This window comes from Undibacterium sp. YM2 (assembly GCF_009937975.1).
In the GTDB taxonomy this organism is placed as follows: Bacteria; Pseudomonadota; Gammaproteobacteria; order Burkholderiales; family Burkholderiaceae_D; genus Undibacterium.
The window spans coordinates 2,246,106-2,303,103 of sequence record NZ_AP018441.1; the positions used below are offsets into that span (position 1 = coordinate 2,246,106).

A 56,998-nucleotide genomic window follows, 5' to 3' on the forward strand; every position below is an offset into this window, starting at 1 on the left:
ATTTAAGCCCCGTCATTGTTTATCGCGCCCATGATGGCTCCATCTGGACCAGACCCAGGTCGTTTTTTTTTGAAATGCTGCAGATCAATGGCGCAGAGGTCATGCGTTTTACGCCCATCGAGGAATAAAAAAAGCGGGCACATTTCATCGTGCCCGCCTTGCCTGTTGCTTTTCTTGTTATGCCGGTTTAGCCTGCTCAGTCTGCGTCACCGGGTTTGCTGCTGCCGATGCCTCCTTAGCGGGCCCATCTGTAATCAGTTTGCGCAAGACAGGGATCAGGACAATGAGGACGATGCCCACGCCGACACTACTCCAGCCCAGCACGGAGAAGATGTAGTTATAGGTTGGATTGGTGGATGAGGCCAGACCTTCAGTCGCTTCAGGTATCAGGCCTGAGAATTTGCTGGCCAGGATAGATGCTGTGCCTGTTACCAGCATCCATGTGCCCATCATCACACCCTGATACTGGCGCGGTGCCAGTTTGCCTATCATGGCATAACCGATAGGCGAAATAAGTAGCTCAGCAATGCTTTGCAGGATGTAGCTGATAAATATCCATTTGAAAGCCACCAGGCCGTTGCTGGCAGCAGTTGCTATGCCTATGGGCAGGACAAGGAAACCCAGGCCGATGATAATCAGTGCAGCAGAGAACTGACGCGGAATATCGATATTCCAGCCCTTGGCACGCAATTTGTCGAACAGCATCGCCATCAGCGGGCCGCCAAACATGATGACAAAGCTATTGATATTCTGTATCCATTGCGGCGCAACTTCATAACCCCAGACCATGCGATCTACATTACTGACAGCAAACAGTTGCAGACCCATCGGGGCCATTTGATACAGTGTCCAGAATACCAGCGAACCTATGGTCAGCAAGACATAGGCCGTCATATTATTGCGTTCACGTGGTTCTTTGTGAATGGCAGTCAGGATAATGAAAATGACAGCAATCGCAATGCTGATGATCATGACCAGGTTGCCCGTCATCTCAGCGCGGTGCAGCATGAATTCAACCAGTGGCACCAGGCCAGCCATGACCGCGAGGCCGACCAGAAAGCGCCAGCGGAACTGTTTTGCGGTGGCATCAAGCAGGGTCGTGTTCAGGTCGCATAACCTGCGCCAGTTGATTGCTGCCAGCACGATAGCCATGAAGTTGCCTATGGTGGCAAAGATGAACAGGCTGGCATAGTCTTCTTGCAACTGGTAATAACCGGCAGCGGTGAAGCCAATAAAAAAGCCCAGGTTCATGCCCGCATAATTCCACAGGAAGGCGCTTTCACGGCGATTGTCTTCAGGTTTGAAGCGTTGCGTCAGCATCAGGTTCAGGCAGGTGACATTCAAGCCACTACCCGTCAGGAAAAATGCCAGGCCCCAGTACATGGTGGCTGAAGTACCTACAGAAATAGTCGCACAGCCTATGACTTGCAGGATCATGCCGCCAACAAACAGGTTGCGGTTGCTGATAAAACGACCGGCCAGATAACCACCAAACAAATGCAGGCCATAATTAAATGCACCAAACACACCCATGATGGCCGTGGCATCCTTTGCCGTAAAGCCCAGCTTCTTGGTCGCATACAGCACCAGGGTGGAATACAGTACGGCAAAGCCCAGGGTGGCAAAAATCTGTATGAAAAACAATGCGCCTGCGCCTTCAGGTACGGCAGCCAGTCTTTGTTTGATTGTGGACAAGGTGGTCTCCAGAGTGGTGGTCTGGCAGGCATTGTAAAGCAAAGAAATACGAGAAATAAGACAATTTGTATAGATAATTTCTATGGGAAAGGTCAAAGTCAAAAACATGCGAAAATGAATGATAGTCAAGTCAGTTTAAATCTGAATCAACAAGATCATAGGAAGCAATGGACAGCATAGATCTCGAAGTACTAAAAACCTGTGATGCATGGATCAAGGCAGGGCAAGCCTGCGAACTGGTCACTGTCATCAAGACCTGGGGTTCCAGCCCAAGGCCTGAAGGCGCGACACTGGCTATTGCAGGTAATGGCCAGGTAGTGGGTTCTGTCTCTGGCGGTTGCATAGAAGACGACTTGATAGAAAGAGTGCAGCGTGAAGGCATGCAGCGTCATTTGCCAGAGATAGTCACCTATGGCATTACCGCCGATGAAGCGCACCGCTTTGGTCTGCCCTGTGGCGGCACGATAGAACTGGCAATAGAACCTTTATCTGCACGCAGCCAGCTTGATGCCTTGCTGCAGGGTTTGCAAAGACATGAATTGCTCGCCAGACGCCTGGATTTGCGTACCGGTGAAGTGACACTTGGCAGGGCCGACCCGGGCCAGCAATTGCAGTTTACCGAAGATGCCTTGACAACAGTACACGGCCCGCGCTGGCGCTTGCTCATCATAGGGGCAGGGCAGTTGTCACGCTTTTTGGCCAGTATCGCAGTCGGTATGGATTATCAGGTCACGGTTTGCGATCCGCGTGAAGAATACCGCAGTGGCTGGCAAGTCGAGGGTGTGCAATTGATTCATGCCATGCCAGACGATCTGGTACTGGAAATGCAACTGGATAGCCGCAGCGCCGTGGTCGCCCTGACGCACGACCCTAAACTGGACGATCTGGCCCTCATGGAAGCCTTGAAGTCTGATGCTTTTTATGTCGGTGCCATAGGTTCGCGCATTAACAATGCCAAGCGACGCGAGAGATTAAAAGAGTTTGACCTCAATGACGAACAACTGGCAAAACTCCATGGCCCCATAGGTTTGTATATAGGTAGCAAGACACCAGCCGAGATTGCGATTTCCATACTGGCTGAATTGACGGCGGTAAAAAATCGCATTCTGCTGCCTGCCGAAGTCAATGTCGCCCATGCCAAATCCACGCTAGCCTGATTTTTTTTTGAAAAAGAATAATGACTAACTACGCTTTTCGTCTCTTGAATGTGTTTGCCGAAGAAACCCTCGGCGGTAACCCGCTATGTGTATTTGAAAATGCCACAGGCATGTCAGACGAACAAATGCAGGCCCTGGCCCTGCAATTCAATTTGTCTGAGACAGTGTTTGTATTACCCTCAGACATCGCTACCGCCAGGATGCGTATCTTCACGCCAGACACAGAAATGCCCTTTGCCGGGCATCCGAGTCTGGGTTCGGCGCAGGTGGTTGGCAGCCTCAGCAATTCCAGCCAGATTTCGCTGGAATGCAAGGCAGGCCTGGTTGATCTGCGTCTTGAGAATGGTATTTGGACACTGACGACGCCTCATAAAGGCGATCCGGTGGTCAAAGCCAGTGGTCTTTCTGCCGCGCAAGCAGCTTCTTTACTGGGTCTGGATGAAGGCGACATTCATTCTGTGCCGCTGTGGATCAACACTGGTAGCGAACAAATGCTGCTACCCCTGAATTCACGGGATGCAGTTTTGCGTGCCACGCCAGACGTCAGCAAGTTGCCGATCTGGCCTGCCAATAGCCTGGGGCGCAAGTCTGTCTATGTATTTGCTTTTAATGAGCCAACGTCAGAAGACGAGCGTCTGTCCGTAACGGCGCGTTATTTCTTTGCCAAGCAGGGCGGCGGCTTTGCCGAAGATCCGGGTACAGGTTCTGCATGCGCCAACCTGGGTGGCTGGTGGCAGCATCAGGGGCGTGATTTGCCAGTCAGCATGCTGATAGCTCAGGGTACGCAAGTCAGGCGTCCATGCGAGCTTTACCTGGATGTGGCGACAGACAAGAGCATACGGGTAGGGGGCAAAGTGATAGAAATTGCACAAGGCCAGCTGCAAATCTAGAAAAATCCTTCTGAATCAGGCTTAAATCAAGCCGGGCAGCATATAAATAGGCATAAAGCACGGGAAGAGCAGGCGTAAATCCTTTAAAATAGCGACTTCATTCATTTGCACTGAAAAACCAGTGGCCTGACGATATTGCGTCTGTGGCCTGGTTCAGGATATTCCCCTATGAGCATGTCTACTACCCAGGAAATCGTTGCCGAATTGCGCGCTGGCCGCATGGTGATACTGGTTGATGAAGAAGATAGAGAAAACGAAGGCGACCTGATCATGGCCGCCGAGTTTGTTACCCCGGAAGCTATCAATTTCATGGCCAAGTTTGGCCGTGGCCTGATTTGCCTGACTTTGACTGAAGAACGTTGTGATCAGTTGAACCTGGCCATGATGACCAGTCGCAACGGCACCTCCTTTGGCACCAACTTCACTGTGTCAATAGAAGCCGCTGAAGGCGTGACCACCGGTATCTCTGCCGCTGATCGTGCCCGTACGGTACAGGTTGCGGTTGACAAGAAGTCTACTGCTGCTGACATCGTCCAGCCTGGCCATATTTTCCCGCTGAAGGCGCAAAGAGGCGGCGTCCTCATGCGTGCTGGTCATACCGAAGCCGGTTGCGACCTGGCAGAGTTGGCTGGCCTGACACCAGCATCCGTGATTTGCGAAATCATGAAGGATGACGGTACCATGGCCCGTCTGCCTGATCTGATAGAGTTCGCCAAAGAACACGACATGAAGATAGGCACAATTGCCGACCTGATTCATTATCGTAGCCAGACAGAAAGCATAGTTGACCGTGTGGCCGAGCGTGAAATGCATACCGTGCATGGCAGCTTCAAGGCTTTGGTATATCGCGACAAGCCCAGTGGCTCTGCTCATCTGGCGCTGGTACATGGCGATATTACACGCGAAAAAGAAGCTCTGGTGCGTGTGCATCAGCCGGTATCCATCATCGATTTGCTGGAAAGCCAGGCTACCACGCATTCATGGAATGTCGCGGCGGCCATGGCAGCTATCAAGAAGGCAGATTCCGGCGTTATCGTCCTGCTCAACTGTGGCGAGACTGCAGAACAGTTGTTTGACCAGTTCAAGGCACTTGATACGCCAGAAACCAAACCCGCAGGCCGGGCTGCGCGTATGGACTTGCGCAATTACGGCATAGGTGCACAGATTTTGAAGGATGTAGGCGTGGGCAAGATGAAATTGCTGGCCAATCCACGTAAGATGCCGTCCATGACAGGATTTAATCTCGAAGTTGTTGGGTATCTCGATAAGCCGTGCGCAGACAAATAAGGATGAGAGTGCCAGGCCGTAGCAGTGTCGCCAGCGGTCTTTTTAGTGCATTTTCATCACTCACATCACATCAGGCGCGAAAAGCGCAAGAAAGAATATTATGACAGTTGGACATTACGAAGCAAATCTGGATGGTGCAGGCGTACGTGTAGGTATCGTACAGGCACGCTTTAATGACAATATCGGCAAGGGCTTGCTGGATGCCTGCCTGGCGGAATTGTCATTGCTGGGCGTACTCAATGAAGACATTCTGCACGTGACTGTGCCAGGCGCACTGGAAGTGCCACTGGCCTTGCAAAAACTGGCAGAAACCAATCAATTCGATGCTTTGATCGCTCTGGGCGCAGTCATCCGTGGTGAAACTTATCACTTTGAACTGGTATCTAATGAATCGGGCGCTGGCATCACCCGCGTTGGCCTGGATGCCGGCATCCCTATCGCCAATGCCATCCTGACTACAGAGAATGATGAGCAAGCCGAGGTGCGTATGCAGGAAAAAGGCCGTGATGCTGCCCGCGTTGCCGTAGAAATGGCCAACCTGACCCTGGCCCTGGAAGAACTGGCAGAAGCCACGGAAGATGTGCATTACGATGCCTGATTGTCTTGCTCGGGCTTGAATGTAGATTTAAGTTCGAGCCTGGACGATGATTACCCAGCTCCATGTTAGTGAGATAAGTTAGTAAGAGAAGATATGAATAATAAAACCCTACACGCCAATCCCAGCAAGAACCGTTCGCCACGCCACCGTGCGCGCGAATTTGCCTTGCAGGGCATGTACCAATGGCTGCTGAATAATGAAGATTCCGGCGCGATTGAAGCCCATATCCGTGAAGCTCACGGTTTTGAGAAGGCAGACAGAGAGCATTTTGATTCCCTGTTGCATGGTGCTATCAAACAATCCATAGAATTGCGCGAGCAAATTGCTCCTTTGATCGATCGCAGCATTGCTGAGTTGTCACCTATCGAGCATGCAGCGCTGTTGATTGGTGCCTATGAATTGAAGAACCACATAGAAATCCCTTACCGCGTCGTCATCAACGAAGCGGTAGAGTTGACCAAGTCCTTTGGTGGTCTGGATGGTCACAAGTATGTCAATGGTGTACTCGACAAACTGGCAGCAAAGCTACGCGCGACTGAGGTTGCAGCGGGTAAGTAAGTTACTGACCAAGTTACTGAGCATATTTGTAAAAGTATCTACCGCCTTATTTTGAAAATAAATAAGGCGGTTTTTTTTCAGCCTGAGTTTTTAGGAAGTGCCATGCATCAAAATCTCGCAGCAAGACTGGACAATATCGCCCCTTTCCATGTGATGGAACTCATGAAAATGGCGGCAGAACTGGAGAGGCAGGGCCGCCATCTCATACATATGGGCATAGGCGAGCCAGACTTTACCGCGCCGCAAGCGGTGATTGATGCTGCTGCCAAGGCCATGTCTGCTGGTCGTTTGCAATATACCTCTGCCCTGGGTCTACCAGCATTGCGAACGGCGATATCGCAGCATTACCGTGATGTGTTTGATCTTGATGTGCCAGCTTCCCGCATTATTGTGACGGCTGGTGCATCGGCTGCCTTGTTGCTGGCATGTGCGGCTTTGGTCGAGCCGGGCAGGGAAGTGCTGATGCCAGACCCTTGTTATCCCTGCAACCGCCATTTTGTCGCAGCATTTGAGGGCAGGGCAAAACTCATTGCCAGCGGGCCGGATCACCGCTTTCAACTGACTGAAGAAATCGTTAAACGGCAATGGGATGAGCGCAGTAGTGGCGTTTTGCTGGCCTCGCCTTCAAATCCTACCGGTACTTCGATAGAACATGAAGAGTTGGGCAAGATAGTCGCTGCAGTCAAAGAGTTGGGCGGTTTCAGCATTGTCGATGAGATTTATCAGGGGCTGACTTATGATGGCGCACCATTTTCTGCCCTGTCGCTGGATGAAGATGTGGTCGTTATCAATAGCTTCAGCAAATATTTCAATATGACAGGCTGGCGTCTTGGCTGGCTGGTGGTGCCTGAGCGTATCGTGCCTGCACTGGAAAAACTGGCGCAAAACCTGTTTATCTGCCCATCTTCAATTGCCCAGTACGCTGCCCTGGCTTGCTTTGAACCGGCGACTATCGCCATTTATGAAGAGCGCAAGGCAGAATTCAAGCGCCGTCGCGACTATATCGTGCCTGCATTGCGTGAGCTTGGCTTTGGTATTCCTGTCATGCCCGACGGCGCATTCTATGTGTATGCCGATTGTTCCAGTTTTACCGACGATGCAGATGCCTTTGCCAAGCAGGTATTGAATGAAGCTGGCGTCGTGATCGTACCCGGCCAGGATTTTGGCCCGGCTACTGCAACATCGTATGTGCGTCTGTCGTATGCCAATTCATTGGAGAATTTGCAGGAAGCAGTGGCCAGGTTGAAGAAATTTTTGGCTGACAGATAATTAAGGCAAGTCGCCAAAAACAATTGCTTAGAGCAATAAAAAAAGCCGTCTGATCATAAAATCAGACGGCTTTTTTATCAAAGGTCAGGCTTACAGTGCTGCAACCTGATCTTTTTTGGCCTCTATCGTCGCCTTGGCCTCTGTTGCCTCAGGCTTGTGTACAGGAGCGGCCTCAATCGGGCGTGCCTGTACTGGGGCAGGAGCAGGTGCTGGGGCACTAAATACGGTAGGTACGTTTTTACCGGCAGATACATCTTTCAGGCGCTTGTATTCATTCAATACGCGTGCGCCATAGCCAGAATCATTGTCGGAATCGGCTGCGCCTACATACATCTTCAGACCAGCTTCAACAGAGCCACCACGGGTGACATAGTCTTTCAATATCAATGCACCAACACGGATATTGGCAACCGGGTTCAGGGCAGCTTTAACGCCACCGAGGTCCTGGAACTTGTCATGATGTACCTTGGACATGACTTGCATCAAGCCTTGTGCACCAACCGGGCTTTCGGCAAATGGGTTCAGGCCGGATTCTATCGCCATGACTGACAGTATCAGCAAAGGGTCTATCTTGATTTCCTTGGCGGTCAGATAAGCGGCAGATACCAGCATATTGGTCGCATCATTGGCAACGCGGTAGCGCTTGGCCAGCCAGTTGGTTACCCATTGTTGCTGACGTTGATTGCCCAGCATTTTTGCTTCTTCTTCAGATGCGCTTACTTTTTGCAAGCCTGCTTCAGAATTGGCCTGGCCTGGTGCCTGCATCAGTTGCGCAAGATTTGGCGCTGGTACGGCTGCTACGGCTTCTGCAGGCTCTTCGCCAGCTTCAGCATAGGGTGATAATCCCTTGAATTTGTCTGTCAGTTCTGGTTTGACATACATCATGACCAAAACGACCATGGCAATAATGCCAGTGAGTGTCAGCAGGTTGCGCAGGGTGGTGAAAAAACCACTGGTTGTATCACGCGCTACCATGAAAAGCGCTTTGCGCTTGTCCGTTGAAGAAAAACTACTTTGTTGTACAGCTAAAATAAAACGTTGAATCATGTTACCTCCTGAATCTTCGCGATGCCTCATTCAACTTAATGAAAAGTCAAATGCATAGAGCCTACTTCCGCGAATCAGAAACATCGTCCTCGTCACCAGTGTGATCGCAAGACGCCGGAGTCGTTTGTCAAATCAGGCCCGTCGAACCTGTTCATGGTGTGTCCAGTGACAAACAACTATTTTCGGGATAAGGCAGACGCCTTTTGAAAACAATCCTTACAATGTTATGTGGGGCCCGATCCCCGTGAATGATGTTACCGTTTGGCGAAACTCTCTTTGTGTCGAAAGTGGCGGAAGTCATTAACCTCTTCATCAAGTTGGGCGAATTGTAGGGGCGGTTTTATATCAAGTCAACACTATCAAACTGGAAAATAATTACTTTTATGTATAATGAATTGTGCTGCGGCGCAGCAAAATTCAATAAAATCAAGCACTTGGCAGAAATTGCTAGTGCGACTAGTGCAGAGATACGAAAAAGCGAAAAATGATGAAATATTCTGATTTGAGAGATTTTATTTCTCAACTGCAAGAAAAAGGCGAACTAAAACAGGTGGACTTGCCTGTTTCACCACATTTGGAAATGACCGAGATTTGCGACCGCACTTTGCGTGCCGCAGGTCCGGCTCTTTTATTCACCAAACCTGTTGGTCACACCATACCAGTGCTGGGTAATTTATTTGGCACGACACGCCGCGTAGCACTAGGCATGGGGGCAGAAAACCTGAGCGAATTGCGCCAGATCGGCCATGTTTTATCAGCACTGAAAGAACCGGAACCACCCAAAGGTTTTAAAGAAATTCTGGGCATGGGGGCATTGGTCAAAGCAGTCTGGGACATGTCACCCAAAGAGCTGCGCGGTGCCAAATGCCAGGAGATAGTCTGGGAAGGAAATGATGTTGATCTCGCCCGTTTACCTATACAGCATTGCTGGCCTGGTGACGTCGCGCCATTGATTACCTGGGGTCTGGTGATTACCAAAGGCCCTAATAAAAAACGTCAGAATCTGGGTATATATAGACAGCAGGTGTTGGGCCGCAATAAAGTCATCATGCGCTGGCTGGCACATCGCGGTGGTGCGCTGGATTTTCGTGAGCATAGCATCGTCAATAAAGGCAAGCCTTACCCCATCGCCGTTGCTTTGGGTGCCGACCCGGCTACTATATTAGGTGCCGTGACGCCGGTGCCAGATAGCTTGTCTGAATACCAGTTCGCCGGGCTTTTGCGCGGTAGCCGTACTGAGCTGGTGAAGGCAATCGGCAGCGAATTGCGCGTGCCCGCGTCAGCAGAAATCGTGCTGGAAGGGCATATCTATCCTGATGAAAATCACCCCAGCGGCTATGAGCATGCGCTCGAAGGGCCGTATGGTGATCACACCGGTTACTACAATGAGAAAGATTGGTTCCCGGTCTTCACGATAGACCGCATCACCATGCGCCGTGATCCTATTTATCACTCTACGTATACAGGTAAACCACCTGATGAACCTGCAGTACTGGGTGTGGCGCTGAACGAAGTCTTCATTCCTCTGCTGCAAAAGCAGTTCAGTGAAATCACGGACTTTTATTTGCCACCAGAAGGTTGTAGTTACCGCATGGCCGTGGTGCAAATGAAAAAAGCTTATGCCGGTCATGCCAAACGCGTCATGTTTGGTGTCTGGAGTTTTTTACGCCAGTTCATGTATACCAAGTTCATTATCGTCGTGGATGAAGATGTCAATATTCGCGACTGGAAAGAAGTGATCTGGGCGATCACTACCCGTGTTGATCCCTTGCGCGATACCACGCTGGTCGATAATACGCCGATTGATTACCTGGACTTTGCTTCACCCGTCAGCGGCCTGGGCAGCAAGATGGGTATAGATGCGACCAATAAATGGCCGGGCGAGACCAGCCGTGAGTGGGGCACGACGATAGAAATGACGCCAGAAGTAAAGGCGAAGGTAGATCAGATCTGGCAAGAACTGGGCTTGTGAGTGATTGGTAAGTGGCTCGTAACTCCGGTGTTTTAGCGATTAAATTTTTGCGTGTATATATATGAGTGTTTCAGTTGATTTAGGGACTTTTGGTGCTTCCATGGTTTGGGATTATCCGCAACCGTTCACGCGGGCAGTGAAACCGCAAGAAAGTGATATCGATGGTTTGAATCATACCAATAACGCAGTTTATGTACGCTGGTGTGAAGAAGTCGCATGGGGGCATTCTGAGGCATTGGGTTTGAATCTCGCAGACTATCATCGCCTGGACCGCGCCATGGCGATCAGGCGTGGTGAGTATGACTATGTCTTGCCTACCTTGCTTGGTGAATCAATGACGCTGGCGACCTGGCTGTTTGCCAGTGATGGCAAACTCACCATGGACAGGCGTTTTCAATTGATACGTGACAGTGATGGTGCCACGGTGCTACGGGGGCGCTGGGATTTGGTCTGTATAGAGCTCAGCAGTGGACGTGCCCGCCGCATGCCGCCTGAGTTTTGCGATATCTATTTACCAGCGGTGGTGCCATCGGCATCACTCTCAACCGAATAGGTGAGCAGGGGCCGATCAGGCTTTTGTTGGACTCAGGCTACGCTTTGCAGTATGGCGGCGACATGCAGGCAAGCAAGAAGCATTATTCAAGTACAATCAATTACTTCTATTTCTTGCTTCCTGCACATGAAACGCCCGCGTTTTTTACCCGATAACATGACCTTGCTGCTATTGGGCGTCGTCACTCTGGCCAGTCTGTTTCCTGCACGTGGCGTAGTCGCGTCAGGCTTTGATCATTTGTCTGTTGGCATGATTGCCTTGCTGTTTTTCATGCATGGTGCCAAATTGTCGCGCCAGGCCGTGATAGCTGGTTTGACTCATTGGCGACTGCATTTGCTGGTGATGGCATGCACTTTCGCGATTTTCCCTTTGATAGGCCTGGCATTGAAGCCTTTGCTGCTCTCCCTGATTACACCAGAGTTATATATAGGCATACTGTTTCTCTGCGTATTGCCTTCGACTGTGCAGTCGTCGATTGCGTTTACCTCTGTTGCGCGCGGCAATGTTCCTGCAGCCATTTGCAGCGCGTCGCTGAGTAATATGCTGGGCATATTCCTGACCCCCTTGCTGGTCAGTCTGGTTGTGGTCGCCCATGGTGAAAGTCATTCTTCACTCGACGCGATGCTGAAGATAGTTTGCCAGCTCTTATTGCCCTTCGTCGCCGGACAGCTGGCGCGGCCCTGGTTGCAGTCCTGGATGGAAAAATATGCGAGTACGTTGACCATGGTGGATCAAAGCTCGATTTTGCTGGTGGTATATGTGGCCTTCAGTGAAGCGGTTGTACAAGGTTTGTGGCAGCAACTACCGCCCCTGATGCTGGCCAGCCTGCTGGGTATCAGCGCATTGATGCTGGCGATTATCATGACTTTGACTACCTTCATCAGCCGCCGCCTGGGGTTCAACAAGGAAGATGAAATCACTATTGTGTTTTGCGGCTCCAAGAAAAGTCTGGCCAGTGGCGTGCCGATTGCCAAAGTTTTATTTGCCAGCCATGCCCTTGGTATGGTCTTATTACCACTGATGCTGTTTCATCAGCTACAGTTGATGGTATGTGCCTTCATGGCGCAACATTACGCTAAAAGATAAGGAGTCAGTCATGCCACGTTTTGCTGCCAACCTCAGCATGATGTATACAGAGTTGCCTTTTAATGAACGTTTCACCGCTGCGGCAAAAGATGGTTTCAAGGGCGTCGAATACCTGTTCCCTTACGATTATGCTGCTACTGAACTGAAAGATCTGCTTGCTGCTAACGGGCTGGAGCAAGTCTTGTTCAATACTTCGCCAGGCAACTGGGCGCTGGGTGAGCGTGGAATAGCATCCCTGCCTGGCCGGGAAGAAGAGTTCAAGCAAGCTTTTGATACTGCGCTGGATTATGCGCGCGTGCTGGGTAACCGGCATTTGCATGTCATGGCAGGATTGATACAGCCTGAACAGGACAGGGAAAGGCATCGCGCTGTTTATTTGCGCAATCTTGCTTATGCTGCCTTATTGGCCTCGCGGGAAGGCATCACCATCCTTATAGAGCCCATCAATACCCGCGACATACCAGGGTTTTTCCTGAACCGGCAAGATGAGGCACAAGAGATTTGCCAGGAGATAGGCGTAGAGAATTTGCGCGTGCAATTTGATATCTACCATTGCCAGATCGTCGAAGGTGATGTCGCCACCAAGCTGCGCCGTGATATGTCACGCAAGCATGCAGGCATAGGTCATATACAGATAGCTGGCGTACCAGACCGGCATGAACCGGATATCGGTGAAGTGAATTACCCTTATCTGTTTGATCTGATTGATGAACTGGGCTATCAGGGCTGGATAGGTTGTGAGTACCGGCCACGTGCAGGAACTTCAGAAGGCTTATCCTGGGTCAAGCCCTGGTTGAAATAATCGATAGCACCATGTAAAAAAGCAGTCGCGATGACTGCTTTTTTTGTTTGCCGAGCAAGGAGGATTTTTATTCTTCGCCGACCTGCAAAATCAGTTTGCCAAAGTTTTTGCCTTCAAACAGCATCATCAGAGTATCAGGGAAAGTTTCCAGACCTTTGACAATATCTTCGCGCGTCTGGAATTTGCCTTCCGCCATCCATTTACTCATTTCAGCGACGGCTTCGCCATAGCGGGCAGCATAATCAAATACAACTATACCTTCCATGCGGGCGCGGTTTACCAGCAGCGACAGGTAATTGGCCGGGCCTTTGACTGGTGTAGTATTGTTGTACTGGGAGATCGCGCCGCAAATGATGATGCGTGCCTTCAGATTGATGCGAGTCAGCACGGTATCAAGAATATCGCCGCCAACATTATCAAAATAAACATCAACGCCATGCGGGCAGTGTTCTTTCAGGCCATCTTTGACTGAACCTGACTTGTAATCGATGCAGGCATCAAAGCCCAGTTCGTTGACGACAAAATCGCATTTATCCTTGCCACCGGCAATACCAACAACGCGGCAACCTTTTTGTTTGGCGACCTGACCTACAGTCTGGCCAACCGCACCGGCGGCGCCAGATACCACCACCGTTTCACCTGCTTTTGGCTGACCAACATCCAACAAACCAAAATAAGCTGTCATGCCAGGCATGCCCAGCGCGTTCATGAATTTGGGCAGAGGGGCGAGTTTTGGGCTGACCTTGTAAAAGCCCGCCGTTTTATCATCAGCCGCACCTACCCAGTATTGCTGCACACCCGTGCCGCCTGAAACATAATCACCGACCGCAAATTTGGGGGACTTCGAAGCAATCACCTTACCTATGCCACCGGCACGCATGACTTCATTGATGGCAACCGGACGGATATAGGATTTGCCTTCATTCATCCAGCCACGCATGGCAGGGTCCAGCGAGATATAGATGGTTTGCACAACGATTTCACCATCTGTGATATCGCGTACTTCTTCCGTCGTGAAGTTCCAGTCGCTATGCTTGGGATTGCCGACAGGGCGGGCGGCGAGGCGGTATTGTTGATTGCTGAGTGTGCTCATGTTGTCTCCAGAATGTTGTACTTGGGTTGCTGCTGTCTGAACCAAATTTTTTGGGTGGGGCTGCCAGAAGAACGACTATACACTAATTAGAACGATCGTGCTTTTTGTTGTGATTGTTTAATTGAAGCGGGATTCTATGAATTATGCGACTGATCATGCGACAATAGACGGTTAATCTTTAAGCTTTGCAATCAATTTAACGAATTTAATTTGTTTCTGGCCATGGAAAGCAGCAAATCCTGGCCTATACACTGACATCATGAGCATACGACCAGAATATATCCTGACTTTATCTTGTCCCGATCAGCGCGGCATTGTGCATAGCGTATCGGGATTTTTAGCCAACCACGGCTGTAATATTATCGATTCTGCCCAGTTTGGCGATGCACAATCTGCAACTTTCTTCATGCGCGTGCATTTTGCGGTAGAAGATTCCAGTGTCAGCGACAGCGCCTTACGCGAAGAATTTGCGGCTTTGGGTGCCAGCATGCAAATGAACTGGCAATTGCATGATGCCCATCACAAGCCACGCGTGATGCTGATGGTATCCAAGATAGGCCATTGTCTGAACGATTTGCTGTTCCGTTACAAGAGCGGTTTGCTGCCTGTAGAAATCAAGGCCATCGTTTCGAATCACACGGATTTTTATCAACTGGCAGCCAGCTATAATATTCCTTTCCATCACCTGCCTCTGGCAGCAGGTGCATCAGCAGAAGCCAAGATTGCACAAGAACAAAAAGTGCTGGATATTGTTGCTGCCAATGATATTGAACTGGTGGTGCTGGCGCGTTACATGCAGATATTGTCGCCGCAATTGTGTGATGCCTTGAAGGGCAAGGCGATCAATATCCATCATTCCTTCCTGCCCAGCTTCAAGGGGGCAAAGCCTTACTATCAGGCGCATGAGCGTGGCGTCAAACTGATAGGCGCGACCGCCCACTTTGTGACGGGTGACCTGGATGAAGGCCCGATTATTGAACAAGATGTGGAGCGTGTTGATCATTCCATGGAACCAGAAACCCTGACAGCCATAGGTCGCGATGTGGAATGCGTGGTGCTGGCGCGTGCCGTTAAATGCTTTGTCGAACATCGCATTTTATTGAATGGTCATAAAACGGTGGTGTTCAAATAATGGCACTCAAATCCATCATTTATAAAGCCGACCTGAATATCTCGGACATGGACCGTGGCTATTATGCCGACCATAGCCTGACGATTGCCCGTCACCCATCCGAAACCGATGAACGCATGATGATACGGGTGCTGGCTTTCGCGATTCATGCGGCTGAGCGTCTGGAATTTGGCAAGGGTATCTCAGATACTGAAGAGCCTGATATCTGGCTCAAGGATTACACCGACGCCATACAACTATGGATAGAAGTCGGCCAGCCAGATGACCGACGTTTGTTAAAGGCTTGCGGCCGTTCTGAGCAAGTCATCGTTTATAGTTTTGCCAGCGCCAGTGACATCTGGTGGAAGGCAATGAATAGCCGTCTTGACCGCGCCAAGAACTTGCGCGTCATGAATGTGCCTTCAGCGCAAAGCCAGGCACTGGAAAAACTCGCGCAACGCAATATGCAATTGCAATGCACGATACAGGATGGACAAATCTGGATGTCAGCCGGAGATGCCTCCGTACAAATTGACCTGGAAGTTCTTAAAGAGTTTGCCTGAATGCGTTTGTCTGAATGCATAGGCAGCCGCGACAATAACCTGAACTTGTTGCGCATAGTCGCCGCACTGGCCGTGCTGGCAGGGCATAGCTTTGCCTTGCTGACACAGCCAGAGCCCTGGGGTGCGCTGACGGGCATGACGCCAGGTTCTATCGCGGTAGATGTATTTTTCATCGTCAGTGGCATGCTGGTGACGGGCAGTCTGATGAACAAGCAAAGTGTGATTGACTATGTCTGCGCGCGGGCATTGCGCATCTTTCCAGCACTGATATGCATGTTGCTACTGACGGTATTTGTACTTGGGCCTTACTTCACCAGCTTGCCTCTGACAGAGTATTTTTCTGCTGCCGGGACATGGCAATATCTGCTCAAGTGCGCAAGCCTCTTGTCTGGCGTGAGCTATGTCTTGCCCGGTGTCTTTCCACAGAATCCCTATCCAAATGCAGTCAATGGTTCACTCTGGACCATGCCTTATGAAATCAAGATGTATCTGCTGTTGCTGGTGTTCTGGTGTGGGCTGGTACTGCTGAAGAATAGGCGCCTGCAGATATTGAAGTATCTGATCATTGCCATTAGTTTACTGGCAGCCTTACTGGTTTTTGCGCGCCACTTTTATTTGCAAGATGATAGCCAGTTCACCCGTTTGCTATTCATGTTTTTCTCTGGTGCCAGCCTGTTCATGCTGAAAGAAAAACTGCTGCTGACCCGGCGCGTCTTTTATCCTTTGCTGTTACTGCTGCTGGCAGCAGCGTTCATCAGCAAACCGGTATTCTTTAGCTTGTATCACCTGTCCATTGCCTATCTGGTAGTCAGCATTGCTTACCTGCCTGCAGGATGGTTAAGGCGCTATAACAGCGTGGGGGATTATTCATACGGTGTGTATATTTACGCCTTTCCCGTGCAGCAGGCAGTTGCCGCCTTGTTTCCCGGCATTGCGGTGTGGGGTATGGTGATGGCTTCAGGTTTTGTGACTATCTTGCTGGCGGTATTTTCATGGCACAAGATAGAAAAACCAGCCATGGCTTTGAAGCCAGTAGCAGTTTCACGGCTGCGTAATTTTTTACTGTTTAAGACGGGAATTCAGTCTCGTTAATTCAATCAGCTGATTGAGATACATGGGCGGACCGACAAGCGGCTTCTGCCCAGTGTAGTGGTGGAGGAAGTTTGCTGGCACTGAACTCCAGATGCAATACCCGACGTTGAGTAGCGAATCTTGCCTTGTCGGATGCATGGAGTAACAAGGGCTTCATCAATAACATATCGCCCGCGCGCATAGCGCAAGTCTCGTGCATGGCAGTCTGGCTAATGTCCAGGACCTGGCTCTCGCTAAGTTTGCCAGATTGATGGCTGCCAGCGATGACTTTCAGTGCAGCGTTCTCAGCACCAGCATCATCGAGGGCAATGCGGCATGTCAGCATTGCTTCCAGCACTGCCGCTGGAGGTTCAACGTAATGCACATCTTTCTTGTAAGTCCATTTGCTGTAACCAGCCAGTTCAGTTTTTTGGTTAACACAAATCGTCATATCCTGATGCCAGGACACTAGCCAATTATGATCAGCATTTTTATTGAAAAAGATGCTGCGCACTGCCTGGGCACCTGCCATATCTGCAGCGTCTAATAGCACATGCAGTTTGTCCCAGTTTAATGCGCGATGTATGGACGGATAATTTTGCAGTACCTGACGCACACCATATTGATCAGAAATGGGCTGGCAAGCTTGCCGCAATCGCTGCAATTCAGACTCATCCAGAAAGCCCGGCAAGATGACAAAACCCTGGCGGGCCAGGATTTTTGCGATGCTTGAATCAATGTGATGCATTAAGCCTGCAAGACTTTTTTCAGCCACAGGCTGATGTCATCCACTTCTTCAGGGCAGACGGAATGCGGCATCATGTATTCATGCCATTCCACCTGATAGCCCAGTTCTTTCAACAGATCGCGCGATTGTTCAGCACGCTGTATCTGGATGACGTTATCGCCACGGCCATGGGCCTGGAAGATGGGCGTATTTTGGTTCGCCGCATGGCGCTCTTCTGTAATCACGTCACGTAAGGGCACATAGCCAGACAGGCACAGCAAGCCAGCCAGTTTTTCGTGATAACGCAGGCCAGTCTGCAAAGTCATCGCGCAACCTTGTGAAAAGCCTGCCAGGATGATGCGCTCAGTCGGTATGCCGCGCGCGTTCTCGCGGGCGATCAATTGCTCTATGCGTTTTTGTGACAGGCGCAAGCCAGCTTCATCTTCACGCTTGGCGATATCGGTACCGAGGATGTCGTACCAGGAACGCATGACATAACCACCGTTGATGGTAACGGGCATGGTCGGCGCATTCGGGAAGACGAAGCGTATGCCAGGGTTGCCACGTAAATCCAGCTCTCTGACGATGGGGACAAAATCATTCGCATCTGCACCCAGGCCGTGCATCCAGATGATGGCAACAGTGGGGTTGGGTGCACTTTCCAGTTCTACGGTTTCTAAAATATCTTGTGTCATGATGATTTTCGGGAAGATGAAAAATAAGCAGCCAGTTTGACCGACAGCAACAGCAGGCCACAGGGTAGCCAGACGGTCAGTAGTTCAGATTGTATTACACGCCAGCCACGCGCTGTCAGAAAGCGATTTACGCCTATCGGTGATACCTCGATGAATGGCACGGGGAAGAAATAACGTTGTTCAGTCCGCGGCCAAAAAAATTCCACACCCAGTCCACCGGTAGTCAGTGCATCCAGCAGCCCATGTGAAATGGTGGCGAAGGCGATAAACAGCCAGCAAACCAGGGCAGAACTACGCAAGCGTGTATGAAATATACTGGTCAGGCTGGCGACCAGCATGGCAAATACAATGGAGTGGCTAAAGCCGCGGTGACCAAAGGCCGATTCATAAGCAATGCCAAGCTTGAAGGCAATGACATCAAGGTCAGGCAAGATCGCGGCCAGCATTCCCGTTAGCACGAGAGGCCAGGGCAGGCGTTTTTGCCCCAAGATTAGGCCCAAAGTCAGCGGTACTACAGGATGCGTGAGGATGGTTGCCATCGTTGTCGATGTTTGCTGTTCAGGCAGAGGCAGATGGAGTCTTGGCGCGTATCGCGTTTTTAGGGCGGAAAGCCTTGCAGATGCTGTCATCCGTCTCTATGTACGGGCCACCTATCAAGTCTATGCAATAGGGTACTGCCGCAAAAATACCGGCAACGATTTGCTTGCCTTCTCCATCCTTCAGGCCTTCCAGCGTTTCCTTGATGGATTTGGGCTGGCCTGGCAAGTTCAAAATCAGGGCCGCATGATCCGGTGTTTCGCGTATTACAGCTACCTGGCGTGACAGGATGGCTGTCGGCACAAATTGCAGGCTGATCTGGCGCATTTGCTCACCAAAGCCTGGCATTTCCTTGGTGGCGACTGCCAGTGTCGCTTCTGGTGTGACATCTCGCCTCGACGGACCTGTACCACCAGTGGTAATGACAAGATGGCATTGTTCTTCATCTACCAGGGCAATCAAAGCCTGTTCTATGGAAGCACGTTCATCCGGGATCAGGCGTGTGACCATCTCCCATGGGCTGCTGAGCGCTTTGCCAAACCATTCCTGCAAGGCAGGCAGGCCCTGGTCCTGGTAAATGCCGGCAGAGGCGCGGTCTGAGATTGATACCAGGCCTATTTTGAGTTTTTCGCCATCTGCTACCGTCATTTGTCCAGACTCACTTGTCATCAAACTCATCGTTCTCTTCATCCAGGTCCGCGTCATCCGCTTCGTCAGCGTTGGCAGCAACTTTGGATTTTTGCAAATCTTTCAATATCTGGAAGATTTCACGGTAAGCTTTCGGCGGCTTGTTTTCAGCCTGCTCTTTACGGGCATTGCGTATCATGGTGCGCAATTGCTGTACGTCGAGCTGAGGGTGTTCAGCCATCAACTCTGTCAGGGCATTGTCATCTGCCAGCAATTTGTCGCGGCGACGCTCCAGCGCATGCATGGCGGCAGTTTCGGCTTTTGAAGAGCCTTTCCAACTGTCTATGGTTTTCTGGATAATGGCAATTTCTTCTTCATCCAGGGTACGCATTTTCTTGCCTACATACTGCATCTGGCGACGGCGGCCTTCATGATCCTTGATTTGCTGGCATTCAAGAATGGCATCGCGTACGTCTTCTGGCATGGGTACGCGTTTGACGCGTTCACGGGCTTGTTTGACCAATTCTTGCCCCAATTTTTGCAGGGCGGTCATTTCGCGCTTTAATTGTGACTTGGAAGGACGCTCGTATTCTGGTTCGAACTCACTGGACTGGTAGCCACATGAGCCACGATTTGGATTTGGCATAATTCTGCGCCTTTACTATTAACTTAATGAAACGACTGCTATGATACCCTTTTTAGCTTAAGATTACCTAAAATCAAGCCTGGATTGCACCTCAGACGGTGTGAATTAAGGTAAATGATTAGGATATTTCCATCCAGTTTTTTAGTTCAGACTCACACCGACCCAGATAGAACCCCATCCATGAGCAAACCAGTTTTCACCCATACCCAGGACCAGTTAAAGCAAATTGCGCAGGATATGTTGCGTTTCGCCCGCGAAAAAGGTGCGTCGGACGCAGCAGTTGAGATCAGTGAAGGCGGTGGCCTGTCGATCAGTGTACGCAAGGGCAAGGTAGAGACCATAGAGCAAAACCGTGACAAGGGCATAGGCATTACTGTTTATATCGGCCAGCGCCGCGGCAATGCCAGTACTTCAGATTTTTCTGAGCAAGCCCTGCGTGATTCCGTCGAGGCTGCCTACAATATTGCCCGTTTTACAGCGGAGGATGATTGTGCTGGCCTGCCGGAAGCCGAGTTGCTGGAAATGGCGCCGCGTGATCTCAAGCTATGCTACCCATGGCTGATCACCGCCGAAGAGGCCATAGAACTGGCAAAACGCACTGAGGCGGCAGCTTTTGCGGTGGACAAGCGTATCACCAATAGTGAGGGGGCCAGTGTACATGCCCAGCAATCTCATTTTGTGGCTGCCAATTCGCGCGGCTTCATGGGAGGTTATCCGATTTCCCGTCACACGATCTCGGTTGCCCCTATTGCAGGCAAGGGCGCAAAAATGCAAAGGGATGACTGGTATTCTTCCCAGCGCAGCGCCAAAAAACTGGCAAATCCAGAGGAGATAGGTCGCTATGCCGCCGAGCGTGCCTTGGCCAAGTTGAATGCGCGTCAGCTGGACACCCGCAAATGCCCGGTCCTGTTTGAGGCGCCACTGGCTGCCGGTTTGCTGGGTGCATTGGTGCAGGCAACCTCTGGTGGTGCCTTGTACCGCAAATCGACTTTCCTGCTTGACTCTCTGGGTACGCAGATTTTCCCGTCCCACGTACAGGTGGTAGAAGACCCGCATGTCATCGGCGCTGTTGGCTCTTCACCATTTGATGATGAGGGCGTAAAAACCCAAAAGCGCAATGTTGTCACTGACGGTGTCTTGCAAGGCTATTTCCTGTCCACTTATTCTGCCCGCAAACTGGGCATGCAAACGACTGGTAATGCTGGTGGCTCGCACAATCTGTCACTGACGTCCAGTTTGACCAAGCGCGCAGACAATTTTGCTGGCATGCTCAAAAAAATGGGCACAGGCTTGCTGGTGACTGAGTTGATGGGGCAGGGCGTCAATTATGTGACGGGTGATTATTCACGTGGTGCATCCGGCTACTGGGTAGAGAACGGCGTGATCCAGTACGCTGTGGAAGAAATCACCATAGCAGGCAATATGCGCGACATGTTCCAGCAAATTGTCGCGGTAGGCAATGACACCCTCGTGCGCGGTACCAAGGAGACTGGTTCCATCCTCATAGAAAGCATGACGATTGCCGGCAGCTAATCGCTACTGAGATTGTTGCGCTAGTAATGAACAGTGTAGAAAAAGACCATCAGTACGATGGTCTTTTTTCTTATGCGCCCAGGTAAGCTTCTATCACCTTGGGATTGCTGAGCAGGTTGGCACCTGTGTCGCTGAGAACGATATTGCCGTTTTCCAGCACATAGCCATGTTTGGCAATTTTCAACGCCTGCCTGACGTTTTGTTCTACCAGCAGGATGCTGAGGCCGGTTGCATTGATTTCTTTCAGGATGCGGAAAATCTCTTGCACCACCAGTGGAGCCAGCCCCATGGAAGGTTCATCCAGCAGCAGCACTTTTGGTTTTGCCATCAAAGCACGGCCTATGGCCAGCATTTGCTGCTCACCACCCGACAAATTACCCGCCAGGCCAGTTGCACGGTTTTTCAATACGGGGAAGAGGGTGTACACCCATTCCATGTCCTGTCCTATCTGCGTCTTGTCCTTGCGGGTATAGGCACCGAGCTCCAGATTTTCCCTGACCGTGAGCGTGGTCAGTATCGCGCGACCTTCTGCGACCTGCACCACACCTTTTTGCACAATATGGTGGGGCGATGTCTGGCTGATTTCTTCATCTTCCAGGAAAATTTTGCCAGATGCTGATTTCAGCAAGCCGGAAATCGCCAACAGGGTTGTGCTTTTGCCAGCACCATTGGCACCGACAAGGGCAGTGATTTCCCCCGCATTGATAGCCAGGCTGATACCTTTGACGGCTGCGATATGACCATACATGACATGCAGATCCTGGACGCGCAAGATTTGAGTCATTCTGCGTCCTCCTTGCCGAGGTAAGCTTCAATCACATCCGGGTTGTTGCGCACTTCTTCTGGCGTGCCTTCTGCAATGATCTTGCCAAAATTGAGTACGGCGATACGATCGCATAACTCCATCACAAAGCGCATATCGTGTTCTATCATGAAAATCGAAAAACCGCGGTCACGTATATTCTTGATTTCGGCCATCAGTTCAGTTTTTTCTGCCGGGTTCATGCCAGCCACTGGCTCATCCAGCAACAGCAGTTTAGGCTGTGTGGCCAGGGCACGGGCAAATTCCAGTTTGCGTTGCTCACCATACGACAGGTTGTCTGCCAGCATGTGTGCTTTATGATCGAGCCTGACCCATGACAATAATTCACGCGCACGTTCCTTGGCTTTTCTTTCTGCGTCTTTATAGGCGCCCAGATTGAACAGCATGCTCGCTACGCCATAGTCGAGATGATCATGCATGCCGACCACGACGTTTTCCAGCAGGCTCATTTCCTTGAAAATACGGATGTTCTGGAAAGTGCGGGCAACACCGAGTTGCGTGATCTTGTGGCTGGCGACCGTAGTCAGGTCATGATTGTTGAAGCGCAGCTCGCCGCTGCTGGGGCGCAACAGGCCAGTAATCAGATTGACGATGGTGGTTTTGCCCGCGCCATTGGGGCCAATCAATCCATAGATACTGCCTTGCGGCATGGTAAAGCTGACATCCTGTAATACTCGCAGGCCGCCAAAATTTTTACTGACAGAACGTAATTCCAGCATTTAGCTAACCTTTCCGGAGCTTGACGATGTGAACTTTTTGCGAAAGTTTCTGATTCTTGCCGGGTCCCAGATACCTTTGGGCAAATACAGGATGACCAATATCAGTATCAGGCCGTTGGCTGCCAGACGGAAGTCTTTGAGGGAGTGCATGAATTCTGGCAACAGAGTCAGGCTGCTACTGCCTATCAGCGGGCCTATCAGATTGCTGGTGCCGCCAAAGACTGCCATGGTCAATATATCTACTGCATTTTCAAATGCATAATTACCTGGACCTATCGTGAAGGTATAGTGCGCATTCAAACCACCGGCAATGCCTGCGATGGATGCACCCATGACAAAGGCCAGCAATTTGTAGCCGCCGACATTGACACCCATGAGGCGGGCGGCAATCTCGTCTTCCTTGATTGCTTCAAAGGCGCGGCCTGTCTTGGAGCGCCGCATCCTCGCAAGGATGAACAGTATCGCTGACAACAAGAGCACGATATGCCACCATTCGGTTTTTTGTGGAATACCATTCAGACCCATGGGGCCGCCAGTAATCTCCATATTCAGGACGATTACACGTACTACTTCACCAAAGCCTAGCGTTGCCATGGCGAGGTAAACACCGGACAGACGCAGCGTAGGTATGCCTATGATCAGCGCAACAATTGCTGGCATGATGGCACCTGCCAGCAATGCCAGCGGGAACGGCAAAGCCGTCTGCATACTGAGCATGGAAGCGGTATAGGCACCAATGCCCATGAATGCCGCATTGGCCAGTGACAGCAAGCCGCAAGACAAAGTCAGGTAAATCGAAAGAGCCAGCATGGCATTGATGCCTATGCCAAAAATGACTGTGCTATAAATAGCCCAAAAACCATCCCACCATTCAAGCATATTCTTACGCCTTTCTTTCCAGTACTCTGCCGAACATACCGGAAGGGCGTACCAGCAAGATGATAAATAACAGACCAAAAGCCACCGCATCGCGGAAATCGCTCGATATATAAGCGACACTCATCACTTCAGCAAAACCCAGGAACAAGCCACCTATCATGGCACCGCGTATATCGCCCATGCCACCCAGAATAATCACAGCTATGCCCTTATGCAGCATGGGTTGCCCCATGAAAGGGGAAATCGCATTGAACGACAGGCCTACCAGTACACCGGCAGCGCCGCCCAGTGCTGCTGCGGCAAACGAAGTCAGGAAAAACAGACCCTCGACATTGATACCGAGCAGATAAGCAGCCTTGGGAGATTCTGCAATCGCCCGCAAGGCGCGGCCAATTTGCGTGCGGCGCATGACTTGTAGCAGCACCAGCATGAGGACAAAGGCAATCACGACAATCGCCAGTTGCACCGCCGTCAGATGTAAATTGCCAAGGCTGAAGCTTTCTTCCGGGATGGTACCAAAAGGGAAGCGTTTGTTTTCTGCACCAAAAATCCCCTGGGATATATTGGTGATCATGATGGCCACACCGATGGTGGCTATCATCGGTGCCAGATGCGGCGCATTGCGCTGACGCAAAGGACGCAAGACCAGGAAATCGACGACCACGCCCAGCAATCCACAGGCCAGCATGGACAGCAACATCGCCATCCATAAAGACATCTGGAACGAGCTGACCAGCAGCAGGGCCATATAACTGCCCAGCATGAAGATGGCACCGTGCGATAAATTGATGACGCCAAGAACGCCGAACACCAGCGTAAATCCTAAAGCAAAAAGCGCATATACGCTGCCCAGCGTCAGGGCGTTAATGAGTTGTTGTGCCAGCATGGGTATCCAGATGATGAGGATTGCTTCGTTTCATGCTCAGATGCAGGCAGGCCATCAATGCATGTAGAAGGGATGAAAATTATCCCAGCAAGAGAAGTCGTAAAGCATCTGCCCCTCGCCCCTGGCTTGCCAGGGGGAGGGGCAGGTATGCATTTATTTCAGCAATACAAATTTGCCGCCTTTGGCAATATTGACGATAGCATCTTGCTGTGCGTCATAGCCAGCTTCCTTGCCATCTTTTGGGGCCGCACGGCGGAATGCAAATTTGCCAGTGGCACCCTCAATCTTCACGGCTGGCAGTGCATCGCGCAATGCCAGGCGGTCTTTTTCAAGGTTGCCGCTCAGGCTGACTTTTTTCAAAGCTTCTGCGACGATGTGCATGGCATCAAATGCCTGCGCCGCAAACTGATCAGGATCGGACCCAAATTTTGCCTTGTAGTCAGCCATGAAGCTCTTGTTGGCAGCAGACGGGTTTTCAGCAGACCATGGGCTGCCCATCAAGGTATTGTCGGCAGCGTCTTTGGCGATTTCAAACAGCTTCGGTGAATTGAAACCATTGCCACCGACGAATGGCTGCTTCATGCCGAGTGAGCGGGTTTGCAGGATGATATTTGCCGCTTCTTCAGCCAGGCAGGAGCAAACGATGGCATCAGGATTGGATGCCTTGATCTTGGTCAGCTGTGCCTTAAAATCCACGTCGCCCTTGGCGTAGGTTTCGGTATCCGTGACCGGGATTTTTTGTTCAGCCAGTGCGCTTTTGAAAACGTCGTAACCACTCTTGGTGAAAGCATCATCGTTGCCATACAGGATGGCGACTTTCTTGATATTGAATTGCTTAACCGCTGCGCGCGTAGTCACAGGCAATACATCGGCTTCCATGACGGAATTGCGGAAAGTGAATGGCCCCATATTGGTAATGCCATCAGCGGTATTGCTGGTGCCAAATACGACAGTCTTGGTGGCATTGGCAATCGGATCAGCGGCAAAGGCCGAGTTCGACAGGGTAGGGCCAAAAATCATCAATACTTTTTCCTGGAACAACAATTTCTTGAAGACATTGATGGCTTCTTCTTTTTTGCCTTGCTCATCTTCTGCAATCAGTTGTATTTTGTTGCCATTCACACCACCCTTGGCATTGATCTGGTCGGCTGCCAGCGTGAAGCCGTTTCTGATCGCTACGCCATATTTGGCGGCTGGGCCGGTCAGGGCTTCGGCAACGCCGATTTTGATATCGGCAGCCTGGCTCATTGTGGAATAGGCCAGGAAGGTGGCAGTGGCTAATAACTTAAGACTGTATGACATTGTGTTCTCCTGAAAAGTACATTTTGGTTTTTGTGGTCCGCAACATGAATTAAATATATCTGATCCACGCGCATTACTATCAAAGCGGCCAACAAAATTTATTAGATATTGATTGTCACGGAGGATTGTATGGGCTCGCAACCTCAGCAGCAATAAAACGCCATGCTGCGATGCAATATTGATTACTTAAGTAGTACTACTTAAGTCTGTGATTTTCAGGCCTGGAAATATGGTGCTGACCAATGGAAAACATGCCAGTACCTGCATTTGCAGGTGGGCTGGCATGTTGTGATGATGCAGGTGAAGACTGTTGTTATTGCAGTTTCAGGCGCAAACGGGCAATCGCTGCTTTAACCTGGTTTGGTGCGGTGCCGCCTATATGGTCGCGGGCGGCAACTGAGCCTTCCAGTGTCAGAACATGGAACACATCTTCGTTAATCAGGCTTGAGAAAGCACGCAAGTCTTCCAGCGACATATCGCTGAGGTCGCAGCCTTTTTCAACGCAAGTGCGTACCGCCAGCGCCACGGCTTCGTGGGCATCGCGGAAAGGCAGGCCTTTCTTGACCAGGTAATCAGCCAGGTCGGTTGCTGTCGCATAACCTTGCAAGGCAGCGGCACGCATGGCTTCTGGCTTGACGGTGATGCCACCGGCCATGTCGGCAAAAATGCGCAGGGTATCGATAACGGTATCTACTGTATCAAACAAGGGTTCTTTATCTTCCTGATTATCCTTGTTGTAAGCCAGTGGCTGGCCTTTCATCAGGGTCAGCAGGGCGATCAGGTGACCATTCACGCGGCCAGTCTTGCCGCGTGCCAGTTCTGGTACGTCAGGGTTTTTCTTTTGCGGCATGATGGAAGAGCCAGTGCAAAAGCGGTCAGCGATATCAATGAAGCCTATGCGCGGGCTCATCCAGATCACCAGTTCTTCTGACATGCGAGAGATGTGCGTCATTATCAGTGCAGCAGCAGCGCAAAACTCAATGGCGAAATCGCGGTCAGAAACGGCGTCCAGCGAGTTATAGCAAACTTCGTCAAAGCCCAGGGTTTTGGCAACGCGTTCACGGTCGATAGGGAAGGTCGTGCCAGCCAGGGCAGCGGCACCCAGCGGCAGGCGGTTAACACGCTTGCGGCAGTCTTGCATGCGCTCTGCATCGCGGCCAAACATTTCTACATAAGCAAGAATGTGGTGCCCAAAAGTGATAGGCTGAGCCACTTGCATATGAGTAAAGCCAGGCAAGATTGTATCTGCATTCTTTTCTGCCAGATCCAGCAAAGCCAGACGGAAGTCTTGCAAGAGACCAAGGATATTGTCGATGGCGCTACGCATGTACAGGCGGATATCGGTGGCAACCTGGTCATTGCGTGAACGGCCAGTGTGCAGGCGTTTGCCAGCATCGCCGACCAGCTCAGTCAGGCGTTTTTCTATATTCAGGTGCACATCTTCCAGGTCCAGCAGCCATTCGAACTTGCCACTGTCGATTTCAGACTTGATCTGTGCCATGCCGCGTTGGATATCCGCATAGTCCTGGGCAGTGATGATATTTTGGGCCTGCAGCATTTCCGCATGTGCCAGCGAACCTTCAATATCAAAGGCAGCCATGCGGTTGTCAAAGAAGACTGAGGCAGTATAGCGTTTGACCAGATCGGAAACAGGTTCAGAGAAACGGGCAGACCATGCCTCGCTTTTTTTATTGAATTGTGATGTCATAGTGAATTGTTGCCATATTGGCTGCATTTGCGAGAGAATTTCCCTTGATTATCCCAGATTTTGCGCCTGATTACCCTTGGAAATACCAAAGGACTAGCCGGACTGGACTAATTAAGCACTGAATACGCACTTAATTTGCGGGCAAAAATGCTGATGACTACTTGTAAACCGGGAGTGAAATTGCCCCAAGAGTTTAAAGATAATTAAAAATGACCAATGATAAGAAAAATAGCGCAAGTGAGCAGCTCATTCCGGATTGTTGTAATTTGGGGGTGTTTTCGCGCATCCTGATCAGTGTGAATCTGATCACCTTATTGGCTTTATGGTCGAGGGGGATGAGTGGCGTGTCGTGTTGCAAAATTTTCTGGAAAGCGCGGCATTGATTGAGACGATATGCCTGCTTTCCTTGCTGATCCTGTGTAATTTACGCAGATTTTCTGTGCGTTATTACATGTCTGGTTGGTTCCAGCGCTTATTGTGTTGCATGTTGCCAACGGCAATCGCTGCCTTGCTGATGATTTATTTGCGCATGCAAGACTGGATAATGGCCAGCTTTCCCAAGCTAAATCCCCTGTTTGTCGTGGTCGCAACTGGTCTGCTGGCACTGGCATATCAACAGTATTTTGAATTGCGTACCCGGGCTTTTTCACCTGCACTGGGTGAGGCCAAACTGCAGGCCTTGCAAGCCAGGATACGTCCACATTTCTTGTTCAATAGCTTGAATACTGCCTTGTCGCTGATACGCACCGAGCCGCGTCGCGCAGAAATGGTACTTGAGGATCTCTCAGACCTGTTCCGGGTATTGATGCGCGATACGCGCGATGTCACTAGTTTGCAGGATGAAATACGCTTGTGTGAGCAATATCTGGCGATAGAAAAAATACGCCTGGGTGAGCGTATGCAGGTGACCTGGGATAAAGAAAAAATTTCCCCGCAGGAGTTGGCCGAGATAGAAATTCCTTCATTGTTGTTGCAGCCCCTGCTTGAAAATGCAGTTCATTACGGCGTTGAACCATCGGTGCAGCAAGCGACTGTCACGGTAGAGATAAAACGTCTGCTGGACAAGGTGGAAATTCGCATTCGTAATCCCTATCACGCAGAGGCAAATATGGTTTCCGGTAATCAGATGGCGCTGGAAAACATACGGCAGCGACTAAGTTTGCTTTATGATATCGAAGCGCAAATTCAATACGGCGTAGTAGATGCGTACTTTGAAGTGAAGTTGCAATTCCCGGCTAAGAGATGATGACACCAAGAATACTGATTGTTGATGATGAAGCACCCGCTAGACAAAGGCTGTTGACGCTATTGTCAGACATAGAGGCAGAATGCCCGGTGACGGTGGTTGGAGAGGCTGAGAATGCCATGCTGGCGCTGGAAAAAATCAGCAATCTGCAACCTGATATTGTTTTGCTGGATGTCCAGATGCCAGGCATGAATGGCATAGAACTGGCGCAGCATCTGGCACAGCATCAGGCCAGCCTGCGCTCACCGGCGATTATTTTTGTGACTGCCTATGATGAGTTTGCCGTCAAGGCGTTTGAGGTGCATGCACTTGACTACCTGATGAAACCGGTGCGGGCTAGCCGCCTGGTGGATGCGCTGGTGCGTGCCAGTGAAAAAATGAAGGGCGCGCGCCGCCTGCCTGAAACCATGGTAACAGATACCAGCGGCCCCAGGCGCAAGCATTTTTCAGTATTGGAAAGAGGGCGGATATTATTGGTGCCGGTAGCCGAGGTGCTGTTCTTGAAGGCAGAACAAAAATACGTGACCCTGCATACAGCGCAACGTGAATATCTGCTGGAAGAGTCGCTGACTTCAATAGAGGTGGAGTTGGGGGATTTACTGGTCAGGGTGCACAGGAATGCGCTGGTCGCACGTAGCGCCATTAATGGCGTAGAGCGCGCAGTGCAAGTGGTGGATGCTGACAATAATCAGGAAAAAGTATCTGAATCCTGGCAAATCATTGTCAGCGGTTGCGCTGAACGTTTGCCGATTTCACGCAGACAGTGGCCGGTTATTAAGGCCCTGGTGCGGGTTTGATTTATTTTGTGCGTCCAGTTGTGCTCAGCGCCAGACAGGCAAGCCAGTCAGGTCAGTGTTGTCATCATGCACCCAGGCCGGCAGACCGGTGCGGTCGGTGGGCCCGAGTACATCCAGAAGATCAAGCTGCTCCTGTTTTTTGCCGCGTTGACGTGGGGCGGGTACTGGTTTCCTGATTTCTGGCAATAAAAATGCTGGTTCGCCAAAGCCGGGTAATTCCAGGGTAGCGTGATCTTTATTGTCTTTCATCAGTTGAGCTTGATCAATGTTGATGTGTGGCGATGCCTGGTAAAGCTTAAGCAAAAAAGCAAAATAAACCGTCCTCTGCAATTGCTTGCCAGAAGAAATATAGCGCCGGTAAATTTGTGCGAATGCACCAGAACAAAGAAACTTGGTTGCGGGGGCAGGATTTGAACCTACGACCTTCGGGTTATGAGCCCGACGAGCTGCCAGACTGCTCCACCCCGCGTCTGAAGGAGGCGAATTGTACATGGCGAAGGCGCTATATACAATCATTTATAGAAATATTTTTATATTGGCCTTAAATTGAAGGTCCGGCGACAGTGCAATTTGCCATTCTTCACAATACAAATGTAGCAAATAGTGCTGCTGATGCAACCCGCGCAATAAATTGCATGCATAATGGAAGCACAGAGAAGCACGCTGATGCTGCCTTGCAGGCATCAGCAGCAAATTATTTTCAGGAGTGAAAAAGCAGTTATGGAATTCGAAGTTATCGACACGCAAATCTCGCCAGGCGGCCGTATGGAAGTTTTGTCCAAGGCCGAGGTCGTGCAATTGCTCGACAATAGTCATGGCGGTTTGTACCAGGTGTTTCGCAGTTGCGCACTGGCGGTCTTGAATTGCGGCAGTGGTCTCGACGATGGCAAGGAATTGCTGGAGCGTTACAAGAGCTTTGACATCAGCATCATCCAGCGCGAACGCGGCATCAAGCTTGATGTCAAGGGCGCACCAGCCAGTGCCTTTGTGGATGGCGTCATGATCAAAGGCATACAGGAACACTTGTTTGCCGTATTGCGCGATATCCTGTTCATCAAGGCCGCCATCGAAGATGACCGCAAGTTTGATCTGGCGACCACAGAAGGTATCAGTGATGCTGTTTTCCACGTTATGCGCAATGCCAATTTGCTCAAGCCTCAGGTCAATCCAAATATGGTGGTGTGCTGGGGCGGGCATTCGATTTCCAGCGAAGAGTATGACTACACCAAGCATGTAGGGTATCAACTGGGTTTGCGCGGCATGGATATCTGTACAGGCTGTGGTCCAGGCGCCATGAAGGGCCCGATGAAGGGTGCCACCATAGGTCATGCCAAACAAAGGATTACCACAGGCCGTTACCTGGGCATTACCGAGCCTGGTATTATCGCCGCCGAAGCGCCGAACCCCATCGTCAACGACCTGGTAATCTTGCCAGATATAGAAAAACGCCTTGAAGCTTTTGTGCGCATGGGCCATGCCGTCATCGTCTTCCCTGGTGGGGCAGGCACGGCAGAAGAAATTTTGTACTTGCTCGGTATCTTGCTGCATCCTGATAATGCCGAGTTGCCTTTCCCCCTGATATTTACCGGACCGGAAAGTGCGGCAGATTATTTCCGTCAGATCGATCAGTTCATTGCTGCAACGCTGGGTCCTGAGGCACAGCAGAACTACAAGATTATCGTCAATGACCCTGTGCGCGTGGCACAGGAAGTGCAGGCTGGTATCAAGGAAGTGCGTGAATACCGCAAGGCCAAGGGCGACGCCTATTATTTCAATTGGTTGCTGAAGATAGATGCCGAGTTCCAGAAGCCGTTTGAACCCACGCATGAAAACATGCGCAACCTGGCTTTGCACAAGAATCAGGACACGCATCTGCTGGCGGCAAATCTGCGTCGTGCTTTTTCAGGTGTGGTGGCTGGCAACGTCAAAAACCAGGGCATACGTGCGATAGAAAAACATGGACATTTTGAAATTCGCGGCAATAGTGAAATAATGGCATCAATGGATACCTTGCTGGCATCTTTTGTTGCTCAGAACCGCATGAAATTGCCTGGCAAGGCTTATACCCCTTGCTACCGTGTAATAAAGTAATTGCGTTGCAGTAAAACCGTAGGATAATGGTGCAATCCTGTTCCATCACGATGAGGAAAACAGACATGAGTTCCGTACAACAAGAAGTCGATGAACGTACCAACCTGACTGCGTCCAACAAGTTTGAATTGTTGCTGTTCCGTCTTGGCACAGATGGCAATAGTGACAGGTCTGAATTGTTTGGCATTAATGTTTTCAAGGTGCGAGAGATAGTTGCCATGCCGACGATTACGGGTATGGCGGGCGCGATGCCCCATATGCTGGGCGTGGTCAATTTGCGTGGACAGATTATTCCTGTCATCGACCTGCCTTCGGTGGTCGGGCTCAAACCTAAAACTGGCCTGAACATCATGCTGGTTACTGAATATGCGCGTACCACCCAGGGTTTTGCGGTTGAATCGGTCGAAGAGATCGTGCGGCTGGACTGGAATCAGGTCCTTTCGGCTGAAAGCAGTGCGGCAGGTGGTATGGTTACCAGTATTGCCCGTCTGGATGGTGATACAGAGGACACCCGCCTGGCCCAGGTGCTGGACGTGGAGCAAATCTTGCGCCAGATTACGCCGTCTGATACCAAGGATGTAGATCCAGATACCATAGGTGCCAAGCTGCAGATGATACCTGGCTCTGCCATTCTGGCGGCCGATGATTCAGCTGTCGCCCGCGGTTTGATCGAGCAGGCACTGACAGCCATGGGTGCCCAGTTCATCATGACCAAGACTGGTAAGGAAGCGTGGGAAAAATTACAATCCCTTGCCACCGCAGCCCAGGCCGAAGGCAAGGGTGTGCGCGACAAGGTATCCATGGTGCTGACTGACCTGGAAATGCCGGAAATGGATGGCTTTACCCTGACACGTAAGATCAAGAACGATGACCGCTTCAAGTTTTTGCCGGTGGTGATTCATTCATCCTTGTCAGGTGCAACCAATGAAGACCATATCAAGACCGTGGGTGCCGACGCCTATGTTGCCAAATTCGTGGCTGAAGAACTGGCAGCAACAATACGGTCTGTATTGGCAAAATAAAATACCGCCGTAGAAACTGAAAACTGAAGCTTGTAAAAAAGGGTGCAATTATTTCATTAATTGCACCCTTTTTGTATCTGGCCTGGCCGCGCTTATCTGGCTTGTGCCGGGACACGTTCCCAGCCACCAGGACAAGACTTGATCGCTGGGTAAAAGCCGTCTGGCTGATGGCAATACAGCCAATCCTTGCCCGCGGTCGATTGAGGGGCGGGATTGGGCTGGTTGATGATATTGCCGTCATCAACATAACTTTGAGTGTAGCCAGAGTACGTGGGGTAACTGTCCGTATAAACCACGTTGCTGGTGCTGACGACAGGTGTCACATAGGTGACAGCAGGGGCGACGACCACGCTGGGGTAATAACGCCAGGAATAATCGTAAGGATAATAGGCAGACACATAACTATGCCGGTTGCCATAATTGAAATATAGCGGCGGAATGGAAACGCCTATGCTTACCCTGGGATGAAAATGATGGCCGCCAGGGCGAGCCCATACTGAGCCTGAGAGTGCCAGCAGAGCCAGGGTGACAGCAAATATTCTGAGTGATTTCATGGTATTTCCGCAATAAAATATTTGTTTGATGCCTATTTGTCAGTTTAGGTCGAAATCTGGAAACTTATTGAGAAAAATTTACTCTTTATGATTCGCGGCGATTCACTACGCCAGACCTGGTTTGCAAGCATGTTGACCAGAATAAATAAAACAATAGCGCGTTATCTTAAGGGAAATTATGAAATTCGTGATTAAAAAATGTGCAGCCTTGTGCGCTCTTGCCTTGATGGCCAATCTGCCAGTGTATGCTGCGGAAGCCGTCATGGCCGATGCTCCTGAAGCTGCCAAACCTAGCATACGCGAACAATACACCAAATATGAATACCAGGTTCCCATGCGTGATGGTACACGGCTTTTTACCGTGGTGTATGTTCCCAAAGATAGCAGCAAGTCTTATCCCTTCCTGATGACCCGTTCACCCTATGGTAGCGGCGTCTATGAGGGCGGGCAGTCGCACTATGGCGTGGATTTCTATCCGCAATCACTCGGACCATCCAAAGAATTTGACCAAAGTGGCTATATCTTCGTCAAGCAAGACGTGCGTGGTCGTTATATGTCTGAAGGCGTATGGCAAGAAATGACGCCGCATATCAAGGCCAGCAGGCTGGCTGGCGAGGGTGTCGAAAGCCAGGACATGCATGACACCGTTGAATGGCTGTTGAAAAACGTCAAGGGCAATAACGGCAAGGTCGGTATCTGGGGTATTTCCTACCCTGGCTTTTATGCCTCGGCCAGTATCATAGACTCACATCCTGCCATCAAGGCCGCTTCACCGCAGGCACCCGTTACCGATCTGTTCATGGGGGATGATTCCTATCATGGCGGTGCCTTCATGCTGGCGGCTAACTTTGGGTTCTTTTCCAATTTCACGGTAGAAAAAAACCCGACCACCTTGCCCAAACGCTGGGAAGAGTTTGATTTTGGTACCCCGGATGGCTATCAATATTTTCTCAAATATAAAACCCTGAAAAACATTACTGCCCAACTGTCAGACAAGCAGCGTGAATTGCTGATGCCTACCATTGAGCATAGTACCTATGATGATTTCTGGAAAAGCCGCAATATCGCCCCCCATCTAAAGAACATCAAGGCAGCCGTGCTGACTGTTGGCGGCTGGTATGACGCAGAAGATCCGCAAGGTCCATTCACGACGTATCACAGCATCAAAAACAATAACAAGGGCTATTACAATGGCCTGGTCATGGGGCCATGGTCGCACGGCGGTTGGGCAGGTGCCGAGGGTAAGTCATTGGGGAATGTGAGTTTCGATGTCAAAACGGGTGATTATTACCGCAAGAATATCGTTTTCCCTTTCTTTGAACAGCATTTGAAGGGCGTAACTGGCAAGGCTTTGCCGGAAGTGACCGTATTTGAAACCGGCACCAATGTATGGCGTGAATACCCAAGCTGGCCACCGCAACAGGCACAAAAACGTACCCTGTATTTTGGCAAGGATGGCACCCTGAGCTGGAAGGAGCCACAGACAGAATTCAATACCTTTGACGAATACGTCAGCGACCCCAATAAGCCTGTGCCGTTTATCTCTTACGTCGCCACTGGTGCGCCGCGTGAATATGTGGTCTCTGACCAGCGCTTTGCCTCAACACGGCCAGATGTGCTGGTCTATCAGACTGAACCTCTGGAAGAAGACGTAACCATCGTCGGGCCGGTCAATCCAAAATTGTTTGTGTCAACCTCTGGTACGGATGCAGATTGGGTCGTCAAACTGATTGATGTTTATCCATCGGCTTATCCGGATAAGCAAGTCGTGCGCGAACGCGCCAATGATGTGCCACCACCATCCGTCGCCATGGCCGGTTATCAGCAACTGATCAGGGGCGAGCCTTTGCGCGGCAAGTTCCGCAACAGCTTTGAAAAACCTGAACCTTTTGTGCCAGGCAAAGTGGCTGCCATCAGCTATAACATGCCGGATATCCAGCACACCTTCCGCCGTGGTCACCGCATCATGGTGCAGGTGCAGAGTAGCTGGTTCCCGCTGGTGGATTTGAATCCGCAAAAATTCATGGATATTCCCAAGGCTAATCCTGAAGATTTCCAGAAAGCGACGCAAAGGGTTTATCGTTCACCAGGACAGTATTCAGGTGTAGCCGTGCAAGTAATGCCGTAAAAATTAAGAGACAGGGACAAAAAAATGAAAACAAAAAATATCTTCAAACGCAGTGTGCTGGCTAGTCTGGTTGGTGTGGCATTCATGGGTAATACAGTATTTGCTCAGACAGCGACTTCAAACCAATTGGTCTTGGAATCCATGACCATGGATAAAAAGGCTGATCCCTGCACAGATTTCTTCCAGTATTCAAATGGCGAATGGCTGAAAGCCAATCCCATTCCTTCTGACCGTGCGCGTTACAGTGCCTATGATGAAGTGACTGAACGAAATCTGGCAGCATTGAAACTCATTGCCGAGACAGCTGCAAAAGGTGATGGCAAGAGCAAGGCAGCACAACTGGTCGGCGCTTTTTATGCTAGCGGCATGAATGAAGCGCAGATAGAAAAAGAAGGTATCAAACCGCTGGAGCCGCAGTTTGCGCAAATCAATGGCATCAAGGATAGTACGCAATTGCTGGCCTTGATCGCTGGTTTGCACAAGCAAGGTGTATCACCTTTGTTTGGCTTTACTGTAGATCAGGATGCCAAAAACACGACCCGCTACATTCCGCAAATCATGCAGGGTGGCCTGGGTTTGCCTGACCGCGATTATTACCTGAAGACTGATGCCAAGACCAAGGATATCCGTAACAAGTATGTCGCCTATGTCACTCAGATTTTTACTTTGCTCGGTGATACGCCAGATCAGGCAAAGAAAAATGCGGCCGTCGTGATGGCGCTGGAAACCAGACTGGCCAAGGCATCCTTGACCAAGGTTGAGTTGCGTGACCCGCAAGCCAGTTATCATTTGTCTGACTTGAATGCCTTGCAAAAGACAGATAAGAAAACTGCCTGGTCCACCTATTTCAATGAACTGGGACTGGCGCAGCCCGGACAATTCAATCTTGCCCATCCCAAGTTTATTGCCGAAGCAGGACGCATGGTCAATACCGTCAGTCTTGATCAATGGAAAACATATTTACGCTGGCAATTGGCCAATGCGCGTGCAAGGGACTTGAGCTCAGCCTTTGTCAATGCCAACTTTGATTTCTATGGCAAGACCCTGGCAGGCACCAAGGAATTGCAGCCACGCTGGAAGCGCGTGCTGGGTTCTATCGATGCCATGGCAGGTGAAGCCATGGGTGAGCTGTATGTTGCCAAATTCTTTGGTCCTGAAGCCAAGGCCGGTGTGCTGGAAATGGTGGACAATATCAAGCTGGCCATGCGTGAAAGCATAGGCAAGCTGGAATGGATGTCAGACACGACCAAACAGCAAGCCTATAAAAAGCTCGACACTATCCTGGTAAAAATAGGTTACCCCTATGTATGGCGTGATTACAGCAGCCTGCAGATCGATACTGGTCCGTACGCAGCAAACATGGCACGCGCCGCTGAATTTGAATTCAAGCGCAATCTGGCCAAGCTGGGCAAGCCCATAGACAGGAATGAATGGGGTATGACACCACAAACCGTGAATGCCTATTACAACCCCACCATGAATGAAATGGTGTTTCCGGCAGGCATACTGCAACCGCCTCTGTACCATGTGAATGCTGATCCTGCTGCCAACTATGGCAATACCGGTGCAACGATAGGTCATGAACTGACGCATGCCTTTGATGATGAAGGACGCCAATATGATGCCCAGGGTAATCTGAAAAGCTGGTGGACCAAGGACGATGAGAAAAAATTCCTGGTTCGCGTAAAAGCCATAGAAAAGCAATTTGACGAATTTAATCCCATCGACAAATTGCACATCAATGGCAAGCTGACTGCCGGTGAAAATATTGCCGATCTTGGCGGCATGAAGATTGCCCTGCAGGCTTTGCACAAATCGCTGGAGCGCAAGCCCCAGGCCAAGGAAATTGATGGCTTGACGGTAGATCAGCGCTTCTTTGTCGCCAATGCGCAAAGCTTCCGCAGCCTTATCCGTGATGAGATGTTGCGTATGAAACTGGCAACTGATCCTCACTCACCAGACAAATACCGTGTCATTGCGCCATTGGCAAATATGCCGGAATTTTCTGATGCTTTCCAGTGCAAGGGCGATCGCTCACCCCTGCGCCCAACTGCTACACGGGTAAATATCTGGTAACAGCGTATACTATGGCTTGAAATGCAGTAATGGATGCAGGTTACAGGGGCGCTGGATGCAAATCTGGCAATCCCAAGCCTGCCAATATTTCTTGTCATCAGAGTGCATGCCAGCATGTACTCTGTGCACTCCAGATTTGTAGGGCTATATGGAAACCAAAGTTGTCGAATTTGAACGTCCACAGATGGATGTGGGTAGCAGCTGTACCGCCAATGCCTGGGCGCGCATTCCTGATGCGCCTTCAGCGATAGAAAAACTGGAACTCAAAGCCAGAATACGCCAGCTCCTGAAAGAAAAGCAGGCTGTGTTGGTCGCGCATTATTATGTCGATGCAGAACTGCAAGACCTGGCAGAAGAAACCGGTGGCTGCGTTTCTGACTCGCTGGAAATGGCAAGATTTGGCCGTGACCACCCCGCCAAGACCCTGGTTGTCGCCGGTGTCAAGTTCATGGGTGAAACCGCCAAAATACTCAGCCCAGAAAAAACCATTTTAATGCCAGACCTGGATGCGACCTGCTCGCTGGACCTGGGTTGCCCGGCAGATGAGTTTGCGGCGTTTTGCGATGCCCATCCTGACCGCACCGTCGTCGTGTATGCTAATACCAGCGCAGCCGTCAAGGCAAGAGCTGACTGGATGGTGACATCCAGCATAGGTCTGGACATCGTTGCTCACCTGCATGCGCAAGGTAAAAAAATACTCTGGGCTCCCGATAAACATCTGGGTGGCTATATCCAGAAGCAGACAGGTGCAGACATGTTGCTATGGCAGGGTTCCTGCCTGGTGCATGATGAATTCAAGGGCATAGAACTTGACGTGCTCAAGGCTGAGCACCCTCATGCCAAAGTACTGGTTCATCCTGAATCACCAGCGGCTGTGGTGGCACTGGCTGATGTGGTTGGCTCGACTTCGCAAATGATCCATGCAGCACAGACGCTGGATGCAGATGAATTTATTGTCGCCACCGATAATGGCATCCTGCACAAAATGCAGTTGGCTGCGCCAACCAAGCGTTTCATCGTCGCTCCGACGGCAGGTAATAGCGCGACTTGCAAGAGCTGTGCACATTGCCCATGGATGGCAATGAATGGTTTGCGCAATCTGCTGCAGGTGCTGGAGAACGGTAATAATGAAATCCAGGTTGACCCGGCAGTGGGGCAAAAAGCCAAGGTCTGCATAGACCGCATGCTGGATTTTGCTGCTGCAAAAAAAGCCAATGTGCGTCCATCCAGTGATTTGACGAAAGAAGGCAAACTTTTTTCCGGCATAGGCCCGGCCTGAGAACCCGTTACGATCTTAAGCGCAAGCCCCATCCAATTACACTGAGGTTATCTGGACATGTCTGGTAATTTAAAGAATACGCATTCCCCTTTTGATGCAGATTTACAAAAAGCTTTTGAACGCAACATCCGCGATGCACTGGCTGAAGATGTCGGCGCTGCTGATCTGACTGGCTTGCTGGTGCCTGCAGATGAAGTAGTACAGGCACAAGTCATCGTGCGTGAAGATGCCGTTCTATGTGGTGCCCCGTGGTTTGATGCTGTCATGACAGCACTGGATGCAACTATCATCGTGGATTGGCAATACGCTGAAGGCGAACAGATGAAGGCAAATACTGTCGTCTGCAAAATCAAGGCACCTGCCAGAGCCTTGCTGACAGCCGAACGTTCTGCGCTGAATTTCCTGCAATTGCTATCTGCAGTCGCGACCGCCACCAGCAAATATGTCTCCATCATCGCAGGCACAAAAGCAGCCATACTCGATACCCGCAAAACCTTGCCCGGCCTGCGTCTGGCGCAAAAATATGCGGTGCGCGTGGGTGGTGGCAAGAACCAGCGCCTGGCCTTGTATGACGGTATTCTTATTAAGGAAAACCATATCGCGGCAGCAGGTGGCGTGGCTGAGGCCATGCAAAAAGCCCTGAGCCTGAATGCTGGCGTGACTATACAAATAGAAGTGGAAACTCTGGATCAATTGCAAACGGCTCTGAATGCCGGTGCGACATCCATCTTGCTGGATAATTTCAATACCACCATGATGCGCGAAGCAGTTGCCATTAATGCAGGCCGTGCTTTGCTGGAAGCGTCCGGCGGCATCGATCATGCAAGCGTGAGAGCGATAGCCGAGACAGGAGTCGATAGGATATCCATAGGCAGCCTGACCAAGGATATTAAGGCGACGGATTATTCTTTGCGGATAGTTTAATCCCTGCATGTTATATGCTGTTTGAAAACCAGAACTTTGCATCCAGATTGAAGAAGCCAGTCAGCCTGGATGAGCATGTTTTTCGCTACTGTGAGTTTTCAGATATTCAATTTGAAGGCGGAGACATCTCATCTGCTTTCCTGGCTTGCAGCTTTACCGGCTGCGGATGGTACTGGGGTTTGTTTAATACCAGTATCCTTGTTGATGTGAAGTTCATCAATTGTATTTTTCGGGGAACGACATTTTCTGGGGCCAGGTTTGTTAACTGCGAATTTGAAAACTGCGAATTCTTGAAGGACAATCTTGGCAGAAATTGTACATTCGATGAGGTGAGCTGGTTTGCTTGCGCGCAGGAAAATTGCACGGGATTGGAGAGTGAATTTCGTACAAGGGATAAAGAGCGAAGCTATATCCCTTGATTTCGACCTGCTTGTAAGTAAATCACTAATCCTGAAGTCATAATTTCTGATCGCGATGAAATGATTTATTCTGTGTACCTCAAAACCAGAACATGCTGTAATTCATTATTTCGTTCACTCACAGTTTTTATCCAGACCGCAGCTTTTTCACCATAGAGCCTGAGCAGTAATTCTGCCATGCTGCTCATCTGGACTGGATTCAAGGCTGCTTCCCGGATGAGTGCCAGATAAGATGCACCAATGCCTATGAGCTTGTAGCCGTAATTCTCCCGGAGATGCTTGCATAAAGCATGGTTCTCAAAGGGATTCAGGTCTGAATCAAAATAGCCGTTAGGGAAGGCAGCCAGACTATCTTCGGGTTGATTGACGATGGCCCTGAACGCATAAATGCTATCGTCAATGATGGAAAGCCAGTTTTCTTGTGCCAGCAGTAGTTCTGCCAGAGACTCATCATTCAGTAGCAGGTTTTTTTCTTGAAAAATCTGTTCCAGTGAGGTTTCTTGGCAAAGTTTTAGAAAATTTGCGTACCGGATAAAAAACTCAGATGCCGTGCTCAGGTAGCCGACATGCTCGCCATCTTCAAAGCATGCTGCATCAAGCGTACTCAAGTCATACCCTTCTGTCTCGTCGAGATCGTGAGAACCTGAGCTATGCATGGACGTGTATTGTGCCTGACCGAGGTCATCCAGTGTCAGCAGCAGATGCGAATCTGGAAATCTGCTGCTTAATTCTTTCCAGTCCTGGATTAATTCTTCCTGATTTGCAAATTTATCCGCTACATAGACTTCGCACAAATACTCAAACTGTGTATCTGATAAGGGTTCAAATCTCATTTTCTGTGCGTTCAAAATGGGGATAAATTTTTTGCTTGCTAGATTAGTCCTGCATTACGTTTTGCAAACCAGCGCATCAGAAATGGAATGGCGCAAATCATGCCGAATAGCATAAACAGGCCGGCGCCACTCAATTTCAGCTTGTCACTCAGGCTAAGTCCGAAGGCCAGTAGTGCGACAAACAGCCAGATTCGTAGCACTTGCATGATCTCCAGAGGAATATCTGCTTCGACTACTTCAAAACTGGAACTGCTTTCTTCTATGAAGCGATAACTGGCCAATGGAACAATGGGAATATAGACCAATACCACCCACTTGGTAGTAATGAAGGACTGATCCGGATGAAATTTGCATTTGCCGTAAAAAGTCGTGCCTATGCCATTGATGGTTCTTGCCATGATGTAGTGTATGAAAAGTGATTCGGATTGTAGGAGCAATCAGGGCCAGGCAGCTAAGCTGGCGAGCGATCAATGCATCGGCCAGCGCCTGATTATCCCGCATCAACCATCAGTACGTAAAGCCGCAATTGGATCCAATGCTGCGGCCTGTCGTGCCGGGAACACACCAAAACCGAGGCCAACTGCTATGCATGAGCTGACAGCAATCAACAGGCTCAGCGGTGACCAGGCAACAGACCAGCCCGCCAGCGCGGCGATGCTGTATGCGGCTATCGCGCCCAGCAATACGCCGAGCAAGGCGCCGCTGAACGCAATCACCAGGGCTTCTGCCAGGAACTGTTCTATGACATCACGCCTGCGTGCACCCAGTGCGCGCTTGAGGCCGATTTCACGGCGGCGTTCCAGTACATTGGCTAACATGATGTTCATGATGCCTATGCCGCCCACCAATAAGGAGACTGCAGCGATAGAGCTCATGACGATGGTAAAGATGCGCTGGGTTTGCTGGTTCTGCCTATACAGGCCCATGGGTACGATGAGGTTGGTGTCATCAGCACCGGCATGCCTTTGCTCTATCAGATTTTGCAGCACACGAGCCGCAATATCAGGTGCTGTCTGGCCGTCCAGACGCAAACTCAGGCTATCGACTTCGTTTTCCAGCGCAGTGAATCGGAAACGGGCGCGTCCGGTGAGCCAGGGGACGAACAGGCGCTCGTCATCCAGACCAAGTTTGACGCCTTCGAATTCGGATTTGGAGAGGGCGCGGTCAGCCAGCACGCCAACTACTTCAAGCCAGGCGTGATTGAGCTTGATGCGCTCGCCAACTGGATTTTTGTCGCCAAAGAGTTGATGGGCAAGGCGTGGGCCTATCACGCAGACAGGGGCGAGGGTGGCATCATCCTGCTGGCTTAACCAGCGCCCCTGGCCGATTTGCAGGCCACCGAGTTCGGCATACGAATCAGATACGGCAAAGGCGCGTGCAGGGACGACATTGCTGCCGCTGACCAGTTGATCTACCTTGATCTCTTTTTTGAGTGCCACTGCCTTGGCACCAGGTACGACGGACAATGCAGCATCGGCGTCTGCAGCCGACAAGCCCAGTGAGCGTGTACGTATTTCCTTGAGACGTTTGTCGTCAATATTCTTGCTATCTATGATGACATTGTCCAGGCCCAGTTCGGCGACCAGGCGCAAGGCTTCGCGGCGACTACCTTCACCCACGGCCAGCATGGCAACGATGGCTGCCACACCAAAAATCATGCCTAACAGGGTCAGGCCAGTACGCAGCTTGCGCCTTTGCAGTTCATTGACTGCTTCCAGTATCAGGGCGCGGTTCATGAATGTGTATCCTTGCTTTTTTCTTTGTCTTTTACTTCTGGTAGCAGAACTACCTGATTGCCCTGGCTGATACCTGATTTGATTTCACTGCGCACCGGGCCACGCTGCCCCAGTACTACCGTCTGGCGCTTGAGCTGGTCGCCATCCTTGATATATGCAGCAAAATTACTCCCGTCCTGTATCAAGGCGATATTCGGTACCGTCATGGCTTTGGCCTGGTTGATGAGGCTGACCGTGCCTATCAGTGCCTGGCCAGGTTTGAGTGCCAGGTTTTGTGCCTGCGCCTTATTGAAAGCGGCTTCGAAGGTGATGAATTTGACTGGCGACTCCCGCGAAGTGACGCTGGCGCTGTTACCAACCTTGGTAATGCTCAATTCAATTTCCTGGCCGTTACCAGCCAGACGTACCTTGACTGGCAGGCCCACTTTCAAACCAAAGGTGCGGCCTTCTTCTATATTGAAACTGGCGACCAGTTGATCAAGGTCTGGCAGTGAGCCAAATTCTTCCCTGGGCCGGAAGCTTGAGCCAACCAGAGGTTTGGCACCATCCCAGTTTGCCTGCAACAAAAATACGCCATCGTGCGGGGCCAGCAATTCCAGTGCATCCAGGTTCTTTTTGTGCTGGCTGGCATTCAGGCTGACACTTTCTTTCTGCGAGCTTAATACTGCCTGTTCTGCTGCACTGCGTGCCTGCACCTGCCCGGTTTTCCAGTTCAGGTAGCCGCGTTTGTTCTTCAGAAATCCGCTGTCCTGCAATTCATCCAGAATTTTATTGCGTGAAAAAATAGCCAGATCGGCGTTGGCATAGCGTTCGCTGAGTCGCAAATCTGTCTGCACTTTGGCACTGTCTGCCGACAGGGCAGAGCGGCTGCTGGCATCACTGGCCTGTATGGTCTCTGCGGCCAGTTCCTTGCGCAATAATTCCATTTCTGCCTGCGATAATTCCATGCGTGATTTTGGGGCATCAAAGAGAGCAATGACCTGGTCTTTCTTCACCAGGCTGCCTTCTGGCAGCATCTTTATCAAGGTGCGCGAATCCCAGCCCTGGCCAGGCACAGTCAGCGGAGTTTTGTTGGCTGCGATGATTTCGCCGTCGACGACAATACTTTCTTGCCAGTTTCTGGGCGAGAAGATTTCCGTTGCATGCTGGTTTTGTTCAGTCTTGTTGCTGCAGCCTGTGCTACTTAGCGCCAGTGTTACGCAGATGAGGAATAGCCTTGATTTCATTTTTTTGCTGTTCCTGTCGTTGCCGTCTGTATTCCCGATGAGACTAAAATTGCCTGCACTGCCGCACCGGGTTTGAGCCCTTTGGGCATCTGATCAAATTCCAGCTCTATATCCCGCACGATGATGGGTTGTGAGCTTGATTTGCTATGAAATACGTTGCCCAGCCCGGTAACGCGCGCAGGCACCGTCATATTGGCGCCAGGTATGGTGATGCGGGCGCTTTGGCCAACTTTGATCGTAGTTGATTGGGCTTCGGGCACCTTGGCAGAGACAAATAATTTGTCTGGGTCTGCCACGCTGGCAATGGATAATCCCATCCAGACCTGGCTGCCAGCAGCAAATTTCTCGCCTTCAAAATTGCTTTTGTAGATCATCATGCCTGGTTTGCTTGCTGTCACAGTCAGGGCTTTTTGCCCTTTGTTCAGTACGTCGATTTTCCCTTGCAGCATGGCGATCTCTGTTTCCAATCCCGTTTTTTCTGCCTTACGGGCACGTGCCTGGGTGGTGCGCAACCGCAGGGACATCGCAGCCAGATCGCTATTCAGAGATTTTTCTATGACCAGTTTGTCATAATCGACACGCCGTATCAATTCTTTGGGCATGGTGGCTTTGCGTGCAGCTTTCTCCGCATTGCTTTGCGCTTCTGCTACAGCCAGATCCGCTGCTTTTTCTGCCTCTGTCTGTTCCAGCTTCAGTTTTTCCAGCGCCCTCAGTTTCTCATTGAGCTGGCTTTTTTGACTGGCAAGCTGGTTGGGTACTTCCGCCGCCTGGAACATGGCAAGCATGTCACCTGTTTTGACGGCGCTGCCCTCGGGGGCGATTTGTGCCAAGGTGTATTGCCAGATGTAAGGGATGGACGGTGGCCCTATGGACGTAATATTGCGTGACTGTATTTCACCTTCCAGTGTCAGCTCCTTGTTCTGGGCGGCAGATTTTTCGCTGTTTTTCTTACTGGCCTGAGCAGGTTCTATCAGGACGCTCATGCCAGGTATCAGTTTGAGATTGGACTGCGCCGGTAATTTGATATCAACACGAAAATATCGGCCATAACCCCAGATGTTGTGTTCTTCAGGTGCGTTGGAAATACTGTCTATACTGGCCGTTACTTCAGTACCGGGCAGGGCATCAAATTTCAGGACTACAGTTTGCCCTTCCTTCAAATACGTCCTGTCTGCTTCCAGTGCCCATGCCCTGACTTCCATTTGACCTGAGCCTATGACCTGTCCCGCAGTATTGCCAGGAAAAGCGCTTGAGCCTTCTTCCAGGCGCTCACTACGCCAATTGCTATAGCCGTGGACGACATAGCCATCCTGGCTGGCTCTTACCTCAGAGCGGGTCAACTGCGTTTTGAGGTAGTTGATATTGATCTCTTGTTTTTTTAATTCAAGGTCAGCATCCGATTTTTTCCTGTTGATGGAAGCATAAGCATCGTCAAATGCCAGTTGTTTGACTTGTAGATCACGTTCTGATCTTTCTTTTTCTGCCTGGTATTTATCAAATTCCAGCGCAGCAATCTGAGTTTTTGGCAAAGCTGCATCGACCTGAGCTTTGGCTAATGCAGCTTTGGCTGTGAGCAGATTTTTTTCCGCATCCAGTGCAGTGACCTCAAGCTTGGCCAGTTCGGCATCGGCTTTTGCCCGGGTTTGTTGCATGCTGATTTCCAGTTGCTCCAGATTGGACGCATTTGGTGTTTCTATGCGCAACACCAGGTCCCCTTTTTTGACCTGACTACCCTCGGCAACAAAATTGCGTAAGACTACCGGTGATGAATTCGACGGCGGTACCAGGATGGCTTGCGAATCTTTTGCTATGACTTCGCCAGTCAATAATACCGGCCGGCTCTGCGCAGGCGCGGCGGTTTTGTCTGCGTTGGCTGGCGCTACCGATGAGGCTGGCGCAAGTGCAGGTATGCTGGCACATGCAGAGAGTACCCAGATGCCGAGCTTTGATAAGTTCAGGTGTTTTCGCAAATCGTGTCTCACGCTGTCACCTCCGCGACTTTGCCGTCAGCCAGGTGTATGGTTCTTTGTGCCCTGGCTGCAACCGCAGGGTCATGCGTGACCAGCACCAGGGTTTGCCCACCAGCATGTAATTCAGCCAGCAAGCCCAGCACGTCGGCAGCGCTTTTGGAATCGAGGTTGCCGGTAGGTTCATCGGCCAGCAGCAAGGCGGGCTGATTCAGCAGGGCGCGGGCGATGGCAGCACGCTGCAACTGACCACCAGACAATTCACCTGGCTTGTGATCCATGCGTTTTTCCAGGCCTATGCGTTCGAGCAACTGGCGGGCGCGTGTTTCGGCCTGCGCATCCGGCGAATTGCTATAGCGTTGCGGGAGCAGTACATTTTCCAGCACGCTAAGGCGTGGTAGCAAATGAAAAGACTGAAAAACAAAACCTATGCTGCGATTGCGTATGTCTGAGGCAGCATCGTCATTCATGGCGCTGATCTCTTCCTGGTTCAGGAGATAACGGCCATGATCGGGGCGGTCAAGTGCGCCGAGTACATTCAATAGGGTGGATTTGCCAGAACCCGAGGGGCCCATGATGGCAACGAACTCACCACTGGCAATGTGTAAATCGATACCATCAAGCGCCCGGATTTCATTGCCGCCTTGCTTGTAGGTCTTGCGTATCTGACTGAGTTTTATCATGCCAATTTTTTCTGGTTTCTGTAAGGCTGAGCCGGAAAAAATTGCTGATGATATTGCCCGGCAAGCAAGCTGGGCAGTATCACTGTGATAATTTAATTTGTCAAATGGCTACGCAAAAAATAGATGGAAAATTCGATTCTTTTTGCTGCTCATCTTCCTGACTAATTTGAATAAACTAATCAAGCTGCCAGCATCGCAAACGATGCTGGCAAGCAGTACTTATTTTTTACGCTTGGGTGACAAGACGGTAGGCAAGGCTTTGGGCAAAGTGTCTGGATAATCGCGGCTGAAATGCAGGCCACGGCTTTCGCGGCGTGACAATGCGCTGTTGACGATCAGTGAGGCAACTTCCACCAGATTGCGCAGTTCCAGCAAATTATTCGAGATGCGGAAGTTGGCATAGTATTCGTCTATCTCTTCCTTCAGCAGGCGTATGCGATGTTTGGCGCGCTCCAGGCGTTTGGTGGTGCGGACTATACCGACATAATTCCACATGAAGCGACGCAGCTCATCCCAGTTATTAGCGATGACGACTTCTTCATCGGCATCTGAAACACGGCTTTCATCCCAGTCGGGCAGGGCAATGACGCTGGCACGTTCCTGCGCTTCTATATGTTTTGCGGCAGCACGGCCAACGACCAGGCATTCCAGTAGCGAATTACTGGCCAGGCGGTTGGCGCCATGCAGGCCGGTGTAGGCAGTTTCACCGACGGCATACAGGCCGGGTAAGTCAGTGCGGCCATCCGTATCTGTCACGATGCCGCCACAAGTGAAATGCACGGCGGGCACGACTGGTATGGCTTGTTTGGTGATGTCTATACCGAGCTCAAGGCAGCGCGCATAAATAGTAGGGAAATGTTCTTTCAAGAATTCTGGCGTCTGATGGCTGATGTCAAGTTCAACAAAATCCAGGCCACGTTTTTTCATTTCAAAGTCAATTGCACGGGCGACCACATCACGTGGTGCCAGTTCCATGCGCTCATCATGGCTAGTCATGAAGCGTTTGCCGGCAGAGGCACCGGCCTCGGCTGGCAGTTTCAGAATGCCGCCTTCGCCACGTACTGCTTCAGTGATCAAAAATGATTTGGCAAATGGGTGGTAAAGGCAGGTAGGGTGGAACTGTATGAATTCCATGTTGCCGATGCGACAGCCAGCACGCCAGGCCATGGCGATACCGTCACCAGTAGCAGTGTCGGGATTGGTGGTATATAGATAAACTTTACCAGCACCGCCAGTTGCCATCACTGTGTGTTGCGCGGCAAAGGTATCTACCTTGCCAGTTTTTACGTCCTGCACATACAGACCCAGGCAACGTGGGGTAGGTGAGGTGTCACCGATCTTGGCCGAGGTAATCACATCGATTGCATAATGATGTTCAAACAGCGTGATATTGGGGTGGTTGCGTACTTTTTGTTCCAGGGTCACTTGTACTGCATGGCCGGTAGCATCTGCCGCATGGATAATGCGGCGCTGGCTGTGGCCACCTTCGCGCGTCAGATGAAAGCCCAGTTCTGCTTCTTCATCACGGGTGAAGGGGACCCCCTGTTCTATCAGCCAGTCTATGGCTTCGCGGCCATGTTCTATGATGTAGCGCGTGGCGCCTTCATCGCACAGGCCACCACCGGCGATCAGGGTGTCTGAAATATGTTGTTCATGGCTGTCATGGGAATCCAGTACGGCAGCGATGCCGCCTTGTGCCCAGTTGCTGGCACCGTCAAGTAATTCACGCTTGGAAATGATGGCGACTTTGCGTGTTTGCGCCAGATGCAGGGCGACAGATAAGCCAGCCAGTCCACTACCTACGATTGCTACGTCAAAATTCTTCATTGTCTTCCGTGTGTGTCTTTATTTGTTTTCGGTTGATTCCGCTTCCGGTAGCTTGTCATCTTTGTGTTTGATCCCGTACTGCTTGCTATAACTTAAAGCCATACCAGATAGTGAATCAGGAATGGTCTTGCCGTGCGTGCCGGGCTGTCGCAGACATCTGATGATGTCCCATTTTTTGATGTGGGCTTGTCACATTCTAATTCAGGATGCAAAAGAGGGTGGCTTTTCCATATAGCAAAAATGCGCAGCTACCTGATTTTTTGCACAGTGGCTGTCAGCCAGAGAGGTGGAAAAAACGAATAAGCAAATCACAAATCAGCAAACTTGGCCTTAAAGCTTGCAAACCGCTTGACATAAGGCTTTGCGGCTTGCTCTAATACCGGATGCAGATTTCCTGCTTGCCGTGATAGATGCACGACCAATAAAATAATCGAATACATCATCGCGAAATTCAAATTTTTGTGAGGGGGCTATAAGTGAATAAGACTGAGTTGATCGATCATATTGCGAAAACAGCGGATATTTCCAAAGCGGCTTCGTCGCGTGCGCTGGATGCTGTGATCGGCGCCGTAAAAACCACATTGAAGAAAAATGGCACGGTAACACTGGTTGGTTTTGGTACCTTCTCCGTTGCCAAGCGCGCTGCCAGGGCAGGCCGCAATCCTAAAACCGGTGAGCCTATCAAGATCAAATCTGCCAAGGTACCTAAATTTAAACCTGGCAAAGCTTTGAAAGATGCGGTAAACTAATGCACTTTCGTGGTTCGGGACATGGGCCACGGTATCTGTTTTATGCGTGGGGCGCTTAGCTCAGTTGGTAGAGCGGAGCCCTTACAAGGCTTAGGTCGGGAGTTCGAGCCTCTCAGCGCCCACCAGTAACAGACAAAAGTAGTGCCAGCAGTAAAAAGGAGTGGTAGTTCAGTTGGTTAGAATACCGGCCTGTCACGCCGGGGGTCGCGGGTTCGAGCCCCGTCCGCTCCGCCAGAAAATCGAAAAGGCGAACGAAAGTTCGCCTTTTTTTGTATTCGTCAAATTGTTATTGTGATACTTAGCCACGTGATTGGTTGAACATGTTTGAATTTATTCGTACCCATCAGCGCTTAATGCAAATTTTGCTAGCTGTTCTTATCTTGCCGTCATTTGTTTTGTTCGGTAATACTGACGCTTTGCGTTCCATAGGCAAAGAGGCAGGTATCGCGACCGTTGCGGGAGCGCCGATTACCCAGGGCGAGTTTGATCAGGCCCTGCGCGACCAGCTGGACCGTATGCGTCAGATGTATGGACCACAGTTTGATGCAAAAATGCTCAATACACCTGAAGCAAGGCAAAGTATTCTCGATGAGCTGATTGCCCGCAAGGCGATGGCTGGCGAGATTGCTGTAAAAAAACTGGCTATTTCAGATGCTACTTTGCAAGACAATATTGCCAAGATGCCTGGTCTGGTCAAAGACGGCAAATTTGACAATGCAGAATATACCCGCCTGCTGGCACAGCAAGGCATGACGCCAGCCATGTTTGAGCAGCGTTTGCGCCAGGATATGGTATTGCAACAATTGCTTGGCCCAATCCAGGCAAGTGCATTTGTTCCCAAAACGGTGGCAGAGCGCCTTTCTGCCATCAATGAGCAAGAGCGTGAAGTACAGATGTTGATGTTCAAGCCGGAAGACTTTGCGGCGCGCGTCAAAGTGACGGATGAAATGCTGAAGGCCTATTATGAAAAAAATGCTGCCCAGTTTGAAATCCCTGAACAAATCAATGCTGAATATGTCGTGTTGAATAGTGAAGTACTGGCAGAGCAGACCACAGTGTCGGATGCGGATGTCCAGGCTTACTATAAGGCCAATGAGAAATCCTATACGACAGAAGAACAGCGTCGTGCCAGCCATATCCTGATTGCTGCGGGCAAAGACAGTAGTGATGCTGACAAAGCCAAGGCAAAGGCCAAAGCTGCAGACATACTGGCACAATTGCGCAAGAAGCCTGAAGACTTCGCCAAACTGGCAAAGGAAAATTCTGAGGACCCGGGTTCTAAAGAAAAAGGTGGTGATCTGGATTTCTTTGGCAAGGGCATGATGGTGCCGCAGTTTGATGAAAGTGTATTCAAGCTCAAACAAGGTGAAATCAGTGAGCTGGTGCAGTCCGACTATGGTTTTCACATCATCACTCTGACTGCTATCAGGCCTGCCGGCGTAAAAACACTGGATGAAGTGAAGGCTCAAATTGCCGCCGACATCAAAAAGCAAAAAGCAGCCAAGGCGTATACAGAGGCGGCAGAAACGTTTGGTAATGTCGTGTATGAGCAGGGTGAGAGTCTCAAGCCTGCAGCAGAGAAGCTGAAGTTGAAGATTCAGACGGTGAATGGCTTGACGCGTAACAGCAAGCCTGGGGTGCCTGCAACTGTAGAAACCAATAATCCTAAATTCCTGAAGGCGATCTTCTCTGATGATGTGGTCAAGAAAAAACACAACACAGAGGCGGTAGAGGTTGCTCCAAATACCTTGATTGCTGGCCGTATCCTTGAATACAAGCCTGCATCCAAGCGTCCGTTTGAAGAAGTGAAGGCGGCAATCCAGGCGCAGGTCACTGCGACGGAAGCCGCAGCCCTGGCTGAAAAAGAGGGTATAGCCAAGCTGGCAGCACTGAAAACGGCTGATTCTACGACTGGATTTGCAGAAGCCAAAGTAGTATCGCGTTTGAAAAATCAGGACATCCCTACTGCAGCCCTGGTAGATCTGATGCGCGCTGATGTCCAGAAGTTGCCTGCCTTTGTAGGCACGCATCTGGGTAATGCTGGCTATGTTATTTTCCGTATAGGCAAGGTAACTGCTGGTACGCCGGATGCAGCCCGTCGTGGTTCAGAAGCGCAGCAACTGACAAGTATGCAGTCAGCTCAAAATCTGTATTCTTATATTGAATTGTTGAAGCAAAAGTCGAAAGTGACTGTCAATAAAGCGGCGGTGACTGCACCGGTATCAGCGGCTCCATAATTCAGCTTTATTTTTGGTTTAAAAAAGACACCCTTTGGGTGTCTTTTTTTTTGTCAAAAATTAAAATTTTGTCTATTCTTGTAGCTGTTGTCTTTCGTGGGTTGTCGCCTTTGAATCCGGCAATATTTGATGTGAATCAATGTAGGTGGGCAGGGCGATTGTTATTCTTCTAGTGTATTTTTACAACAGAGTGAGATCATGACAATAACTAAAGAAAACACATACAACTACCGGGTTGTACGGCAATTTTCTGTCATGGCAGTAGTTTGGGGTATCGTCGGCATGCTCGTGGGCGTGGTGATTGCATCTCAACTTGCCTGGCCAGAATTTCTGGGGGAATACCGTGGCTCAGCTATGGACGCTTGCGTCCCTTGCATACGAATGCCGTGATTTTTGCCTTTGGTGGTTGCGCCTTGTTTGCAACTTCCTATTATGTCGTCCAGCGCACATCCAACGTGCGGCTGTTTGCAGAAGGTCTTGCTGAATTCACTTTCTGGGGTTGGCAACTGGTCATCGTGGCAGCCGCCATCAGTTTGCCATTGGGTTTTACCCAAGGCAAAGAATATGCTGAACTGGAATGGCCAATTGACTTGCTCATCGCTGTCGTATGGGTGTCGTATGCCATCGTATTTTTTGGCACGCTGGTGAAGCGCAAGGTTGAGCATATTTATGTCGCCAACTGGTTTTTTGGTGCCTTCATCGTTGCGGTAGCGGTGCTGCATATCGTCAATAGTGCAGCCATGCCCGTATCTTTCATGAAGTCTTACTCTGCTTATGCCGGTGTGCAGGATGCGATGGTGCAATGGTGGTATGGCCATAATGCGGTGGGTTTTTTCCTCACGGCTGGCTTCCTGGGAATGATGTATTACTTCGTTCCCAAGCAAATCGAACGTCCGGTTTACTCATATCGTCTGTCTATCGTTCACTTCTGGGCTCTGATTTTCACATACATGTGGGCGGGTCCACATCACTTGCACTACACTGCCTTGCCTGACTGGGCGCAGTCCATAGGCATGTTGTTCTCACTGATTTTGCTGGCTCCATCCTGGGGTGGCATGGTCAACGGCATCATGACGCTGTCCGGTGCGTGGAGCAAGTTGCGCTCTGATCCTATCCTGCGTTTCCTGATCGTGTCGCTGTCTTTCTATGGCATGTCAACGTTCGAAGGTCCAATGATGGCGATCAAGACCGTGAATGCCTTGTCCCACTACACTGACTGGACTGTAGGTCACGTTCACTCTGGCGCTCTGGGCTGGGTGGGTTTCATTACGATTGGCAGCCTTTACTATCTGATCCCGCGCCTGTTTGGTCAGACGCAGATGTATAGCAAACGTCTGATTGAAGTGCACTTCTGGGTCGCGACGATAGGCGTGGTTCTGTACATCGCTTCCATGTGGATAGCTGGTGTCATGCAGGGCCTGATGTGGCGCGCAGTCAATGAGGATGGCACGCTGACTTACTCCTTTGTCGAAAGCGTCAAGGCGACCTATCCGTATTACGTGATACGCATGCTGGGCGGCTTGCTGTACCTCAGTGGCATGCTGGTCATGGCATATAACGTCGCGAAGACCCTGATGGCTGCCAAGCCAGTCAATAACGCGATCCCGGTTTTGCCTGCAGCCGCAGCGCATGCATAAATCCAAGGAGAAATTGAATGCGTAATTTTACTCATGACTTGATAGAGCGGAATGTGGGCCTGTTGCTGGTACTGGTGCTGCTGACCATCAGTGTTGGTGGCCTGGTTGAAATTGTTCCACTGTTCTTTCAAAAATCAACGACGCAGGCCGTGCAGGGCATGCAGCCTTACTCCGCCTTGCAACTGGCGGGCCGTGACATTTACCTGCGGGAAGGCTGCTATGGTTGCCACTCGCAAATGATACGTCCTTTCCGGGCCGAGACTGAGCGCTATGGTCATTATTCTGTAGCGGGTGAGTCGGTGTATGACCATCCCTTCCAATGGGGTAGCAAGCGCACAGGTCCTGACCTCGCAAGGGTGGGTGGCCGTTACAGCGACACCTGGCACAGGGACCATCTGAATGATCCGCGTTCTGTTGTCGTGGAGTCAAACATGCCTGCCTACCCATGGTTGGCCAAGACACAGTTGGTGCCTGAGGATATCACGCCCAAGCTCAAGGCCATGAAAACCCTGGGCGTACCTTATACCGATGAGCAGATCAAGGCTGGCCCTGCTGAGCTGGCTAACAAAACGGAACTGGATGCCGTGATCGCTTATCTGCAAGTGTTGGGTACCGCGGTCAAAAACAAGAATTGATAGCAGAAAAAGCCGGTTCGTGAACGGGCTGGCTTTTCGGGGAGAACAAAATGAATTTCACAATACTGAGCAGCATCGTGACGGTCATCAGCCTCATCGTATTTCTTGGCATTATTTACTGGGCTTTCAGTGCCGGTAATAAAGAAAAATTTGAAAAAATGGCACGCTTGCCAATTGATAATGAGAATGGGAATTAGCCATGGCAGACTTTTTTAATGAATGGTGGAGTACCGGTATTGCCATCGTCACGGCCTTGTCCATGCTGGCCTGTGTATTACTGTTGTGGTCGCAATCCAAGGTCAAGGTCAAAGTCGGTAGTGACGGCAAACCTCTGCCTGCAGAAACCACGGGCCATGTCTGGGATGGTGACTTGATGGAGCAAAACAATCCTCTGCCCAAATGGTGGATGTGGCTGTTTTACCTGACCGTGATATATAGCGCCGGTTATCTGGTGGTGTACCCTGGCTTTGGTAAATGGCAGGGCACTTTTGGCTGGAGTCAAAAAGGTGCCTATGAGAAGGAAATGAAAGACGGTGAAGCCCAGTATGGCCCCATCTTCAATAAGTACCTGGCCATGGATATCAAGGCGGTTGCCAAAGATCCGCAAGCGCATGAAATAGGTCAGCGTCTGTTCCTGAATACCTGCGCGCAATGTCACGGTTCTGACGCACAAGGCGGCAAGGGTTATCCTAACCTGACTGACACTGACTGGTTGTATGGCGGTGATCCACAAACTATCCTGACCACCATACGCGAAGGCCGTCATGGCCAGATGCCACCCATGGGTGCTGTGCTGGGCACTGATGATGATGTCAGGAATGTGGCCAATTATGTGTTGAGTCTGTCCAGTTCCGCGCATGATCCTATCAAGGCAGCTTTGGGTAAATCCAAATTTGCAGCCTGTGCTGCCTGTCATGGTGGTGATGGCAAGGGCAACCAGGCCCTGGGGGCACCAAACCTGACAGATAAAGTCTGGTTGTATGGCGGTGGCATTGAGAATGTCATGGAAACCATCAACAAAGGCCGCAACAACCAGATGCCAGCTCACAAGGCAATTTTGACCGAAGGCAAGATACATTTGCTGGCAGCCTATGTCTGGAGCTTGTCCAATAGTTCTGCTACTGCGCAGGTAAGTGATGCGGATGTCAGTGCTGTCAAGCAAATTGCCACCAGCGCTGCTGAAGCTGCACCAGGTAAATAATTAGTTGAAAACCATGAATGTGCCAATCATAATGAGGGAGGGGAAATGATCATACAGCACGCTCCGCCTGCACTGATTGGCACTGTCATTTTGTCTTACTAAGAAAAACAGAATCAAGATGAAACACATACCCATAATCCCAGTGCCTATAGAAGAAACTGAATTGGCGCTTTTTGAAGAACGCCGGAAAATTTATCCGCGTTCACAAACTGGCTGGTTCTCTTCCTGGCGCTGGGTGCTGGTGTTTTTTACCCAGGCATTGTTTTACGGCACAGCCTGGCTGAACTGGAATGACAGGCAAGCGGTTTTATTTGATCTGGTTGCCCGCAAGTTTTATATTTTTGGCCTGGTGTTATGGCCCCAGGATTTTATCTACCTGGCAGTCTTGCTGGTCATTTCAGCCTTGAGTCTGTTCTTGTTCACTGCCATCGCAGGCAGGTTATTTTGCGGTTATGCCTGCCCGCAAACCGTATATACCGAGATTTTCTTGTGGATAGAACACAAGATAGAAGGTGAGCGCAACGCAAGAATGAAGCTTGATGCTTCACCTATGACGGCGCGCAAATTCTCGCTGAAGTTCATCAAGCATTTCATCTGGATAGTACTGGCATTGTGGACAGGTTTTACCTTTGTCGGTTATTTCACTCCCATACGTGAGCTGGCGATAGAGGTCGGCAATTTTACCCTGGGTCCATGGGAGACTTTCTGGTTCCTGTTCTACGGTTTTGCCACTTATGGTAACGCTGGCTGGATGCGCGAGCAGGTTTGCAAATACATGTGTCCTTATGCGCGCTTCCAGAGCGCGATGTTTGATAAAGACACGTTGATCGTTACTTACGATGCAGCACGCGGGGATCCGCGCGGATCCAGAAACAAAAAAATTGATCACAAATCCCAGGGTATGGGTGATTGTGTCGATTGCGGCATCTGTGTGCAGGTTTGCCCTACGGGTATTGATATCCGTCAGGGCCTGCAATATGAATGCATCGCCTGCGGCGCCTGTATTGATGGCTGTGATCAGGTCATGGACAAGATGGGTTATGAGCGTGGTTTGATACGCTATACCACCGAACATGCGCTGACCAGGAAACTGGATGACAAGGCCATGTGGAAGCGGGTATTCCGCCTGCGTACCCTGATTTATGGTAGCTTGTTAGGGCTGATTATATTGCTGGCGGCTGTATCCCTTGCAATGCACACTCCCTTGAAAGTTGATGTTATCAAAGACCGTGGCATGCCTAAAATAACTGAAGCGGGTGCAATTGAAAATGTCTATCGCCTGCAAGTCATGAACACCCAGGAGTCGGCGCGGCATTACAGTGTGGCGGTAGAGGGTGCTGCTGGTGCAATGATCGTCAACTCTGCGAATATTGAAGTTGGCTCTGCGACTACGAAGGCATTCCCGGTCAGGGTCAGGGTGCCAGCCAATGTATTGGCAAGCGGGTCTAACCGCATACGTTTTGTCGTTAAGGATATCGATGCGCCAGAAGTAACGGTGACTGAAAAAGCCGTGTTTACTGTTCCACGTTAGGAGAAGAAAATGGAAGCCAGTCTGATGCCCCCAAAATCCAGGCGTGATACCTGGTACAAAGAACCTTGGTTGCTGCTGGTGGCTGGTGGCCCGGCCTTCGTGGTTTGTGCAAGTCTGTATACCGGTTATATCGCCATGCATGGCGCTGACAAGGTTGTTGCCGAAGATTATTACAAGCAGGGCCTGATGATCAATAAGGATATACAGCGTGACGCCAAGGCCAGGGAGTTGCAACTGAATGCCTATATCAATGCGGACTTCGCCAAAGGCAAGATCGTATTGCAAGTCAGTGGCAAGGGTGATTTGCCTGAGACCATACAACTAAGCCTGGCCAATGCGGCAGTTGGCGGTAATTCGGTAAGCGAG

General features: G+C 50.5%; 54 protein-coding genes, 3 tRNA genes and 1 pseudogene (2 of these 58 only partly in view). 34 read left to right on the forward strand and 24 right to left on the reverse strand.

Features of this window, described 5'->3' with window-relative positions:
• Positions 1-128, forward strand: the 3' portion of a protein-coding gene (locus UNDYM_RS10130; protein ID WP_162040933.1) for a DUF1653 domain-containing protein. Its footprint begins 733 nt before the window's first position; 128 of the gene's 861 nt are visible here — the last part of the coding sequence; the start codon falls outside the window, past its left edge; it ends in the stop codon at positions 126-128.
• A gap of 49 nt (positions 129-177) precedes the next feature.
• On the opposite strand, the gene UNDYM_RS10135 is transcribed toward UNDYM_RS10130, so the two are convergent.
• Positions 178-1,695, reverse strand: a complete 1,518-nt coding sequence (locus UNDYM_RS10135) for a peptide MFS transporter (protein WP_197740994.1) — start codon at positions 1,693-1,695, stop codon at positions 178-180.
• A 167-nt stretch (positions 1,696-1,862) separates the two neighbouring features.
• On the opposite strand from UNDYM_RS10135, the gene UNDYM_RS10140 reads away from it, so the two are divergent.
• From UNDYM_RS10140 to UNDYM_RS10165, 6 genes are all read left to right on the forward strand, one after another.
• Positions 1,863-2,852, forward strand: a complete 990-nt coding sequence (locus tag UNDYM_RS10140) for an XdhC family protein (RefSeq protein ID WP_162040935.1) — start codon at positions 1,863-1,865, stop codon at positions 2,850-2,852.
• 20 nt (positions 2,853-2,872) lie between these two features.
• On the forward strand, positions 2,873-3,742 hold the full coding sequence (locus UNDYM_RS10145; protein WP_162040936.1) for a PhzF family phenazine biosynthesis protein: 870 nt from the start codon (positions 2,873-2,875) through the stop codon (positions 3,740-3,742).
• Between the two features lie 168 nt (positions 3,743-3,910).
• Positions 3,911-5,029, forward strand: coding sequence for a bifunctional 3,4-dihydroxy-2-butanone-4-phosphate synthase/GTP cyclohydrolase II (gene ribBA, locus UNDYM_RS10150; RefSeq protein WP_162040937.1), 1,119 nt, complete (start codon positions 3,911-3,913; stop codon positions 5,027-5,029).
• 100 nt (positions 5,030-5,129) lie between these two features.
• Positions 5,130-5,627, forward strand: a complete 498-nt coding sequence (gene ribH / locus UNDYM_RS10155) for a 6,7-dimethyl-8-ribityllumazine synthase (RefSeq protein WP_110253023.1) — start codon at positions 5,130-5,132, stop codon at positions 5,625-5,627.
• 93 nt (positions 5,628-5,720) lie between these two features.
• Positions 5,721-6,185, forward strand: coding sequence for a transcription antitermination factor NusB (gene nusB, locus UNDYM_RS10160; protein WP_110253024.1), 465 nt, complete (start codon positions 5,721-5,723; stop codon positions 6,183-6,185).
• A 102-nt stretch (positions 6,186-6,287) separates the two neighbouring features.
• Entirely contained in the window at positions 6,288-7,454 is a 1,167-nt protein-coding gene (locus UNDYM_RS10165) for a pyridoxal phosphate-dependent aminotransferase (RefSeq protein ID WP_162040938.1), read from the forward strand.
• Positions 7,455-7,544: 90 nt separating this feature from the next.
• On the opposite strand, the gene UNDYM_RS10170 is transcribed toward UNDYM_RS10165, so the two are convergent.
• Entirely contained in the window at positions 7,545-8,501 is a 957-nt protein-coding gene (locus UNDYM_RS10170) for a transglycosylase SLT domain-containing protein (RefSeq protein WP_162040939.1), read from the reverse strand.
• A gap of 487 nt (positions 8,502-8,988) precedes the next feature.
• Between UNDYM_RS10170 and ubiD the strand changes: the two genes are divergently transcribed.
• The 4 genes from ubiD (at position 8,989) to otnI (ending at position 12,914) form a co-directional block, all read left to right on the forward strand.
• On the forward strand, positions 8,989-10,473 hold the full coding sequence (gene ubiD, locus UNDYM_RS10175) for a 4-hydroxy-3-polyprenylbenzoate decarboxylase (protein ID WP_162044549.1): 1,485 nt from the start codon (positions 8,989-8,991) through the stop codon (positions 10,471-10,473).
• Positions 10,474-10,534: 61 nt separating this feature from the next.
• Positions 10,535-11,026, forward strand: coding sequence for a thioesterase family protein (locus UNDYM_RS10180; protein ID WP_232063920.1), 492 nt, complete (start codon positions 10,535-10,537; stop codon positions 11,024-11,026).
• A 126-nt stretch (positions 11,027-11,152) separates the two neighbouring features.
• The gene (locus tag UNDYM_RS10185; protein ID WP_162040940.1) at positions 11,153-12,112 is read left to right on the forward strand and encodes a bile acid:sodium symporter family protein; all 960 of its coding nucleotides are present in this window, start codon (positions 11,153-11,155) and stop codon (positions 12,110-12,112) included.
• A 10-nt stretch (positions 12,113-12,122) separates the two neighbouring features.
• Positions 12,123-12,914 carry a 2-oxo-tetronate isomerase gene (gene otnI, locus UNDYM_RS10190; protein ID WP_162040941.1) on the forward strand — a complete coding sequence of 264 codons (792 nt, stop codon included), beginning with the start codon at positions 12,123-12,125 and terminating at the stop codon, positions 12,912-12,914.
• Positions 12,915-12,981: 67 nt separating this feature from the next.
• On the opposite strand, the gene UNDYM_RS10195 is transcribed toward otnI, so the two are convergent.
• Positions 12,982-14,007, reverse strand: a complete 1,026-nt coding sequence (locus UNDYM_RS10195; RefSeq protein WP_162040942.1) for an NADP-dependent oxidoreductase — start codon at positions 14,005-14,007, stop codon at positions 12,982-12,984.
• A gap of 259 nt (positions 14,008-14,266) precedes the next feature.
• Between UNDYM_RS10195 and purU the strand changes: the two genes are divergently transcribed.
• Genes purU through UNDYM_RS10210 form a run of 3 tightly spaced genes read left to right on the forward strand, consistent with a single transcriptional unit; the run spans position 14,267 to position 16,773 of the window.
• The gene (gene purU, locus UNDYM_RS10200) at positions 14,267-15,139 is read left to right on the forward strand and encodes a formyltetrahydrofolate deformylase (protein ID WP_162040943.1); all 873 of its coding nucleotides are present in this window, start codon (positions 14,267-14,269) and stop codon (positions 15,137-15,139) included.
• The gene (locus UNDYM_RS10205; protein WP_162040944.1) at positions 15,139-15,681 is read left to right on the forward strand and encodes a YaeQ family protein; all 543 of its coding nucleotides are present in this window, start codon (positions 15,139-15,141) and stop codon (positions 15,679-15,681) included. The genes purU and UNDYM_RS10205 overlap by 1 nt, the downstream gene beginning before the upstream one ends.
• The gene (locus UNDYM_RS10210; protein ID WP_162040945.1) at positions 15,682-16,773 is read left to right on the forward strand and encodes an acyltransferase; all 1,092 of its coding nucleotides are present in this window, start codon (positions 15,682-15,684) and stop codon (positions 16,771-16,773) included.
• Position 16,774: 1 nt separating this feature from the next.
• On the opposite strand, the gene UNDYM_RS10215 is transcribed toward UNDYM_RS10210, so the two are convergent.
• Genes UNDYM_RS10215 through yjgA form a run of 5 tightly spaced genes read right to left on the reverse strand, consistent with a single transcriptional unit; the run spans position 16,775 to position 19,984 of the window.
• Entirely contained in the window at positions 16,775-17,500 is a 726-nt protein-coding gene (locus tag UNDYM_RS10215; RefSeq protein ID WP_162040946.1) for a phytanoyl-CoA dioxygenase family protein, read from the reverse strand.
• Complete coding sequence (locus UNDYM_RS10220) at positions 17,500-18,174, reverse strand: alpha/beta hydrolase (RefSeq protein ID WP_162040947.1); 675 nt, start codon at positions 18,172-18,174, stop codon at positions 17,500-17,502. Before UNDYM_RS10220 ends, UNDYM_RS10215 begins: the two co-directional genes overlap by 1 nt.
• Positions 18,171-18,713 carry a metal-dependent hydrolase gene (locus tag UNDYM_RS10225; RefSeq protein ID WP_162040948.1) on the reverse strand — a complete coding sequence of 181 codons (543 nt, stop codon included), beginning with the start codon at positions 18,711-18,713 and terminating at the stop codon, positions 18,171-18,173. Before UNDYM_RS10225 ends, UNDYM_RS10220 begins: the two co-directional genes overlap by 4 nt.
• Before the next feature lie 19 nt (positions 18,714-18,732).
• Entirely contained in the window at positions 18,733-19,389 is a 657-nt protein-coding gene (gene mog, locus UNDYM_RS10230; RefSeq protein ID WP_370529457.1) for a molybdopterin adenylyltransferase, read from the reverse strand.
• Positions 19,370-19,984 carry a ribosome biogenesis factor YjgA gene (yjgA, locus tag UNDYM_RS10235; RefSeq protein ID WP_162040949.1) on the reverse strand — a complete coding sequence of 205 codons (615 nt, stop codon included), beginning with the start codon at positions 19,982-19,984 and terminating at the stop codon, positions 19,370-19,372. Before yjgA ends, mog begins: the two co-directional genes overlap by 20 nt.
• A 180-nt stretch (positions 19,985-20,164) precedes the next feature.
• Between yjgA and pmbA the strand changes: the two genes are divergently transcribed.
• The gene (gene pmbA, locus UNDYM_RS10240; protein ID WP_162040950.1) at positions 20,165-21,517 is read left to right on the forward strand and encodes a metalloprotease PmbA; all 1,353 of its coding nucleotides are present in this window, start codon (positions 20,165-20,167) and stop codon (positions 21,515-21,517) included.
• 70 nt (positions 21,518-21,587) lie between these two features.
• On the opposite strand, the gene UNDYM_RS10245 is transcribed toward pmbA, so the two are convergent.
• The 6 genes from UNDYM_RS10245 to argH all read right to left on the reverse strand — a co-directional run bounded on the left by UNDYM_RS10245 (position 21,588) and on the right by argH (position 27,834).
• Positions 21,588-22,301, reverse strand: coding sequence for an ABC transporter ATP-binding protein (locus UNDYM_RS10245; RefSeq protein WP_162040951.1), 714 nt, complete (start codon positions 22,299-22,301; stop codon positions 21,588-21,590).
• Positions 22,298-23,059, reverse strand: coding sequence for an ABC transporter ATP-binding protein (locus UNDYM_RS10250; protein ID WP_162040952.1), 762 nt, complete (start codon positions 23,057-23,059; stop codon positions 22,298-22,300). Before UNDYM_RS10250 ends, UNDYM_RS10245 begins: the two co-directional genes overlap by 4 nt.
• Positions 23,060-23,938: a branched-chain amino acid ABC transporter permease gene (locus tag UNDYM_RS10255; protein ID WP_162040953.1), complete on the reverse strand. Its 879-nt coding sequence runs from the start codon at positions 23,936-23,938 to the stop codon at positions 23,060-23,062.
• Positions 23,939-23,942: 4 nt separating this feature from the next.
• Positions 23,943-24,824 carry a branched-chain amino acid ABC transporter permease gene (locus tag UNDYM_RS10260; RefSeq protein ID WP_162040954.1) on the reverse strand — a complete coding sequence of 294 codons (882 nt, stop codon included), beginning with the start codon at positions 24,822-24,824 and terminating at the stop codon, positions 23,943-23,945.
• A 153-nt stretch (positions 24,825-24,977) separates the two neighbouring features.
• The gene (locus tag UNDYM_RS10265; protein ID WP_162040955.1) at positions 24,978-26,126 is read right to left on the reverse strand and encodes an ABC transporter substrate-binding protein; all 1,149 of its coding nucleotides are present in this window, start codon (positions 26,124-26,126) and stop codon (positions 24,978-24,980) included.
• A gap of 313 nt (positions 26,127-26,439) precedes the next feature.
• A complete protein-coding gene (gene argH, locus UNDYM_RS10270) occupies positions 26,440-27,834 on the reverse strand; it encodes an argininosuccinate lyase (RefSeq protein ID WP_162040956.1) in 1,395 nt (464 codons plus the stop codon).
• A 451-nt stretch (positions 27,835-28,285) separates the two neighbouring features.
• On the opposite strand from argH, the gene UNDYM_RS10275 reads away from it, so the two are divergent.
• Both UNDYM_RS10275 and UNDYM_RS10280 read left to right on the forward strand, forming a co-directional pair.
• The gene (locus UNDYM_RS10275; RefSeq protein ID WP_162040957.1) at positions 28,286-29,080 is read left to right on the forward strand and encodes a sensor histidine kinase; all 795 of its coding nucleotides are present in this window, start codon (positions 28,286-28,288) and stop codon (positions 29,078-29,080) included.
• The gene (locus UNDYM_RS10280) at positions 29,080-29,877 is read left to right on the forward strand and encodes a LytTR family DNA-binding domain-containing protein (protein ID WP_162040958.1); all 798 of its coding nucleotides are present in this window, start codon (positions 29,080-29,082) and stop codon (positions 29,875-29,877) included. The genes UNDYM_RS10275 and UNDYM_RS10280 overlap by 1 nt, the downstream gene beginning before the upstream one ends.
• Positions 29,878-29,901: 24 nt before the next feature.
• On the opposite strand, the gene UNDYM_RS10285 is transcribed toward UNDYM_RS10280, so the two are convergent.
• Positions 29,902-30,126: a hypothetical protein gene (locus UNDYM_RS10285; protein WP_162040959.1), complete on the reverse strand. Its 225-nt coding sequence runs from the start codon at positions 30,124-30,126 to the stop codon at positions 29,902-29,904.
• A 143-nt stretch (positions 30,127-30,269) separates the two neighbouring features.
• A tRNA-Met gene (locus UNDYM_RS10290) sits at positions 30,270-30,346 on the reverse strand.
• Positions 30,347-30,597: 251 nt separating this feature from the next.
• Between UNDYM_RS10290 and ppnN the strand changes: the two genes are divergently transcribed.
• Both ppnN and UNDYM_RS10300 read left to right on the forward strand, forming a co-directional pair.
• Positions 30,598-31,968 carry a nucleotide 5'-monophosphate nucleosidase PpnN gene (gene ppnN, locus UNDYM_RS10295; protein ID WP_162040960.1) on the forward strand — a complete coding sequence of 457 codons (1,371 nt, stop codon included), beginning with the start codon at positions 30,598-30,600 and terminating at the stop codon, positions 31,966-31,968.
• Between the two features lie 65 nt (positions 31,969-32,033).
• Positions 32,034-32,990, forward strand: coding sequence for a chemotaxis protein (locus UNDYM_RS10300; RefSeq protein WP_162040961.1), 957 nt, complete (start codon positions 32,034-32,036; stop codon positions 32,988-32,990).
• A 92-nt stretch (positions 32,991-33,082) separates the two neighbouring features.
• On the opposite strand, the gene UNDYM_RS10305 is transcribed toward UNDYM_RS10300, so the two are convergent.
• Positions 33,083-33,544, reverse strand: a complete 462-nt coding sequence (locus tag UNDYM_RS10305) for a hypothetical protein (RefSeq protein WP_162040962.1) — start codon at positions 33,542-33,544, stop codon at positions 33,083-33,085.
• A gap of 178 nt (positions 33,545-33,722) precedes the next feature.
• Here UNDYM_RS10305 and UNDYM_RS10310 point away from each other — a divergent pair, with 178 nt between their 5' ends.
• The 5 genes from UNDYM_RS10310 (at position 33,723) to UNDYM_RS10330 (ending at position 40,370) form a co-directional block, all read left to right on the forward strand.
• The gene (locus UNDYM_RS10310; protein ID WP_232063925.1) at positions 33,723-35,672 is read left to right on the forward strand and encodes a CocE/NonD family hydrolase; all 1,950 of its coding nucleotides are present in this window, start codon (positions 33,723-33,725) and stop codon (positions 35,670-35,672) included.
• A 24-nt stretch (positions 35,673-35,696) separates the two neighbouring features.
• A complete protein-coding gene (locus UNDYM_RS10315) occupies positions 35,697-37,748 on the forward strand; it encodes a M13 family metallopeptidase (RefSeq protein ID WP_162040963.1) in 2,052 nt (683 codons plus the stop codon).
• Between the two features lie 148 nt (positions 37,749-37,896).
• Entirely contained in the window at positions 37,897-39,027 is a 1,131-nt protein-coding gene (gene nadA / locus UNDYM_RS10320; RefSeq protein WP_162040964.1) for a quinolinate synthase NadA, read from the forward strand.
• A 57-nt stretch (positions 39,028-39,084) separates the two neighbouring features.
• Positions 39,085-39,951 carry a carboxylating nicotinate-nucleotide diphosphorylase gene (nadC, locus tag UNDYM_RS10325; protein WP_162040965.1) on the forward strand — a complete coding sequence of 289 codons (867 nt, stop codon included), beginning with the start codon at positions 39,085-39,087 and terminating at the stop codon, positions 39,949-39,951.
• A 14-nt stretch (positions 39,952-39,965) separates the two neighbouring features.
• Positions 39,966-40,370 (forward strand): pentapeptide repeat-containing protein, encoded by a 405-nt coding sequence (locus UNDYM_RS10330; protein ID WP_162040966.1) that lies wholly within the window; start codon positions 39,966-39,968, stop codon positions 40,368-40,370.
• 65 nt (positions 40,371-40,435) lie between these two features.
• Here UNDYM_RS10330 and UNDYM_RS10335 read toward each other — a convergent pair whose 3' ends face one another.
• From UNDYM_RS10335 to nadB, 7 genes are all read right to left on the reverse strand, one after another.
• The gene (locus UNDYM_RS10335; protein WP_162040967.1) at positions 40,436-41,203 is read right to left on the reverse strand and encodes a hypothetical protein; all 768 of its coding nucleotides are present in this window, start codon (positions 41,201-41,203) and stop codon (positions 40,436-40,438) included.
• 38 nt (positions 41,204-41,241) lie between these two features.
• Positions 41,242-41,601 (reverse strand): hypothetical protein, encoded by a 360-nt coding sequence (locus UNDYM_RS10340; protein WP_162040968.1) that lies wholly within the window; start codon positions 41,599-41,601, stop codon positions 41,242-41,244.
• Positions 41,602-41,703: 102 nt separating this feature from the next.
• A complete protein-coding gene (locus tag UNDYM_RS10345) occupies positions 41,704-42,939 on the reverse strand; it encodes an ABC transporter permease (RefSeq protein WP_162040969.1) in 1,236 nt (411 codons plus the stop codon).
• Complete coding sequence (locus UNDYM_RS10350; RefSeq protein WP_162040970.1) at positions 42,936-44,165, reverse strand: efflux RND transporter periplasmic adaptor subunit; 1,230 nt, start codon at positions 44,163-44,165, stop codon at positions 42,936-42,938. The genes UNDYM_RS10345 and UNDYM_RS10350 overlap by 4 nt, the downstream gene beginning before the upstream one ends.
• On the reverse strand, positions 44,162-46,147 hold the full coding sequence (locus tag UNDYM_RS10355) for an HlyD family efflux transporter periplasmic adaptor subunit (RefSeq protein ID WP_232063927.1): 1,986 nt from the start codon (positions 46,145-46,147) through the stop codon (positions 44,162-44,164). Before UNDYM_RS10355 ends, UNDYM_RS10350 begins: the two co-directional genes overlap by 4 nt.
• Positions 46,144-46,815 (reverse strand): ABC transporter ATP-binding protein, encoded by a 672-nt coding sequence (locus UNDYM_RS10360; RefSeq protein WP_162040971.1) that lies wholly within the window; start codon positions 46,813-46,815, stop codon positions 46,144-46,146. Before UNDYM_RS10360 ends, UNDYM_RS10355 begins: the two co-directional genes overlap by 4 nt.
• A gap of 219 nt (positions 46,816-47,034) precedes the next feature.
• Positions 47,035-48,642, reverse strand: coding sequence for an L-aspartate oxidase (nadB, locus tag UNDYM_RS10365; protein ID WP_162040972.1), 1,608 nt, complete (start codon positions 48,640-48,642; stop codon positions 47,035-47,037).
• A gap of 476 nt (positions 48,643-49,118) precedes the next feature.
• Between nadB and UNDYM_RS10370 the strand changes: the two genes are divergently transcribed.
• From UNDYM_RS10370 to UNDYM_RS10415, 10 genes and pseudogenes are all read left to right on the forward strand, one after another.
• Complete coding sequence (locus UNDYM_RS10370; RefSeq protein ID WP_162040973.1) at positions 49,119-49,391, forward strand: HU family DNA-binding protein; 273 nt, start codon at positions 49,119-49,121, stop codon at positions 49,389-49,391.
• Between the two features lie 49 nt (positions 49,392-49,440).
• Positions 49,441-49,516: transfer RNA gene (locus UNDYM_RS10375), tRNA-Val, on the forward strand.
• 32 nt (positions 49,517-49,548) lie between these two features.
• Positions 49,549-49,625: transfer RNA gene (locus tag UNDYM_RS10380), tRNA-Asp, on the forward strand.
• 86 nt (positions 49,626-49,711) lie between these two features.
• Positions 49,712-51,628, forward strand: a complete 1,917-nt coding sequence (locus UNDYM_RS10385; protein WP_162040974.1) for a SurA N-terminal domain-containing protein — start codon at positions 49,712-49,714, stop codon at positions 51,626-51,628.
• 198 nt (positions 51,629-51,826) lie between these two features.
• Positions 51,827-53,265 (forward strand): annotated as a pseudogene (gene ccoN, locus UNDYM_RS10390) (cytochrome-c oxidase, cbb3-type subunit I).
• A 17-nt stretch (positions 53,266-53,282) separates the two neighbouring features.
• Positions 53,283-53,900 (forward strand): cytochrome-c oxidase, cbb3-type subunit II, encoded by a 618-nt coding sequence (gene ccoO / locus UNDYM_RS10395; protein ID WP_162040975.1) that lies wholly within the window; start codon positions 53,283-53,285, stop codon positions 53,898-53,900.
• A gap of 50 nt (positions 53,901-53,950) precedes the next feature.
• Positions 53,951-54,097 (forward strand): cbb3-type cytochrome c oxidase subunit 3, encoded by a 147-nt coding sequence (locus UNDYM_RS10400; RefSeq protein WP_162040976.1) that lies wholly within the window; start codon positions 53,951-53,953, stop codon positions 54,095-54,097.
• A 2-nt stretch (positions 54,098-54,099) separates the two neighbouring features.
• Entirely contained in the window at positions 54,100-55,101 is a 1,002-nt protein-coding gene (ccoP, locus tag UNDYM_RS10405; protein WP_162040977.1) for a cytochrome-c oxidase, cbb3-type subunit III, read from the forward strand.
• A gap of 118 nt (positions 55,102-55,219) precedes the next feature.
• Positions 55,220-56,632, forward strand: coding sequence for a cytochrome c oxidase accessory protein CcoG (gene ccoG, locus UNDYM_RS10410; RefSeq protein WP_162040978.1), 1,413 nt, complete (start codon positions 55,220-55,222; stop codon positions 56,630-56,632).
• 9 nt (positions 56,633-56,641) lie between these two features.
• On the forward strand, positions 56,642-56,998 hold the 5' portion of the coding sequence (locus UNDYM_RS10415) for a FixH family protein (RefSeq protein ID WP_162040979.1). Its footprint extends 189 nt past the window's final position; 357 of the gene's 546 nt are visible here — the first part of the coding sequence; it begins with the start codon at positions 56,642-56,644; the stop codon falls past the right edge of the window.

Bases quoted from the DNA above. Each gene is read 5' to 3' on its own strand.
- UNDYM_RS10140 (WP_162040935.1), top strand. From the start codon at position 1,863: ATGGACAGCATAGATCTCGAAGTACTAAAAACCTGTGATGCATGGATC.
- UNDYM_RS10145 (WP_162040936.1), top strand. From the start codon at position 2,873: ATGACTAACTACGCTTTTCGTCTCTTGAATGTGTTTGCCGAAGAAACC.
- ribBA (WP_162040937.1), top strand. From the start codon at position 3,911: ATGAGCATGTCTACTACCCAGGAAATCGTTGCCGAATTGCGCGCTGGC.
- ribH (WP_110253023.1), top strand. From the start codon at position 5,130: ATGACAGTTGGACATTACGAAGCAAATCTGGATGGTGCAGGCGTACGT.
- nusB (WP_110253024.1), top strand. From the start codon at position 5,721: ATGAATAATAAAACCCTACACGCCAATCCCAGCAAGAACCGTTCGCCA.
- UNDYM_RS10165 (WP_162040938.1), top strand. From the start codon at position 6,288: ATGCATCAAAATCTCGCAGCAAGACTGGACAATATCGCCCCTTTCCAT.
- UNDYM_RS10170 (WP_162040939.1), bottom strand. From the start codon at position 8,501: ATGATTCAACGTTTTATTTTAGCTGTACAACAAAGTAGTTTTTCTTCA.
- ubiD (WP_162044549.1), top strand. From the start codon at position 8,989: ATGAAATATTCTGATTTGAGAGATTTTATTTCTCAACTGCAAGAAAAA.
- UNDYM_RS10180 (WP_232063920.1), top strand. From the start codon at position 10,535: ATGAGTGTTTCAGTTGATTTAGGGACTTTTGGTGCTTCCATGGTTTGG.
- UNDYM_RS10185 (WP_162040940.1), top strand. From the start codon at position 11,153: ATGAAACGCCCGCGTTTTTTACCCGATAACATGACCTTGCTGCTATTG.
- otnI (WP_162040941.1), top strand. From the start codon at position 12,123: ATGCCACGTTTTGCTGCCAACCTCAGCATGATGTATACAGAGTTGCCT.
- UNDYM_RS10195 (WP_162040942.1), bottom strand. From the start codon at position 14,007: ATGAGCACACTCAGCAATCAACAATACCGCCTCGCCGCCCGCCCTGTC.
- purU (WP_162040943.1), top strand. From the start codon at position 14,267: ATGAGCATACGACCAGAATATATCCTGACTTTATCTTGTCCCGATCAG.
- UNDYM_RS10205 (WP_162040944.1), top strand. From the start codon at position 15,139: ATGGCACTCAAATCCATCATTTATAAAGCCGACCTGAATATCTCGGAC.
- UNDYM_RS10210 (WP_162040945.1), top strand. From the start codon at position 15,682: ATGCGTTTGTCTGAATGCATAGGCAGCCGCGACAATAACCTGAACTTG.
- UNDYM_RS10215 (WP_162040946.1), bottom strand. From the start codon at position 17,500: ATGCATCACATTGATTCAAGCATCGCAAAAATCCTGGCCCGCCAGGGT.
- UNDYM_RS10220 (WP_162040947.1), bottom strand. From the start codon at position 18,174: ATGACACAAGATATTTTAGAAACCGTAGAACTGGAAAGTGCACCCAAC.
- UNDYM_RS10225 (WP_162040948.1), bottom strand. From the start codon at position 18,713: ATGGCAACCATCCTCACGCATCCTGTAGTACCGCTGACTTTGGGCCTA.
- mog (WP_370529457.1), bottom strand. From the start codon at position 19,389: ATGAGTTTGATGACAAGTGAGTCTGGACAAATGACGGTAGCAGATGGC.
- yjgA (WP_162040949.1), bottom strand. From the start codon at position 19,984: ATGCCAAATCCAAATCGTGGCTCATGTGGCTACCAGTCCAGTGAGTTC.
- pmbA (WP_162040950.1), top strand. From the start codon at position 20,165: ATGAGCAAACCAGTTTTCACCCATACCCAGGACCAGTTAAAGCAAATT.
- UNDYM_RS10245 (WP_162040951.1), bottom strand. From the start codon at position 22,301: ATGACTCAAATCTTGCGCGTCCAGGATCTGCATGTCATGTATGGTCAT.
- UNDYM_RS10250 (WP_162040952.1), bottom strand. From the start codon at position 23,059: ATGCTGGAATTACGTTCTGTCAGTAAAAATTTTGGCGGCCTGCGAGTA.
- UNDYM_RS10255 (WP_162040953.1), bottom strand. From the start codon at position 23,938: ATGCTTGAATGGTGGGATGGTTTTTGGGCTATTTATAGCACAGTCATT.
- UNDYM_RS10260 (WP_162040954.1), bottom strand. From the start codon at position 24,824: ATGCTGGCACAACAACTCATTAACGCCCTGACGCTGGGCAGCGTATAT.
- UNDYM_RS10265 (WP_162040955.1), bottom strand. From the start codon at position 26,126: ATGTCATACAGTCTTAAGTTATTAGCCACTGCCACCTTCCTGGCCTAT.
- argH (WP_162040956.1), bottom strand. From the start codon at position 27,834: ATGACATCACAATTCAATAAAAAAAGCGAGGCATGGTCTGCCCGTTTC.
- UNDYM_RS10275 (WP_162040957.1), top strand. From the start codon at position 28,286: ATGTCTGGTTGGTTCCAGCGCTTATTGTGTTGCATGTTGCCAACGGCA.
- UNDYM_RS10280 (WP_162040958.1), top strand. From the start codon at position 29,080: ATGACACCAAGAATACTGATTGTTGATGATGAAGCACCCGCTAGACAA.
- UNDYM_RS10285 (WP_162040959.1), bottom strand. From the start codon at position 30,126: ATGAAAGACAATAAAGATCACGCTACCCTGGAATTACCCGGCTTTGGC.
- ppnN (WP_162040960.1), top strand. From the start codon at position 30,598: ATGGAATTCGAAGTTATCGACACGCAAATCTCGCCAGGCGGCCGTATG.
- UNDYM_RS10300 (WP_162040961.1), top strand. From the start codon at position 32,034: ATGAGTTCCGTACAACAAGAAGTCGATGAACGTACCAACCTGACTGCG.
- UNDYM_RS10305 (WP_162040962.1), bottom strand. From the start codon at position 33,544: ATGAAATCACTCAGAATATTTGCTGTCACCCTGGCTCTGCTGGCACTC.
- UNDYM_RS10310 (WP_232063925.1), top strand. From the start codon at position 33,723: ATGAAATTCGTGATTAAAAAATGTGCAGCCTTGTGCGCTCTTGCCTTG.
- UNDYM_RS10315 (WP_162040963.1), top strand. From the start codon at position 35,697: ATGAAAACAAAAAATATCTTCAAACGCAGTGTGCTGGCTAGTCTGGTT.
- nadA (WP_162040964.1), top strand. From the start codon at position 37,897: ATGGAAACCAAAGTTGTCGAATTTGAACGTCCACAGATGGATGTGGGT.
- nadC (WP_162040965.1), top strand. From the start codon at position 39,085: ATGTCTGGTAATTTAAAGAATACGCATTCCCCTTTTGATGCAGATTTA.
- UNDYM_RS10330 (WP_162040966.1), top strand. From the start codon at position 39,966: ATGCTGTTTGAAAACCAGAACTTTGCATCCAGATTGAAGAAGCCAGTC.
- UNDYM_RS10335 (WP_162040967.1), bottom strand. From the start codon at position 41,203: ATGAGATTTGAACCCTTATCAGATACACAGTTTGAGTATTTGTGCGAA.
- UNDYM_RS10340 (WP_162040968.1), bottom strand. From the start codon at position 41,601: ATGGCAAGAACCATCAATGGCATAGGCACGACTTTTTACGGCAAATGC.
- UNDYM_RS10345 (WP_162040969.1), bottom strand. From the start codon at position 42,939: ATGAACCGCGCCCTGATACTGGAAGCAGTCAATGAACTGCAAAGGCGC.
- UNDYM_RS10350 (WP_162040970.1), bottom strand. From the start codon at position 44,165: ATGAAATCAAGGCTATTCCTCATCTGCGTAACACTGGCGCTAAGTAGC.
- UNDYM_RS10360 (WP_162040971.1), bottom strand. From the start codon at position 46,815: ATGATAAAACTCAGTCAGATACGCAAGACCTACAAGCAAGGCGGCAAT.
- nadB (WP_162040972.1), bottom strand. From the start codon at position 48,642: ATGAAGAATTTTGACGTAGCAATCGTAGGTAGTGGACTGGCTGGCTTA.
- UNDYM_RS10385 (WP_162040974.1), top strand. From the start codon at position 49,712: ATGTTTGAATTTATTCGTACCCATCAGCGCTTAATGCAAATTTTGCTA.
- ccoO (WP_162040975.1), top strand. From the start codon at position 53,283: ATGCGTAATTTTACTCATGACTTGATAGAGCGGAATGTGGGCCTGTTG.
- UNDYM_RS10400 (WP_162040976.1), top strand. From the start codon at position 53,951: ATGAATTTCACAATACTGAGCAGCATCGTGACGGTCATCAGCCTCATC.
- ccoP (WP_162040977.1), top strand. From the start codon at position 54,100: ATGGCAGACTTTTTTAATGAATGGTGGAGTACCGGTATTGCCATCGTC.
- ccoG (WP_162040978.1), top strand. From the start codon at position 55,220: ATGAAACACATACCCATAATCCCAGTGCCTATAGAAGAAACTGAATTG.